This is a genomic window from Phytohabitans aurantiacus (assembly GCF_027923225.1).
Classification (GTDB): domain Bacteria; phylum Actinomycetota; class Actinomycetes; order Mycobacteriales; family Micromonosporaceae; genus Phytohabitans; species Phytohabitans aurantiacus.
The window spans coordinates 1-57,671 of the sequence record NZ_BSDI01000035.1; the positions used below are offsets into that span (position 1 = coordinate 1).

The window sequence follows — 57,671 nt, forward strand, 5'->3', positions numbered from 1 at the left end:
AGGGTGGCGCCCGCGGAGAGGGTGGCGCCCGCGGAGAGGGTGGCGCCCGCGGAGAGGGTGGCGCCCGCGGAGAGGGTGGCGCCCGCGGAGAGGGTGGCGCCCGCGGAGAGGGCGAGCGGTGCGGGTGGCGGGGGTGGGGAGGCGGGCGGGGGGTGGTTAGCCGGTCGTGGTTAGGCGGTCTAGGCGGGGCATCCAGTACGCGGGGTTGTGGAGGTAGAGGCTGTTGGCGCCGGCGCGAAGGTCTAGCTGGAACGTCGCTGACATCACGGTGCCCCAGCCGCCCGGGCGCAAGCTCCACGCCTGCGATTGGCCGCCGTTGAGCCGCGCGTACACCGTGCGCTGTTGCTCGCCGTCGACGTAGTAGATCGTGACCGCGTACCGGCGAGCTGTCGGCGCGTTCAGGGTGAACTCGATCGCGCCGCGGTCGGTGTACCCATAGGGGTTGGCACCGGTGCCCAGCCGGTGCACGATACGACCGCCGGAGGCTTCGGGCATCATCATGGGCTCGGCCGAGCCGTGCAGCCGGGCGGCTTCCGCCTCGTACGAGGTGGTCGTCGGCGGGCGGGGCGTGGGCGGGACCGCCGCCGCGCTGGTCGTCGCCGGGCGAGGGGTCCGTTCGGGTGCGACGGCGCGGCCCAGTGGCGCGAGACCGGCTGCGGGAGGGGTACCCGCGACGGTTGTGACCGCTGCTGGCGACGGCTCCGGTAGGAGGGCCGTGTTGACCGGTTCCGGGTCGTGCACGGGGGCCGCGGAGCGGGTGGCCCCGTTCGCGACCAGCGCCACGATGACGAACATGGCGACCGCCAACGCGATCAGGATCGCTCGCCGGGGCGGACTGGTGGGCCGGAAACGCCGGCCCCGGTAGCGGAGGCCGGACGTGGCTTTGACGATGCGGCTCGCCAGTCCGCGCACGGCGGCGGCGCTGCGCAGGCCGGCCTCAGCAGCCCATGCGAGCGGGCGAGCGAGTCTGGTGCGGAGGCCGGCAGCGGCAGAGCCAACCCAACCGGCCGCGCTGGCGGAGCCGGCCCAACCGGCCGGAGCGGCAGAGCCGGCCGCGGAGGCGCCCGGGCGGGCCGGACGACGCGCCCCGGCCGAGCCGGTCGCCCGGCCGCGCGAAGCCACCGAACCACGAGAGTCCAGGGTCGCACCTGAGCCCGGCGCCGAACCGCTAGAGCCCAGGGTCGCGCCCGAGCCCGCCGCGGGACCGCTAGAGCCGAGCGGCACGCCCGCGTCTGCCGCCGGACCGCGAGAGCCCAGCGTCGCGCCCCAGACCGCGTCCGATCCACGGGAGTCCGGCGTCGTGCCCAGGGCCGCGGCCGAACCGCGGGAGCCTGACATCGCATCACCCGAGGCAGCAGCTGAAGCACCAGAGCCCCGCGTCGGGTCGACCGAGGCAGGCGTCGTACCACCCGGAGCGGCGTCGCCGGTGGTTAGGTCGGTCCAGCTTGCCGCCGAGTTGAGGCGGCCGGTGTAGCGCCGCGCACCGGCCGCACCACGCTCGGCGGCGGCATCGGCCGAGCCAGCCGAGTCACCTACGCCGCGCCGACCGGTGCCCTCAGACCAGCCACTCCCGCCACGGCGGACGGCGGACTCATGCGACCCAGCCGACCCATCGCCGACGGCCGCGTCGCCGACACCGGGGACACCACGGTCGACGGCGGTCTCAGGCGAGCCAGCCGCATCACGGCGACCGGTGGCCTCAAGCGAGCCAGCCGCATCACGGCGACCGGTGGCCTCAAGCGAGCCAGCCGCATCACGGCGGCCGGTGGCCTCAAGCGAGCCAGTCGCGTCACTCGCGCCCAACGCGTCGTGGGCTGCGGCGGCGTCGCGCGTGGCAGAGGGGCGGCGGTCGGTGGGGGGCTTGGCGCGGTCGGTCGCCGGCTCGGGGGCGGCGGGGCCGCGGGGGCGGGTGAAGCGGCGCCAGCCGACGCCGGAGTTCTGCCGCCGGTCGGAGGCCGCGGCGGTGGACGATGCGATAGACGGTGCGATGGACGGTGCGGCCGACGAGCGGGATTGGGCGGGTGGGCGGGGGATCGCGGGGGCGGGGACGAGGCCCAGGGAGCCGAGCAGGGGCTCCACGGGCTCCAGGTCGGTGGCGCAGCGTGAACACTCCACCACGTGAGCGGCGAGCCGGTCGCGGCGGTGGGGCTCGGGGCGCCGGGCGGTGCCGCCCGCCAGCAGTGCCAAGTCTCCGCACACCGGGTCGGCCGCGAGCGCTGCCACCAACCGGCGGGCAGCGTCGAGGCGGGGCGCCATCCGGCGTACACGTGCATCTGAATCGGACGGTGAGTCGCCCGACGCGGCGGCGACCTCGGCGGGGGTCAGCTCGCCGGCTTCGGCGAGCCACCAGAGCGCGAACGTGTCGCGGTCGTGTGGCGCCAGCCACCGGAGGGCCTCGACCAGGTGCCGCGCCTGGCCGGTCAGGCCGAGCCGCGCGACGGCGGTGGCGGCGAAGTCCGGGCCGTCGGGCCCCGCACGGCCGGGTCGGCGGGACTCGCGGACCTGGCGGCGAGCCTCGGCCGCGAACCAGGCGCGTACCTGCTCGCCGCCGGGTGCGGTGTCTCGGAGTCGCGCGGCGAGTGCGGTGAGCGCGGGTTCGACGTCGGAGTGCTCGACGAGGCCGCAGCCGATGATGTGGTGCGTCACTGACCAGTGGCGTTCGAGGAGCTCGTCCAGCGCGCGCCCGTTTCCGGCACGCGCGAGTCCCGCCAACCACGTATCCCGCTCGTCACGCACTGTCATGAGTCCCCCCACACATGAAACCTGCTCATTGAATAGGCGTTCGAGGGGCTCAAAATGAAACACCACTATAGTGAAAAGCCGCGTACCATAGCGGACGTGATCAATCTTCCGGAGCTGGGTGGCCGGATCCAGGCGCTGCGGAGCGAGCGCGGGATGACCCTCCAGGAGCTCGCCGACCGGTCAAAGGTCAGCGTGAGCATGCTTTCCTCGGTCGAGCGGGCGTTGAAAGCGCCCACCGTGGTCGTGCTCGACCGGATCGCCGACGGGCTGGGAGTGTCGCTAACCCGACTGCTCGCCGACCCCGCACCCGACCGCGTCGTCGTCCGGCGGGCCGATCGGCAGGACACGGCGGCGTACCCGAGCGGCTGGCACCGCACGATCCTGTCGCCGGTGGTGCCCGGCGTGAACTTCGAGCTGGTCCGGGTCACCCTGCCGGCCGGTTGCGACGCCGGTGACTTCCCCGCGTACGCGGCCGGGTCGCACGAGTACATCGCCGTGGAGTCGGGCGAGGTGCGGGTGACGGTCGGCGACCAGGCGGTCGACCTGGCGGCCGGCGACTCGCTGTACTTCGCGGCCGACGTGGCGCACGCGTACGCCAACCACACCGGCGAGCCAGCCACCTACTACGTCGCCGCCCTGATCAGCCGGTCGCGCACCTGACACTGTCGGGCGCCAGCTCCCCCGTTGAGCTGGCGCCCCAACGGGTAACAGCGTGCCGCATGCGGGTAGTTCGTAGAGTTGTCGAAATGTTGTCGGCGGAGTTTCGGCTGTTGGGCCCGACCGAGGTCTGGGCGGCGGACCGGACCGTCGACATCGGACCGCCACAGCGCCGCGCCGTACTGGCGGCCCTTCTCGTCGACGCGGGCCAGCCGGTGACGCTGGAGACGCTGAGCGGCCGGGTGTGGGACGGCGAGCAGCCAGACGGGGCCCGCCGCGCCTTGCACGCCCACCTGGCGCGCCTGCGCAAGGCGCTTGACGGGCTGGACGCCGAGCTCGTTCGCCGCTCCGGCGGCTACCTGCTGGAGATCTCGCCCGACCGGGTCGACCTGCACCGGTTCCGCCGGATGGCCGCCGCCGCGCGCGACGCCGGGGGCGCCGAACAGGTACGCCTGCTGCGCGACGCGCTGGACCAGTGGCGCGGCGAGCCGCTGGCCGACCTGACCGGGGGCTGGGTCCGCCGGTCCCGCGAGCTCTGGCACCGGGAACGGCTGGACGCCGCCGTGCGGTGGGCCACCGTCGAGCTGCGGCTGCACGGCCCGGACCAGGTCATCGGCCGCGTCCGGGAGCTGCTGCACGAGTACCCGCTCGCGGAACCGCTGTCGGCGACGCTGATCCGGGCCCTCGCTATGGCGGGCCGGGCGGCCGAGGCCCTGGACTGGTACGCGGCCACCCGTGCCAGGCTGGTCGAGGAGCTGGGCACCGAACCGGGCCGGGAACTCCAGGAGCTGCACCGGGAGCTGCTGCACGGCGAGTCCTCGGCCCCGCGCACGGCGGTACCGCTCGCCGCTCAGCTGCCTATGGACGTGCGCGGCTTCGCCGGCCGGGGCGAGCAGCTCGCGCGCCTCGACGACCTGCTGGCCGGTACCGCGCGGGAGCCCACCGCCGTCGTCGTCTCTGCGGTCTCCGGCACTGCCGGCGTCGGCAAGACGGCTCTGGCTGTGCACTGGGCGCACCGGGCGGCCGACCGGTTCCCGGACGGGCAGCTCTACGTCAACCTGCGCGGCTTCGACCCGGCGGGTGCGATCATGAGTCCCGCCGAGGCGGTACGCGGCTTCCTCGACGCCCTCGGCGTGCCCGCCCGGCGGGTACCCACCGGGATCGACGCCCAGGCCGCCCTGTACCGCAGCCTGCTCGCCGGCCGCCGCATGCTGGTACTGCTCGACAACGCCCGCGACGCCGCACAGGTACGGCCGCTGCTGCCCGGGGCACAGGGCTGCGCCGTCCTGGTGACCAGCCGGAACCGGTTGCACGGGCTGGTGGCGGCCGAGGGCGCGCTCCCGCTGACCCTCGATGTGCTGTCCACATCGGACGCCCGCGAGCTGCTGGCCGGCCGGCTCGGTGCCGAGCGGGTCGCCGCCGAACCCGGCCCGGTCGAGGAGATCGTCACCCGGTGCGCCCGGCTGCCGCTCGCGCTGTCCATTGTGGCCGCCCGCGCCGCCGGCCAGCCCGACACTCCACTCGCGACGCTCGCCGCCGAGCTGCGCGCCGCCGGTGGCAGCCTCGACGCGTTCCGCGCCGACGAAGACGACGCGCGCACCGACGTACGCGCGGTGTTCTCCTGGTCGTACCGGACACTGTCGACAGACGCGGCGCGCCTGTTCCGCCTGCTCGGCCTGCACTCCGGCCCGGACGTGTCGGCGCCGGCGGCGGCGAGCCTGGCGGGTGAACCGCTCGCACGAGTGCGGGCACACCTCGACGAGCTGACCCGGGCACACCTGGTCGCCGAGCACGCCCCTGGCCGGTACTCGCTCCACGACCTGCTGCTCGCGTACGCCGGGGAGCTGGCTCGGGCGGAGGAGCCGGAGGCCGACCGGCGCGCGGCGATCAGCCGCCTGCTCGACCACTACCTGCACACCGCACACCGGGGCGCGCTGCTGCTGTACCCGCGCCGGCACCCGATCGTCCTCGCCGACCCGGCGCCGGGCGTGACGCCCGAAGAGCTGGCCGACCACCGGCTGGCCTTGGCGTGGTTCGCCGCCGAGCACCACGTGCTCCTGTCCATGGTGGAGCTGGCCGCGGCGGGCGGGTTCGAGCGGCGCGCGTGGCAGCTCGCCTGGACGCTGTGGGACTTCCTGGACCGGCGGGGCCACTGGCACGACCTCGTCGCCGTCCAGCACACCGCACTCGCAGCGGCCGAGCGCACCGGCGACCTCCCGGGGCAGGCACACGGGCACCACGGGCTCGGGTTCGGGTACGACCTCGTGGGGCGCAGCGACGACGCCCTGCGGCACCTGGATCGCGCGGCTGGGTTCTTCGGCGCGCTGGGTGACCACGCCGGGCAGGCCAACGTCGAGCTGAGCATCTGCAGTGGACTGGCCGGCGCCGACCAGCTGGCCGAGGCGACCCGCGCGGCGGAGCGGGCACTCGACCTGTACCGGGCCGCCGGTCACAGGTTCGGGCAGGCGGGCTCGCTCAACAACATCGGCCTGCTCAACACGATGATCGGCAACCACGAGCCGGCGCTGCCGTACTGCGAGCAGGCGCTGAGCCTGTACGAGGAGCTCGACGACAGGCACGGCCAGGCGACCACCTGGGACAGCCTCGGCTCGATCCGGCACAACCTCGGCGACCACGCCGCGGCGGTCGACTGCTACGAGCGGTCGCTGGCGATCTTCCGCGATTTCGGCGACCGGCACGAGGAGGCGAACACGCTCGTCAACCTGGGCGAGACCCAGCTCGCCGCCGGCCAGCCCGAAGCCGCCCGCCGCACGTGGCGACTGGCTCTGGACATCCTCGACGAATTGGGCCACCCCAACGCCAGCGAGGTCCGCGCCAGGCTCAAGCAGATTGCGTAATTTCACGGAGGCGGCGGCGGGCACACTCCGTCACACTGGGGACACCTTTGGTCGTCGTCCACCCCCGTGGCGACACGAGGGAGTCGCCGCCGGTCTGAGCACCGGCGGCGACTGTCAGTTCACCTTCGTGTCGACCGGCGTGCCAGCCTCGATCGTGCGGGAGACGGTGCAGAGGCGGTCGTGTGACATCTTCGCCGCGCGGGGCAGCATCTCCCGGGCAGCGTCGCCGGCCTCGCCTTCGGGGAACGCCACGCTCAGCTCCACGACCAGGTTGACGAGGCGGTTTCCGCCGCTCTCGTCGCGCACCTTGTCGGCCGTCACCCGCACCTCGAACCGCTCCGGCTCGGCGCGCTTGCTGACGATGTGATCGACGTCGGCGCCGGTGCATCCGCCGAGCGCGGCGAGCAGCAGCTCGACCGGTGTGAAGTCGGGGCCGTCGCTGGAGCCGATGGTGATGGTGCCGCCGCGGGCGTTCCGCACCTCGTACCGGCCAAGGCTCGCGCGTTCGATGGACACGGATCGCAGGGTCTCGCCACTCATGATCTAAACGTACCGCCGCTACCATCCGGTGATGGCGGAGCGGGAGTTCGATGTGGTGCTCTTCGGGGCGACCGGATTTACCGGCACACTGGTCGCCGAGTATCTGGCGGAGCGGCGGCCGGCAGGTACCCGATGGGCGGTTGCCGGCCGCGATGCCGCACGGCTGCGGGCGTTGCGCGATCGCGTCGGTGAGGTTGGGGTCGTCGAGGCCGACGTGAGCGACGCCGCCGCCATGCGGCGGCTCGCGGAGTCGGCCCGGGTGGTCATCACGACCGTCGGCCCTTATATCCGGTACGGGGAGCCGCTGGTCGCCGCCTGTGCCGCGGCCGGCACCGACTATGTCGACCTGACCGGCGAGCCCGAGTTTGTCGACCGGATGTACCTGGCGCACCACGCCACCGCCGAGCGCACCGGCGCCCGGATCGTGCACGCCTGCGGATTCGACGCGATCCCGGCCGACCTGGGCGCGCACTACACGGTGGGGCAGATGCCTGAAGACGTGCCGATCCGGATGCGCGGTTACCTGACCGCGAGCGGCCGGCCGTCCGGCGGCACGTTCGACACGGTACTGACCAACTTCGCGCGCTCCAGGCAGGCGGCACAGGCGCACCGGGAGCGGCGGCGGTTGGAGCCGGCCGACCGGTCCCGCCGGGTGCGCGGCGATGCCGGGCGGCCCGGGTACGACAAGGCGATCGGCCGGTGGGTGCTGCCGCTGCCGACGATCGATCCGCAGATCGTGGTGCGCTCGGCGCGGGCGCTGCCCCGCTACGGGCCGGACTTCTCGTACGGGCACTTCGCCGCCCTGCGGAATCCGCTGGTCCTGGGCGGCATCGCGGCCGGCGCCGCCGGTGCGATGGTGCTCGCCAAGGCCGGTCCGACCCGGCGCGCGCTGCGGCGCCTCGTCCCGACCGGCTCGGGGCCGAGCCCGGAGCGGCAGGCGCGGTCGTGGTTCCGGGTGCGGTTCGTGGCCGAGAGCGGTGGCCATCGGGTGGTCACCGAGGTGACCGGCGGCGACCCGGGGTACGGGCAGACGTCGAAGATGCTCGCCGAGTCCGCCCTGTGCCTGGCGCACGACCAGCTCCCGGAGACGGCCGGGCAGGTCACCACGGCGGTCGCGATGGGCGACGCGCTGCGCGCCCGACTATCGAACGCGGGCATGACCTTCCGGGTGGTCTCGTGACGGATGAGCTCGACAGCAGTCTGTGGCGGCCGCTGCGGGTACTGCTGGAGGCGATGGACCGCGACATCGCCGCCCTGTACGAGGAGGCCGGTCTCGCGGAGGTGCGCACCCGGTTCGTCGGGCCGCTCATCCAGCTCGGCCGGCACGGCCCGATGTCCATCCGCGAGCTGGCCACGCGCGTCGAGGTGACCCACTCCGCGATGAGCCAGACGGTCGCGGCGATGCGGGCGGCGGGGCTGGTCGAGAGCGCCGCCGGCTCCGACGGGCGGACCCGGCGGGTACAGCCGACCCAGCGCGGACGCGAGGTCCTGCCGTTCCTGGAGGCGGAGTGGCACGCGACCGAGGCGACGGTCGGCGAGCTGGACGCCGCGCTCCCGTACCCGCTGACCCGCGTGGTCGCGGACCTGGAGGCCCTGTTGCGGGAGCGCCCGTTCCGGGACCGCCTCCGCGCTCACCTGTGATCAGGGCGTCCCTCAAGTCGCCCTAACGACTTCAGGGACGCCCTGATCACACTGAGGTGGGGACCGGGGCCGGCACGGGCTGAGCGATGTCGTCGCCCTCGCGGCGGGCCCAACGGCCTGCCACGACCGCGTACCAGGCGCCCAGGGCTGCCATCCCGATCGCGACGGCCACCACCGATACCGGCGAGTGGCCGTCGGCGGGCAGCGTGAGCGCCCCGATGAACATGCCGGCCACGTACGTCAGGTTGAACGTGGTGTCGTTGACCGCGAACACCCGGCCCCGGTAGTCGTCCTCGCACTCGTGCTGGATCGCCGTGTCCACCACGATCTTCATGCCCTGCGACGCGATGTTGACGAAGTAGACCGCCACGACGAGCAGCGCCTCGGTGAACGGCAGCGCGAACGCCAGCAGCGCGACCGCCAGGCCGAGCAGCAGCACGCTGACCCACCGCCAGCCGCCGATCCGGCGGGTGACCGGCGGCGTGACCAGCGCGGCGGTGACCACGCCCGCGCTCGCGGCGCCGACCACGAAGATCAGGCCGGTGATCGAGTCCTGTACGTCGTTGTCGGTGACGAAGTAGTTGCGGTGCAGCAGGAGCATCGCGAGCGTGAGGACCCCGAAGAGCACCCGGAACCCCGCCTTGGCGGCCATGGCGTACGCGGCGCCGCGGCGGCTGGCGAGGTGCCGCAGGCCGTCGCCCATCCCCCGGGCCACCTCGGCCAGTGCCGACCCCATCGAGGCTTTGCACTCGTGCTCGACATGGTCGGGACCGAGCTCGTCGACCCGGAACGAGCGCCGCGCGAGTAAGGCCGAGGCGACGTATCCGATGGGCGCGACGGCCGCGAGCACCGCGTACCCGCCGTCGCCGACCGAGACCATGGAGTGGACCAGGAGCGCGGCCAGACCGAGCCCGGACGAGAAGCAGATCGAGCCGAGCGTGCCCGCGAGCGAGTTGGCCGTGACCAGCCGGCGGTCCTCGACCACGTGCGGGACGGCAGCGGACAACCCGGACAGAAGGAACCTGTTCAACCCCATGATCGCGAACGCGCAGACGATGAAGCCGATGCCCTCGCCGCCGGCATTGATCAACAGTGCCGTGGGGATGACCAGCGCGGCACGAAGCAGGTTGGTGCGGACGACGACCTGGCGGCGGCTCCACCGGTCGAGGAAGACGCCCACGTAGGGGCCGATCAACGAGTACGGCGCCACGAGCAGCGCCGTGCCGATCGCGATGCTGATCGCGCTGGTATGCCGGTCGGGGTTGAACAGCACGCTGCCGGCGAGCGCGGCCTGAAACAGCCCATCGGCAAACTGGCTGCTCAGGCGCACGCCGAGCAGCCGCCGGAACCCACGCACCGCGAGTACCGCGCGCAGGTTGTGTGTGTCCCGGGACGCCATGACGGTCAAGCGTAGGCGGGCTCTCCGGGAACCCGATACATTTGTCGCCAATCTAGTGGCTTATCCATTTTGCGGCACGCTCACAGCTGACGGCTAGGCGGTGATCCACTCGGTCGCGATACGCCCGCCTCGCAGCGTGCACTCGATCCGGATCGGCCCCCGCCGCCGCGCCGGAAAGGCGAAACATCCCACTTCGTCCGCCGTGGTGGTCTCCGCGTCGGACCCGGACGCCGTCACCAGCCGCACCTCCCCCGGCTCGGGCGGCACGAGCTGCCCCTCGATGCCGGCCTCGCTGACCTCGATCTCGACGTTGACCGGCCCCCGCCCGAAGACGAGCGTGCGGGGCGTGCCGTGCACGGAGCCGCGCACGAGCATGCTCTGGTCAAGGTCGGAGTCGTAGAGCAGCGAAGCCAGCTCGACGTCGGCGTCGGCATTTCGCCACCGGAACGCCGCCCGCGCAGCCGTCATGACCTGTTGTTCCTCCGGGTGAGGAAGCAGCGCCTCCCGGAGGGCACGCAGAAGCTCGTCGTCGTCATTCCAGTTCCGCGAGGGCATGCCGGCCACCTCCTGTCTTCGCGGCCTTCCCGTTCGCCCGGAGGTACGCCTGGACGGCTCGCGTCTCGCGCAACTTTTCGAGCGTGCGGATACGGGTCGGACCGATGCTGCCGATCGGCATGCCGAGAATCCGGCTGATCTCGGCGTACGGGCACGGCGGGTCGGAGACGAGCAGCGCCAGGAACCGGCGCTGCTCGTCGCTCAACTCCGCGAGGCCGGCGAGGAGCACCTGGCGCTGCTCGGCCGCCAGCAGGTCTTCGTCGATGTCGTCCGACCCGGAACTGATCTGTGACATGGTCGCCGGGTCGGTCAACACGCTTCGACTGTTGAGGCGCAAGTGACGCTGGCACTCGTGGCGGGTCGTGGTGGCCAGCCAGCCGGGCAGCGCCGCGGGCTCGCGGATCTTCGGCAGGTGCTCGATGAGGTGCAACCACACCAACTGGCTGACGTCTTGGGCATCGGTGATCGACAGGCGGAACCGCCGGATGACGGTGGCGACGAGCCCGGCGTGCCGGCGAACCAGCTCGTTCCAGGCTGTCTCGTCACCGGCGACACTGGCCCGGACGAGCGTGGCCAGGTCGTCGGCCGTCGGACGCCCCACGACATCGTTTCCCACGACATCCTCCCTTCGCCGGAGGACCCGGAGGACCCGGAGGACCAGGCGGACGGCCTCAGAGTACGCCTTCGAGGATCTGCATCGCGCTGCCGAAACCCGAAATGGGCTGCCCCCCGCTGGCGAGCAGAGCGACCGCCTGGCGGGGTGTGGTCCCCGGCGTCTCGCGGCAGATGCGGACGATCGCGCCGGCGATCTGCGGTGCGGCGAACGAGGTCCCGCTCCACAAAGCCCACGAGTCATTCCCGAACTCCTCCGGCTCCCGGTCGAACACCGGCGACTCCAGGCCGGTGACAAATGTCGATCGGATGCCCTCGGCGACTGTCGAGAACTGGACATCGCCGTGGCTCGACCACTGCGCCGGGGTCAGGTCGGCTTTCAGACCCGCCACCGCCTCGACGCCGGGAAGCGCTGCCGGCCAGCACGGCGCGTCGTCGCCGAAGTTGCCGGCCGCCGCGACCATGACGACCGCGCCGCCCGAGTCCTGCGTGATGTACTGCGCCGCGGCCGCCAGCGCGGGCGGCGGCTCGTCGTCGGTGGTACGCATGCCCAGCGACATGTTGATCACCTGAGCGCCGTCCTCGTACGCCCGCAGCAGCGCGTCGGCGATCATGTCGTCGGACGCGAAGCCGTCGCTGTCGGCCGCCTTGTAGACCCGCACGTCGGCGCCCGGCGCGACCCGCATGACGATGCCGCTCACGAACGTGCCGTGCCCGGCCTGGAAGTCCAGGAACCCGTCAGGGCCGGCCGGCAGCACGTCGAGCTGGTCGATGTCGCCCTCGTTGCGCGGTACGCCATTGAGCCACCCGTCGCCGCGCTGCGCCATCGGGATGCCGGTGTCGATCACCGCCACCCGCGGCCCGGCCTCGCCACTGGGCGCCGAGTACGCCTCGCTGTGCTGGATCGGCTCTGGTCCGCCGATCCCCTTGCCCACGGCGGCCAGCGTCGCGACGTAGTTGGTCCAGCCCCGCGTGCCCTTGCGGGAGCACTCCTCGATCGCGCGCTCCACTGTCGGCAGGAGCGCCGTGCCGTTACGCAGCCGGCAGAGCCCGCCGCGCCGCTCGACCACGTCGTCGAAGCCACGCGACTTCATGACGTCGACCAGTGCGCGCGCTTCCACGCTGTCAGAGCGCATCACGATCTCGCCGCGGGCGACCAGGCTCTCCCGGCCCCGTTCTCGCTGGCGTACCTCGATCTGCGGAAGATCACGCCGTCCACTGCGGCGTCCACGTAGGATACCCAGCAGCTCAGCCCCCCTCGGCGAGCCAATCGAGTTGAGCTCGGACACCTGACGCGCGACGATCCGACGCAGCTCTGGCACGCGGTTCCCATAGGATTCCGGATAGTCACCCTTGAAGGCGTACCCAGCAGGACCATTCGTCAAATTCATGTCATCACCCGGCTTCTCTTTACGTGCGACAGCGGAAGTTTGATCCGTTGACCGAAACAGAGACTCCACGAGACCTCGTGATACACGCTAAGCGTGTACACGAAGGCGTTGTAGCGGATCCGCGCAGGTACCACCCTGTCGCGGCGGCTCTGGTCACCCGTATGAGGCGGGCGGGGGCGCCGGAGGCGCTGGCGCTCGCGCTGCGGGCCTTGGCGTGGGCCGAGCGGGCCAAGCTGGCCGACGCGTCCGCCAAGCGGCTGCTCGACGAGGCGGCCCGGATCGCGCGCCGGCATCGCCTGGATCACACGCTCGCCGACGTGTTGATGAGCCGCGCGGCGGTCAACCAGGAGCTGGGTGCGATGGGTGCCGCGCAGCGCGACCTGGACGCCGCCGGGCCGCTGGTGGCGCCGGACCGTGAGGTGGAGCTGGCGTTCCAGCGGGCGATCCTGCAGCAGAACATCGGCCGGCTGGGCGACGCGGCGCCGACCTATCGGGAGCTGCTGGCCCGCGCCGACACCCCGGAGCGCATCAAGGTCATCGCCGGCAACAACCTGGCCATGATCGAGGCGCAGCACGGCCGGCACGGCGAGGCGTTGCGCCGCCTCGACGACGCCGGACGGCGGGCCGAGGGCGTCGGCCCGGCGCTGGTCGCGATGGTGCTGGAGACGCGGGCGTGGGCGACGGTGCAGTCGGGGCGGCTCGCGGAGGGGCTGCGGCTGTTCGACGAGGCCGGACGGGCGCACGAGGCCGCCGGGCTGCCGCTGGGCGAGCACTATGTGGAGTACGCGGACGCGCTGATCGACCTGCGGTTGCTGCCCGAGGCGGGCGCGGCCGCGCGCACCGCCGCTGACGTGTTCCGCCGCAACGGCGTACCGCTGATGGGTGCCGAGGCCGAGCTGCGGGTGGCCCAGCTGGCGATGCTGGCCGGTAACCCCGAGGAGGCCGAGGAGGCGTCCCAGCACGCCGCCGACAGCTTCGGCCGACAGGGGCGGGGGCTGTGGCGGGCGCGAGCCGCGCTGGTGTCGGCCGAGGCGCGGCTGCGCACCGGCACCGCGTCGGCTTCCGACCTGCGCGAGGCGCGCCGGGTGGCACGCACGATGGAGACCCTGGGCACGTGGGCGGCGGCGGTCGACGCGTACACGGTGGCCGGACGGATCGCCGCGCACCTGGAACGGATTCGCGACGCTGTCGCCGCGCTGCGGCACGCGGCCGAACTGGCCCGGCGCAGCCCGGTCCTGGTACGGCTGCGCGGCGCCGTGGCCGCGGCGCTCGCGGCCCGGCTGTCCGGCCGTGACGACGAGGTCCTCGGGCACTGCCGGCGCGGCCTCGGTGACCTCGCGCGGCACCGGGCCGCGCTGCCGTCCGTCGAGCTGCGGGCGCTGGCCTCCGGGCACGGCGCCGAGCTGGGCCAGTTCGGCCTCGAAGTGGTGGTCCGGGAGGGCGCGCCCCGGCGGGTGCTGGAGTGGATGGAACGCACCCGCGCCGCCGCGCTGCTGGCGGTCGAGCCGGCGGGACCGGCGAGCACCGCCGACGTGCAGAACGACCTGGAGGCGCTGCGCGCGGTGAGCGCGGAACTGGAAGCGGCACCCGGGCAGCAGTCCGAACGCGGCGGCGCCACACCGCTGGTCGCGCGGCAACTGGCCCTGGAGCACCGCATCCGCCGCGCCACCTGGCACCAGCCCGCACGGGCCGAGAGGTCCGCGGCCGGGGCCACCGCGGGCCTGCGCGAGCTGCTCGACGGGCGGGTCCTCATCGAGTACGGGTTGCTGGGTGACCGGCTGCTCGCGGTGGTGGTCGAGGCCCGGCGCAGCCGCATGGTCGAGCTCGGACCGGCCGGCCCGGTCCTCGAACAACTCAAGACGCTGTACTTCGCGCTGCGCCGGCTCACCCAGGACAGGCCACCCCAGTCCTTGGCCGCCGCCCGCCTGAGCGCCGAATCACGCGTGCGCGGGCTGCGCGGGCTGCTGGTCGAGCCGCTGGGCATCAAGCCAGACGCCGAGCTGGTCGTCGTACCGGTCGGAGACCTGCACGGCGTGCCCTGGGCGGCCCTGCACGACGGCCCCGTCTCCCTCGCACCCTCGGCACGGTTCTGGACCCGGGCACGGGAATCCGCCCTGCACCGCCCGCCCGGCGACTCCGTCGTACTCGTGGAAGGCCCGCACCTGAGCGGGGCGACCGCCGAGGTGCAGCGCCTGCACGCGATGTACCCGCACGCCACCGTCGTCACCCCGCCGGACAGCACCGCCGAAGCCGTCATCCGCCTGCTCGACGGCGCCGACCTCGTGCACCTGGCCTGCCACGGCCGGCTGCGCGCCGACAACCCGCTGTTCTCCTCGCTCGTACTGGCCGACGGCCCACTGACCGTGCAGGAGCTCGAGGCCCGCGGCGCCGCACCACACCGGCTCGTGCTCGCCTCCTGCGAGTCCGGAGCCGACGCCACCTACGCCGGCGACGAGGTACTCGGCTTCGTCAGCGCCCTCCTCGCCCGCGGCACCGCCGGCATCGTCGCGAGCGTCGCGGCGGTGCCCGACGTGGCGGCGGTCGACCTCATGTGCGGGCTGCACGAGCACCTCAGCAAGGGGCGCACGCTCGCGCACGCCCTGTTTGAGGCACGGGAGTCCGTCGACCGCACCGACCCCGGCGCGTACGTCAGCTGGTGCACATTCGGCGCACATGGGGCAGCCTGATTATTGACGTAGGTACATGTTTCGCTTACTTTAACGGGCACGGCAAGCGCTTTCCCATCCTCCCGCTTGGTGGTGGTCCGATGAAACGTCTCAAGCCGATCTTCGTGCTATCGGTAGTCATCGCCGCGTCGTTAGTGGTCGTGCGGCCCTCCTCCGCGTCCGCTGTCGAGACGCTCGACCGGGGACTCGTGGGCATCCGCTCCGACCGGGGCAACTTCGTGTCGTGGCGCCTGCTGCCGTCTGATCCCGCCGGCATCGCCTTCAACGTGTACCGGGACGGCGCCAAGGTGAACGCGGCACCGATCACCACCGCCACCAGCTTCCTCGACGCCGGGGCGCCCGCCACGGCGAAGTACACGGTGCGCTCGGTCGTCGACGGCGCTGAACTGCGCGCGCTGGCCGGCGCCGACGATGTGATCACGCCGTTCGCGGCCAGCCAGGACATCCCGCTGCAGATCCCGCCCGGCGGCACCACACCGAGCGGCGAGGCGTACACGTACACCGCGAACGACGCCTCCGTCGGTGACCTGGACGGCGATGGGCAGTACGAGGTCGTGCTGAAGTGGGACCCGACCAACGCCAAGGACAACTCGCAGTCCGGCTACACGGGCAACGTCTACCTCGACGCGTACCGGTTGAACGGCACCCGGCTGTGGCGCATCGACCTCGGGCGCAACATCCGGGCCGGCGCCCACTACACGCAGTTCCAGGTCTTCGACTACGACGGCGACGGCCGCGCCGAGGTGGCCGTGAAGACCGCCGACGGCACCCGGTCGGGCACCGGCCAGGTCATCGGCAACGCCAGCGCCGACCACCGCAACTCGTCCGGGTACGTCCTCGCGGGGCCGGAGTTCCTGTCCGTGTTCCGCGGCACCGACGGCGCCGTCCTCGCCACCGCCGACTACGTGGTCCCGCGCGGCACCGTCTCATCCTGGGGCGACTCGTACGGCAACCGCGTCGACCGCTTCCTCGCCGGTACGGCCTATGTGGACGGTTCGCGACCCTCCATCATCATGGCGCGCGGCTACTACACGCGCTCGGTCATCGTCGCGTGGGACTTCCGCAATGGTGCTTTGACGCGACGCTGGACGTTCGACTCCAACTCGTCGACCAACGGCTCCGCCTGGACCGGCAAGGGAAACCACCAACTGTCCATTGCGGACGTCGACGGCGATGGCCGCGACGAAATCATGTACGGCTCGATGGCCATCGACGACAACGGCTGGGGACTGTGGCAGAACAACACCCACCACGGCGACGCGTACCACGTGAGCGACTTCATCCCGACCCGCGCCGGCCTCGAAGTGTTCAAGCCGTCCGAGTGGACCAGCGAACCGACACACTGGATGGGTGACGCCCGCACCGGCCAGATCATCTGGAGCGCGCCGTCGTGCGGCTGCGACAACGGTCGCGGCGTCGCCGCCGACATCTGGGCCGGCAACCCCGGCGCGGAGGCGTGGTCGGCGTCCGTCGCGGGCCTGCGCAGCGCCACGAACGGCAACCAGGTCGCCAGCCGCAAGCCCGGCTCGATCAACTTCGTGATCTGGTGGGACGGCGACGCGCAACGCGAGCTGCTCGACGGCAACCACATCGACAAGTACGGCACCGGGGGCGACACCCGGCTGCTGACCGCCTCGGGCGTCTCGTCGAACAACGGCACCAAGTCCACCCCGGCGCTCCAGGCCGACATTCTCGGCGACTGGCGCGAGGAGGTCATCTGGCGCACGTCCGACAACCGGGCACTGCGCATCTACTCCACCACCGACACCACCAGCATCAGGCGGGTCTCTCTCATGCAGGACCGCCAGTACCGCCTCGCGGTCGCCTGGCAGAACACCGCCTACAACCAGCCGCCCCACCCGAGTTTCGCCAGCCCGTGATCGAGGTGTACGGCGGCTGACGTCGCGGGCGGGGTGTGTGGCGCACCTCGCCCGCGGCTTTTCTGAGCGTTCACTGAGACCATCACGTGGTCGAAGGCGCCGCCCGGGTGTCATGCTTCGGCGGTGACGGCGAGTGAGGCGGCGGTAGCCGCACCTTCGAGACGGTGGCTGCGGGTGCTGCGGTTCGGCGCGCTCCTCACCACGATCCTGGGCCTGCTCTTCGGCCTCCCCTGGTGGACCCTGGTGCTCGCGAGCGACCTGCCCGCCGCCCTCACCGCCACGGGCACGCTGCTCTTCGCGGCCGCGCTGGTCGCGTTCCCCGTATTCATGATCTTCGGCCACGGCCCCCGGCACCTCGACTGGGCGGCCCGCACCGGCGACACCCTCCTCGGCGTGGTCTGGGTCCTCTTCGCGTGGGCCCTGCTCAGCACGGTGCTCCGCGCGGCGCTCGGCATCGGCGGGGTGGCCGACCCCACCCGCTCCCGGATCGTCGCGGCGGCGGTCGCGGTGATCTCGCTGGTCCTGCTCGTCTGGGGATACGTCGAAGCGATGCGCGTGCCCCGGGTACGCCGCGTCGACGTCACACTCCCCCGGCTCGGCGCCGGCCTCGACGGCGTACGCGTCGTGCTGCTCACCGACACCCACTACGGCCCGATCGACCGCGCCCGCTGGTCCGCCCGCGTCATCGAAGCCGTCAACGACCTCGACCCCGACATCGTCTGCCACACCGGCGACATCGCCGACGGCACCGTCGAGCAGCGCCGCGAGCAGGCCGCACCGCTCGGCACGGTCCAGGCGCGGCTCGCCAAGACGTACGTGACCGGCAACCACGAGTACTTCGGCGCCGCACAGGGCTGGCTGGACCACATGCGCGACCTCGGCTGGGAGGCTCTGCACAACCGGCACGTGGTGGTATCCCGAAACGGCGCGCAGCTCGTGATCGCCGGCGTCGACGACATCACCGCCGCCGGCTCCGGCGCCCCCGGCCACCGCGCCGACCACGCGGCCGCCCTGGCTGGCGCCGACCCGGACCTGCCCGTGCTACTCCTGGCCCACCAGCCGAAGCAGATCCGCGACGCCGTCGAGCACGGCATCGACCTCCAGATCTCCGGCCACACCCACGGCGGCCAGATCTGGCCGTTCCACTACCTGGTGCGCGTAGACCAGCCAGTGGTCCAGGGCCTGACCAGGCACAGCGACCGCACCCAGCTCTACACCAGCCGCGGCACCGGCTTCTGGGGCCCACCCTTCCGAATCTTCGCCCCCAGCGAAATCACCCTGCTAACCCTCCGCGCCGCCTAACCCCGCCCCGTTCCCCGCACCGCTGCGCCCGCCCGCCGCCTCGTTCCGCCCGCCGCGCTGGTTCCGCGCGCCCCGCCCCCGCCCGGCTCTGCGCCGCGCGGGGCGGGGCGGGGCGGGGCGGGGCCACCCCCGCCCCGCCGCGCCACGCCTGCCACGCCCCGCCTGGCGCCCGGCGCGCCGCGCCTTCTGTCGCCGATCAAGAAGCCCTGGCCCTCCGGGCCACCCACAGCGGGGCGCGAGAGGGGCAACCCAGCCCACGCCCGTCCCCTCCCCGGACGCCGCCGTCCGCCCGCGACAGCGTGTCGCCACACCTCGCTCGCCTCCCGCCGATCAAGGGCGAACGCACGTGCTTTGATCTCCGATCCACGCGCGGGCGCCGCCCGGCCAGCGCGGCACGGCGTGTCGCCACGCCGCTTGCGCCGATCAAGGGCGAATGCACGTGGTTGGATCTCTTTTCGCGTGCATTTGCCCTTGATCCATGCGAATGGCCTTGATCGGCGAGCGCTGCGGTGGGTCCGCAGCAGCTCCGCGGCGGGTGGCGAGCTCGCGCGCGGACTCGACGCCGCCGCCGCGGCGCGGCAACGGCGATTCGTCCGCTTTGACTACCGGCAAGATCTCGGCTCGACGCGCGCGGCGCTACCGGCCTGAGCCGCGCCACGCACCCCGCGATCGGACATACCACTCATAGCGGCCGGATAGAGCGCCAGGGCCGCAGGCCCGCAGCGCCTAAACGATCTACTTCAAGAGATTTCGGGCTACCGCGACGTCCGCCGCGGTCAGAGCCGTTGCTCCCGCGGCCTCACCGTCCGCGGCTCCACAACCCGCCCGGACGTTGCAGCGAAATCCCTGATATCGCGCCCTCCGAGCGCGTTCAAGCCGACAAAATCAGGGATTTTGTCGGGATCTTGAGCGTGCCCCGGGCGCGCGGCGGGCGAGCCGGAGGGAGCGACATGCCGGGCCACGACGGCGCCGCAGCACGTCGCGTCGATCAAGGAAATGTCCATCGACCAAGGGCAAACGCACGCGGAAAAGAGATCCAACCACGTGCATTCGCCCTTGATCGGCGGGGAAGAGCGGGCCGAGCAGCGCGCGGACCGAGCAGCGGGCAGGGCGGGGGAGGGCTAGGTTGCTAGTTGTTCGCCTAGGGCGGTGCGGAGGTAGCGGAGGCGGCGGCCGGTGCGCTGGCCGACGATCAGGCCGGCGTCGCGCAGGGTGGTGAGGTGGTGGGAGGCAGTCGCTGGGGCCAGGCGCAGCGCCTCGGCCACCTCGCCGGTGCTGGACGGCACGGCGAGCAGCGTGAGCACCGCCGCGCGCGTCGAGCCCAGCAATGCGGCCAAGGCCGCGGACGGCGCAGGCGGCTCAGGCCAGGCCGACGACGCGAAGGCAGGCGAGGACGCCAAGGCAGGCGAGGACGAACGCGAAGGCGCGGGCGAGGGCGAGGGCGGGGAGGACCAGAGGGCGGCGTAGCCGCGCGGTGGGTACCAGAGGGCTCGGCCGCTCGGGGTGCCGGTGGTCGTGTACACCATCGGGCCGGCGAACGCGGCTGGCATCAGCGCGAGCGGGCTGCCATCGTGTGCCCAGTCGCCGTGCTTGGCGTACCCGAGAAGCAACGCCGAACCGTCCCAGCTCAGCTCGGGATGGAGTCCCGCGAGCAGCGCTCGCGGCCCGTGTTCGGCGGCGGCGAGCGCGCGGTGTGCGATCTCGCCCTCGACGGTCGCGCGCAGGCGCGGCCAGATCGGGGCGATGGCGAGCCTGAAGTATCGGCGCACCTGCGCGATCAGGTCGGCCAGTGCGCCCGCCGGGTCGGTCTCGAATCGGGTGATTTCGGGCGGCGCGCGGTGGCCGGTCCAGCCGGCGGCTACCTCCGCCGCGACCCGGTCGAGTGGGGTGGCGGCGATGGTGCGCAGCTCGTCGTCGAGGCTGGGGCGACTGGTGGCCGGCACGGGGGTGAGGAAGTCGGGCACGTAGCAGGTCGGGCCGCGCAGCAGGGTGAGGAACGTGTCGACGCCGGCGAGGCGCGGGCGCACCCGGTCTCGCCAGGCCGCGTACATCCAGTGTCGCTGGGGCTGGTGCAGCGCGAAGCCACTCGCCACCACCTCGACCATCGGCGAGTGCGCGAACCTCAGCCCGGCCAGGTCGGCGGGCGCGAACTCGATCCGGATCACGCTCCAATTCGAGCACAGTCGAACGGCTAACGACCAGGTCGGGCGGCGTCCTATGGTCACCGTCATGGAGTACACCTACCTGGGCCGCACGGGACTGAGCGTGAGCCGGATCTGCCTCGGCACGATGAACTTCGGCTGGCAGATCGACGAAGCCACGAGCCACGCGGTACTGGACAAAGCGGTCGACGCGGGCGTCAACTTCGTCGACACGGCGAACATGTACGGGCGGGTGGACTACGAGGGGACGAGCGAGCAGTACATCGGGAGCTGGACCGCGGAAAAAGGGCGGCGCGACAAGATCGTGCTGGCCACCAAGGTGTACGCGCCGATGAGCGACTGGCCAAACGATCGGGGGCTGTCGGCGCGGCACATCATCGCGGCGTGCGAGGCGTCGCTGCGACGGTTGCGCACCGACTGGATCGACCTGTACCAGATGCACCACGTGCAGCGGGACACGCCGTGGGAGGAGATCTGGCAGGCGATGGAGACGCTCGTCGGGCAGGGCAAGATCCGGTACGTCGGCTCGTCGAACTTCGCCGGCTGGCACCTCGCCACCGCGCAGGCGGCCGCGGAAAAGCGGCACTTCCTGGGGCTCGTGTCGGAGCAGTGCAAGTACAACCTGCTGACCCGGCACGTCGAGCTGGAGGTGCTGCCCGCGGCGATCGGGCTGGGTATCGGGGTGCTGCCGTACTCGCCGCTGCACTTCGGCGCGCTCTCGGGTGCCCTGCGCAAGCAGCGGGAGGGCGTTCAGGGGCGGAGCGTGCTGCACGCGCCGGATCGGGTCGAGCCACACCGGGCCGCGCTCGAGGAGTACGAGAAGCACTGCGCCGAGATCGGCGTCGAGCCGACCGCGGTGGCGCTGGCGTGGCTGCTGTCGCGACCCGGCGTCACCGCGCCGGTGGTCGGGCCGCGGGCGCCCGAGCAGCTCGACCTCGCGTTTCAGGCGGTGGAGACCGAGCTGAGTCCGGAGACGCTGGCGCGGCTCGACGAGCTGTTTCCGCCGATCGGCAAGGGCGGCCCGGCGCCGGAGGCGTGGGCCTGGTAAATCCGGTGCGTCCATGGAGAAGGCGCAGGTAGCGTTCCGCACCATGCCGCCTGCTCGCGAACGCCCGCCCTTCACCGCCGACGAACGCACCGCGCTGGTCGGCTGGCTCGACATGCAACGGGCGATCGTGCACTGGAAGTGCGAGGGACTGTCCGATGAGGACGCTCATCGGTCGGTGCTGCCCAGCTCGCCGCTGATGACGGTCGCGGGCCTCGTCTCGCACCTGCGCTGGGTCGAATTCACCTGGTTCGAGGTGCTCTTCCTGGGCCGGCCCGCGACCGGGCCGCAGTTCGACGAAGAGGTCGAAGACCGCGACTTCATGGTCGAGGGGGTGCCGCTCGCGCGCCTGCTCGACGAGTACGACCAGCAGTGCCGGCTCACCAACGAGATCGTGGCGGCGCACTCGCTCGACGACGTCGGCAAGCACCCCGACTTCCGCTCGGCCGCCGCCAACCTGCGTTGGATGCTCATCCACATGGTCGAGGAGACCGGCCGGCACGCCGGTCACCTCGACGTGGTGCGCGAGCTCGTCGACGGGGGCAAGGGCTACTTCTGAGCGGCGCACCCCACGAGGTGGTCGTCGTCGACCGCCACCAACTCGGAGTCGCTCGCGCAGTCGCCGCCGTCGTGGATGGCGCATCGGCCGTCGATCGTGCGGGCGATGTCGGCGCGCGTCCACTTGCGATGCATTTGCGGCACCGATGACAGCAGGGTTCGCGTGTACGGGTGGCGCGGGTTGCCGAAGACCTTGTCGGTGCTGCCCATCTCGACCACCGTGCCGCTGCGCAGGATCACCGCCCGGTCGCTGATGTAGTGGCCGAGCGACAGGTCGTGGGTGATGAACAGGATGCCCAGCCCGCGCGCCTTGAGGTCGGCGAGCAGGTTCAGCACGTCGATGCGGGTCGAGGCGTCGAGCATCGAGATGATCTCGTCGGCCACCAGCAGCTTGATGTCGAGCAGCAGCGCCCGCGCGATCAGCATGCGCTGGAGCTGGCCGCCGCTGAGCTGGTGCGGGTACTTGTCGAGCACCTGCCGGGGATCGAGCCGCACCGACTCCAGGGCGGTGTCGATGCGCTTGCGCCACTCGGCGGCGTTGACGTCGGGGAAGAAGGTCGGCCGGATGGTGTGCAGCACCCGGTCGGCCTTGAAGATCGGGTTGTAGGTGCTGAACGGGTCCTGGAAGACGCCCTGCACCCGCTTGTAGTACCCGGCGAGCCGCCGGCCCTTGAGCCTCGACACGTCGGTGCCGTCGAACATGATGTTGCCGCCGCTCACCGACGCGAGCCGCAACACCATGCGACCGATCGTGGTCTTGCCGCTGCCGCTCTCGCCGATCAGCGACACGACCTCCCCCGGCTTGACCGTGAAGGTGGCGTCGCGCACGGCGGTCAGCTCGCGCCCGCCGAAGGCGCCGACCCGGTACTTCTTCGTGACCCGTTCCAGCGACAGCATGCTCATTGGGCCTTCCAGCAGGCGACGTGGTGGTTCTTGTCGACCTCGACGAACGGCGGCTCTTCGACGCAACGCGCGAACGCCAGCGGGCACCGGTCGCGGAACCGGCAGCCGGCCGGCGGGTTGAGCAGCCCTGGCGGGCTGCCGGGGATGCCCGCCAGCTTGCGGTCCGCGTACCGGACGCCGACTTCGGGCAACGACGAAATCAGGAGCTGCGTGTACGGGTGCCGGGGCGCGTTGACCACCACATCGGCGGGCGCCTTCTCGGCGAGCTTTCCGGCGTACATGACCATGATGGTGTCGGCGATCTGGTACACCAGCGAGATGTCGTGCGTGACCACGATCATGCTCTTGACGAACTCGCGATCGCGGAACTCCACCAGCGTCTCGGCCACCGCCCGTTGGGTCGACACGTCGAGCGCGGAGGTGACCTCGTCGGCGATGAGCAGGCTTGGATTGAGCAATGTGGACAGTACTAGAACCATCCGCTGCTTCATGCCGCCCGACAGCTCGATCGGGTAGTTGTTGAGAACTTCCCGCTTGAGCCCAACGAGGTCGAGCCGGCGCTCCAGCTCAGGCTTGATCTCGCTGTACTTGACGCCCCGCGCACCCAGCAACTCGGAGATCATCTTGCCGATCTTCCGGGTCGGGTTGAGCGCGCTCATCGCGTACTGCGGGATGAGCGAGACCTCCTTGAACCGGAACGCGTTCATCGCGTCCTGGTCGCCGATCGGCAGCGGCTTGCCGTCGAGCTCGACGCCGCCCTCGACCAGCCGCATGCGGGTGTCGAGGCGGATGAGGCTCTTGCTCAATGTGGACTTGCCCGACCCGGACTCCCCCGCCAGCCCCATGATCTCGCCGTCGGCCACGGTGAACGTCGCGCCGTCGAGGGCCTTCACGTCGCCGCGCAGCGTCCGGTAGTACACCTTCAGGTTGTCGACCCGCAGGCTCATGCCTCACATCTCCCGCAGCTTGGGGTTGAAGACCTCGTCGAGCCCGACGTTCATGATGTAGAGCGCGCCGACGATCGCGGTGATCCCCAGCCCTGGCGGCAGGAACCACCACCACAGGCCGAGCTGGAGCGCGCTCCAGTGCACCGCGTTGTTCATCATCAGGCCGAGCGACATCACGCCGGTCGGGCCGAGCCCGATGAAGTCGAGGGTGGCGGCGAAGAGCACCGAGCCGCCGAAGAGCAGGATGAACGTCATGAACAGGTAGGAGCTCATGTTGGGCGCGATCTCGCGCCGGATGATCGCTCCGGAGCCCATGCCGCTCAGCCGGGCCAGGTCGACGAAGTCGCGGGTACGCAGCGAGAACGTCTGCGCGCGCACCGCGCGCGCCACCCACGGCCAGGAGAAGATCCCGATGAAGAGGGCCTGCGACGGGACGCTGGTGATGCCGATGTACGTGTGCAGGATGATCAGTACGGCCAGCGCGGGCAGCACCAGCACGATGTTGGTGAGCATGTTGAGCGCCTCGTCGACCAGGCCACCCACGTATCCCGCCACGAAGCCGATCGTCATGCCGATCAGCGCGGCCAGCCCGCCACCGAGCAGGCCGACCAGGAACGTGGACCGGATCCCGTGCACGAACTGGAGGAACACGTCCTGCCCGAAGGTGGTCGTGCCGAACCAGTACTCGCCCGACGGTCCGCTGCTCTGCGGCCCGACGTACTCGCTGTGGCCGTAGTCGTAGAAGAGCGGCGCGATCAGGCCCAGCGCGAGAAAGGCCAGGACGACGATCCCGCCGCCGACGACCTTCTTGTTGCGCAGCGCGAAGTGCAGCGCGTCGCGGGTGCGGCGCGCGCCGGGCTGCGCGGCCGCGACCGGGCCGGCGGCCACCGGCACCGCGGGTGCCGAGACCGCTTCGCCGCCAGCGGCCGGCGCGGCCTCCTCCCGTGCCGCAGGGGCAAGGTCACTCATGCGGCGCCTCCCGTCATGCCGGTCCGGGTACGCGGGTCGACCAGGACGTAGACGATGTCGATCACGAAGTTCGCGATCAGCACCCCGATCACGATGAACAGGAAGGCGCCCTGGAGCAGGAAGAAGTCCTGGTTCTGGATCGCCATGAGGATCAGGCGCCCGAGGCCGGGATACCCGAACACGATCTCGGTGACCAGCGCGCCGGCCACCAGCACGCCGAGCTGAAGCGCGAGGCCGGTGAGCTGCGGCAGGAGGGCGTTGCGGAACGCGTACCGGCGGATCAGCCGGCGCGGCGCGCCGAGCGCCTCCAGGTAGTTGGCGTAGTCGGCTTCCAGCTCATAAATGATCATGTTGCGCATGCCGATGGCCCAGCCGCCGAACGCCACCAGGAACAGCGACAGGAACGGCAGGAACCAGTGCTGGATCAGGCTGTTGAAGAACACCAGCGACCACGACGGCTGCAGGTCGAAGCTGTAGCCGCCGGCGACCGGGAAGACGCCCGCGATGATCGCGAGACTCCAGGCCAGCACGATCGCGATCCACATGTACGGCGTGGCCGTGAGCGCGTACCCGAGGGGCAGCACGGTGTTGTCGAGCCACTTGCGGCGGGCGGCGAGCGCGCCCACCTTGTTGCCGGCGTACCAGCTCAACAGGATGGATGGGATGAGGAGGGCGAGCGTGTACGGCACCGCGTCGAGGATCACCTCGGTGACCGGCGCGGGAAACAGCCACACGCTGATACCCATGTTGCCCTGCAACAACTCGGCCCAGTAGTTCAGGTACTGCCGCCAGAGCGGCACGTCCAGGCCGAACACGTTGTTGTAGTACTCCCGCATCGGAGCGATCGCGTCCGGATTGGACACTGACGTCCGGGTGAGCATCCGCAGGACCGGATCTCCCGGCATGAACCGGGGGATCAGCCAGTTGAGCGTCACCGCGACGAAGAACGTCAGCAGGTAGATCGCTACCTTTCTCGCGAAGTACCGGCGCACGCGCGCCCTCCCCTCACTTTCCCGTGCGGCTGGTTACTTCGACGAGACGGGCTTCAGCTGGGTCAGCATCTTGATGCTGCCGAGCTCCCACATGTTGTTCCATGTGCTGGGGAAGTCCTTGGGCGCACCGGCGGCCTCGGACGGCCAGTTCGTCCAGGCGGACTCGGTGTACTGCGCCCACATGCCGTTGTACCAGAGCGGGATCGCCGGCATTTCGGTCAGCTGGATCTTCTGGAGCTCGGCGATCGTCGTCTTGTACGCCGGGTCACTGCTGGGCGTACGCGACAGCTTCTGCACGAGCTCCCACGCGGCCTGGTTCTGGTACCGCGAGAAGTTGGCGCTGAACTGCTGCGCCTGCACCGGCATCTGGAAGAGGTAGTTGTAGTACGTCCACGGCGTGTTGCTGACGCCGGTCCAGTTGTTGAGGAGCAGGTCGAACTTGCCAGCGGTGCGGGCGTCGTCGAGCGCGGCCGCGTCCGGGAACTCGGCGACGATGTTGAGGCCAGCGGCCTGCGCACCCTCGGCGATGACCCGGGCCGCCTCCATCCAGTCGGTCCAACCCGACGGGACGATGAGCTTGAGGCTAATCGGCTTGCCGGCCTTGTCTTCGACCTTGCCGTCGCCGTTGGTGTCCTTGTAGCCGGCGGCGGCGAGCGTGGCCTTGGCCTTGTTGGTGTCGAACGTGAAGCCGGACGAGGAGACCGTGGCCTGGTCGACGTACTGGTCGTAGACCGGGAGCAGGCCCGTCGGGTTCGACGCCTTGACGATGTTGCCGTACACGCCTTCGACGATCTTCTTGACCTCGATCGACTCGGCGAGCGCCTTGCGGAAGGCGACGTCGTTCATCGGCGCCTTGGTGGTGTTCGGGATCAGCATCGCCGTGTTGGCCGACAGCATGTAGGGCGGCTCGGCGTAGTACGTCTTGACCTTGAAGTCACCCTTGAGCAGGTTGGCCACGCCGGGCAGGAAGTTGTTGCTCAGGTCGAGCCGGCCCGACGTGAGCAGGCCCAGCGCCACCTCGTTGCTGGAGTTGACGATGTCGACGACGTACGTCGGGGCGACCTTCAGGTTGAGGGCCTTCTCGGCCCACCAGCCGTCCTTCTTCTTCCAGACCATGCGGTCCTGGGCGTGCGCCTGGTACACGTACGGCCCGCTGCCGACCGGCTTCTCGTTCTTGTGGGTGGTGATGTCGGCCTCGGAACGCGACTCCCAGATGTGCTTGGGGACGATCGCGTTCTCGTACAGCCAGTTCTCCCACTCCTGGACCCGCGGGTCGGAGAAGGTGAACTTCACCGTGCGCTGGTCGGTGGCCTCGACGCTAGCGAGCCAGTTCCACAGGTTGCTGTACGGCACCGCCTTGATCTTGCCCAGCTCGACGGTGTACTTGACGTCGTCAGCGGTCAGCGGCTTGTCGTCGCTCCACTTGACGCCATCGCGCAGCGTGACCGTGTAGGTCTTGTTGTCGGCGCTCCACTCGCCCTTCTCGGCGAGCCAGGGCTCCAGCTCGAGCTTCTCGGGGTTGAAGATGAAGAGAGGCTCGTAGACCAGGCCGACGGTGCCGGTGGCGTAGCCGGGCACGATCGGGTTCCACGTGGTGGGCGGTCCCCATGCGCTGCCGCTCGTGTAGAGCGTCTCGTTGCGCGGGTACTGGCCGCCGTTGGAAGAGTTGCCACTCGATCCACTGTCGCCGCCTTCGCAGGCCGTCGTCGCCAGCAGGACCGCCGTGAACAGCGCGGCGATATATCGAGGTCGGGTTCGCATCGGGGTACGTCCTCCTCGTGCGTGGGGGTGATGGATGGGTACGCGCACGCGCGCCCAGCCGGAAGCTGCGCCCCGGCACGGACGATTGTGTCGTTGATCGATACGTTTGACGGGATTGCTGAACCGCGTAAGTTACGTCAGCGAAACATGGGGCATGGACAGCCGTCAAGACCACCCCGCCCTTGTCTGCGAAATTGATACCTGCGAACGGGTCAACTTAACCGGTTCGGTCCAGCTCGACCGGCGCCGTATTCATTGACAGGCATCGAACAGATGCGGTAGATGTGTTGCTAGATCGCGTCACCGGGCGGGACGTGACGGTACCCCACCGCGCCAGCGGTGCACCGCTGGTTGCCCCACCCTCCCAAGGAGACGCCGATGAAACGACTACTCGCCGCCGCCGCGGCCATGGGGCTCGCCGCCGCGGCGTTCGCCACCGCCACGGCCGGCCCAGCGGCGGCCGCGACCGCGTGCCGGGTCACGTACACGATCGGGTCGCAGTGGCCCGGCGGGTTCACCAGCAGCGTCAACCTCACCAACCTCGGCGACCCGCTGAACGGCTGGACCATCCGGTGGTCGTTCACGGCCGGCCAGGCGGTCACGCAGGCGTGGAACTCGACCGTGACGCAGAGCGGGGCCGCCGTGACGGCCACGAACGCGACCTACAACGGCAGCGTCGCGACCAACGGCAGCGTCTCCTTCGGCTTCAACGGCTCGTGGAACGGTTCGAGCAACCCGGTGCCCACGAACTTCTCGGTCAACAACGTGGCCTGCAACGGCCCCGTGCCGACCACCGGGCCCACCACGCCGGGTGTCACGACACCGCCGCCCACCACCGCGCCACCGACCAGCCCGCCGCCCACCACCGGTCCGCCCGCCACGCCGCCGAACGGCACAATCCGGGTGTACTGGCTCAAGCCCACCGACGTCCAGTACGACCAGCGCTACCCGGACGGCATCGCCAACGTGATGCGCGAGGCGCAGCGGTACTACCAGCAGGAGCTGGGTAAGACGTTCCGCCTCAACAACCCCGTCGTCGAGGTCGTCAACGGCGATCACCCGCGCTCCTGGTACGAGAACACGCCAAACGGCAACGAGTGCTACTGGTGGGTCGTGTTCAACATGCAGCAGGAACTGATGCGCAAGCTCAACCTGCGCGCCCCCGACAGCCGCTGGATCAACGTCGGTGAGATCAGCGCCGAGGCGTCCTGCTCCGGCGGTGGCGGCGGCGGTGGCTGGGTGATCCTCAGTGGTCACGACGCCGACGGCGCCGCGGGCATCGGCGGCAACATGAACCGCTGGTACGGCGGCATGGTGCACGAGCTCGGCCACGCGTTCGGCCTGCCGGACTCGTCGTCGACCGACGGCACCCCGATGTCGGCGTCGTTCTACAACTACCCGAACACCCACTTCAGCCAGGCCCAGAAGAACGGGATGCTCAACGGGCCGTACGGCAGCTTCCTGAACTGAGCCGTCCTGTTCAGCCGCTACCGGGGATGTACCGGATGGTGCGGATGGCGGCCGGTGGCGGATCGTCGCCGGCACCATCCGGTACACCTCGCACCACCACGAAGTCGATCTCGCCGCGGCGCTCCTCGGTCGTGAGGATCAGGTCGTCCTGGATGCTCCGGTTTCCGTTCTTGTAGAAGACCTCCATCTGCCGCCGGTCGTCCCCCGCGACGACCACCTGGATCGCGACGATGTCCCGGAGCCCTTCGATGCTCACCGGCACCGCCTTGCAGGCCGTCGCGTCGTCCTGCCGCGACGCGGACAGCGACCGGCCGTTCGTGGCGTCACCCGTCACCGCCACGGACTTGGCGTCGTCGCAGCCGTCAGGGCTGTTGCGCTCGGGCCGCCCGGTCAGCGCAAGGTCGAAACTGCGGAACGCGTCAGCCGGCAGCACGCCGTTCGCCGGATCCCCGAAGGGCTGCGTCACGTCGACCGTGATCGGATCGGCGACCGGTGCCGCCGTCGGCGACTGCGCCGGCGCGCTCGTGGCCGCGGCGCTCGGGCTCTCGCTCGGCGATGGCGGTGCCGACGTCGCCGGTGCCGGTGCGGCGGACGTCGGGACCAGCGGCGTCTGGTTGTTGCCGGCCTGCTGCTGCTCCTTGTCGTCGTTGCCCGCGCGCGCGATCAGGGCCGCCGCCAGCACGGCGCCGGCCACGACGAGCACCGCGCCGAGCATGCCCGCGGTGCGCACCAGCTTCGACGCGAACCGGGGCCGCTGTACGAATGTGGCCGTGCCCTTCCCCCGTACGCCACCGCCCGCGGCCTCGACGGTGAGGACCCGCTGCTTCTCCTTGTTCCACGGGATGGGCGCGCGCACGCTCAGGAACGAGTGCGCCGTCACGCCCTGCGGCAGGTCGAGCACCGGCGGGTCGAATGTGGACGATACCCGCTGCTCCGGGTCCGACAGGCCGAGCGCGACCCGCGCCCCGAAGTTGCTCCCGTTGGTGATCTGGACCGTGTACCGGGCGCTGCGGCCGCCGGTCGCGACCTCCGGCTCGACACGAACGGTGACGTCGTCGACGGCCGCGAGCGCGAGTGGCAGCTCCTCGCAGCGCGACACCTCCTCCCGGTACTTGGAGTGCACGAGCACACCGAGCGTGTACAGGCCAGCGGCGGCCGGCGCCTGCACGGGTATCGAGAGCTGCACCGCCGCGGTGGCGCTCTCAGCGGGCCGGAGCTTGGCCACATCCGGCTCGGCCCGCCACGTGGCGCCGGCGGGCAAGCCGAGCAGTTCGACGACGTAGTGCTCGACGATGTCGCTGGTATTGCGCACGGTCACGTCGAAGTTGAACGTGTCGCCGGGTGCCGCGTCGATCCGCTCGATCGACACGGTCACCCGCAACGGCACCGCCATCGCCTAGCCCCCACTTCCATCCGGTACTTCGAAAATGACCTCGGAGATCGCGACATCCTTGAACGTGGTGCCCGGGTAGGTCGCCTCGACCTCCAGCGTCACCGCCGACACCCCGCCCGCGTCGACGTCGATCGACTGTGGATCCACGGTGTCCTTCAGCTCCCAGCTCGCCACCCACGAACCGGCGCGCACCTGCAGGCGCCGTACCCGCTCGTTGTTCGTGAAGTCCCGCTCCGAACGCGCGTCGCCGTTGACGATGGTGATGCGGGCCAGCTGCATCTCTCGGGCGAACCGGTACGTGAGGCTCACGCCGACGTTGCTGGGCAGTCGCTTGCCGTCACTCTGCCACGTCGTGCCGTTCTTACCGTCCACTGTGTTCAGCACGTTGAAGCGCGGGTCGTTGGGGAGCGTGCTGGACGCGGTGGCCTGGATGTCCTGCTGGGCGACCCGCACCAACCCGCCACCGCCAGCGGGTGGATCCTGCTCCTGTGACTGGTTCGGATCAGGGCCCCGGTTGGCGAAGAACACGGCCGCCGCGATCAGGGCCGCCGCGATCACCAGCGCCCAGCCCACCGGGATCATCCACCGGTTGCTTCGCCTGGGCCTCGGCGGTTCGGGCTCGAACGGTATGACCGGCTCCGGGAGCGGCGGCGCCGCCACCGGCGTCGGGCGCCGGCCCTGCAGCTCCAGGCCGCAGCGCTGGCAACGGATGCGTTCCAGCGGGTTGCGCTCGCGGCAGCGCGGGCACTCCACCTCGTCGAGCCCGAGGGCGGGCCGATCGTCCACTGTGGTCGCGCCGCGCCCGAACAGGTCCGTGCGCAACACGTCGGTCGCCTCGCCCTGCTCGCCGGGCACGCGCGCCGGGCCCGCCTCCGAGTCCACGGGCGCGGAACGCAGCAGCACCAGCGGGTACCCGCAGGTCGGGCAGAGCCGTTCGCGGTCCGGCCGGACGGGCGTGCCGCAGTCCGGGCACGCCACCGTCTGCCGGCCGGCTGGCGCGTCAGCCACCGTCCGCTCCTCCCTCTCCGGGCGCCGCCTCCGGCGGCTGCTGTGGTGGCTGCGGCGGCCGCGCCCGGCCCCTCGCGGTGCCCGGCGCCGCGCCTTGCGGTGGGAACGCGCGCACGCTGGCGCGGCCGCGGGTCGGGCTCTGTGGGTACCGCACATCCAGCTCGACCTGCGCGCCCAGTGGCAACTCGACCTCCAGAAAGCCGCGCACCTGCTGCTCGCTCAGGTGGCCGGTGTGATCGAGAGACACCCGCACCACCGGGTCCGCCGGCGGCACCTCATCGCGTATCCCGTACACGCCACCGCCGTCCGATACGGTCACCCGCGCGCCGGTCGCCGCCTCCAGCAGCCCTTCGACGCCGTACCGCGTGCCGCGCCAGCCGAGCAGCCGGCCCACCTGCCGCACCAGCGCCCTGCGGTACGCGGGTGGGTCGGTCGGCTCCAGTACCAGCCCCAACCAGGACGCGATGAACTGGAGCATCTCCGGCGTCGCCAGCCCGGCGTCGACCTGGTACTCGATGCTGTCGACGCGGGCGAGCACGGTGTCGGCGACCTCTTCGAACGCGCTGGCGAACCCGGCCAGTACCGGATCCGCCGCCATCGCCCGCGGCATCTGCTCGACCAGCCAGCTCATCGCCCAACCTCCGTCACTGCCGTACCTCGACCCTGTGCTGGAAGGACATGAACAGCGCGCCCGGCTGCAGCCGCACCCGCTGGTCGACCTGCTCGATGGCCCGCTCCCGGCGCAGGTCGGCGGTGATGAAGTGCACCGCCTCCACGCCCTGTACGCCCAGCGCGCCGTGCAGTACCCCGTACACGTCGCCGAGCTGCAGGTCGATCCCGAACGGCCAGCCCTGCCCACCCGGCCCACCGGTCAGCGGATTGATGTACTCGTACAGCGCCTGCTCGGCGCGCTCGCGCACGGTCTCGGGGCGCATGCCCGGCTCGGCGCGCACCTCGGCGGCCACCTTCACGCCCTGGTACCGGGGCGTCTCGACGCGCAACCGCATGGTGAGCAGCCGGCGCGGTTCGAGGTACGCCTTGATCTGCTCCTCCAGCTCCGGCGGGATGATCAGGTCGTCGAGCACCAGCTGGGCGGGCGGCACGTCGACGCGCGGGATGACGAGCAGCCGCGCCGGATCACCGGCGTTCTCCGGAGGCAGGCAGCGCGCCCGGGCGACGGCCGGTGCCGCGTCCAGCGTCAGCCGTTCCACGTCTTCGGCGGTGACCGCCCGGCGAGCCCCGCGCAACAGCATCGGTCCGCGCAGCTTGGCGTTCGCCACGGTCTCCGGGTCGACGCCGCCGCGGCTCGGGTCCAGGTTTGTCACCGAGGCGACGAACGGGATCGACGTGTGCAGTACGGTCAGCCGGTTCGCCGCCACGTTGCCGCGCCGCCCACCGCCGAAGCGATAGCCGGTCACCCACACCTGCGCGTCGATCGGCGGGATCGTGCCGTGCTGCTTGACCCGGCCGTCCCGGTCGATCACCTGCGGCCCGAAACGGATCTCGCCGGAGGCACCCGACCACGTGAAGACCCGGTCGTCCTCGGTCGCGTCCGCCAGGTCGGCGACCTCCGACCAGGTCTGCTCCTCCGGGTCGGTCGCGCGGTCGTGCCGGGGCAGCACCACCCGCACCGTCTCATCTGGACGGCGCGGCAGCACGGGCACGCGGCGTACCTGGAACACCTGGCCGGGCTTGCCGTCGCTGGTGCCGAGCAGCTCGGCGGGCGCGGGCTCCGCGTGGTACCCCGTCACCGCCCCGCCCAGCGCCACGACCGACAGCGACTCCAGCTGCGGCGGGTTGCGGTACTCGGGCTGGCCGGGCTCGGGCCGGGTCAACCGGCACCGCAGCCAGTGCGCGCGCCGGGCGCCGAGCGCCAGCGTCTCGTGGCGCGGCGGCATGAGCAGCGTCACCTGGCCGGGGCTGTTGAACCCGGCGCTGGTGTCGTCGAGGATGCGCACGTCGCGCCACTCCCGGCCGTCCCACGCCTCCCAGCAGCGCGGCGGGCGGCGCGGGTCGACACCGGCGCCCTCCGGGCCGGTGGTCACGTCGAGCCGCAGCAGGTGCGAGGCCACCGACTCGGCGAACCCGAAGTACACCGCCTCGTCGGGGCGCAGCGTGGAGAACAGGCGCACCGACGTGGCCGCGCGGCGCAGGTCGTCCCACCGGTCCTCGTACCGGTCGCCGGTCGGCGTCAGGCACGCCACCAGCTGCGGCGGCACCAGGCGCAGGTCGGACTCGGTGAGGAAGATGATCGGCTCCTCGTCGCCGCTGCGCTCGGTGCTCACCTGGCTGCCGGCCGGTATCCGGATCGCGTCCTGCCGCGGCGCGGTCAGCGTGAAGAGCAGGTCCGCGCGCGACGGCACGGCCGAAAACAGCTCGACGCCGACCAGCTCCAGGAACTTGATGTACAGGCGGTCCGGCACCTGGTTGAGCCGGTACAGCGTCATCTCGGTCATCCACGCGAACAGCTCGATCAGCGCCACGCCCGGGTCGGACACGTTGTGGTCCGTCCAATCGGGACAGTGGCGCGGGATGCGGCGCTTCGCCTCGTCGACGATGTCCTGGAAGCGCCGGTCGTCGAGGTTCGGCGCGGGAAGGCTCATGACGCTCGCTCCTCGGTGGGGATCGTGTAGAAGGGGAAGACGAGGTTGCGGGTGTCGTTGGTGGTGCGCACTCGGTACGCGATCTCGATGAAGACGGCGCCGCTGGCCTGCTCGGGCACGGCGGTGACCTGGTCGAGCCTGATCCGCGGCTCCCAGCGCTCCAGCGCCTCGCGCACCGCCTGCTCGATCATGCCGAGCGTGGTCGGTGTCAGCGGCGAGAAGACCAGGTGCCACATCGCGCAGCCGAAGTCCGGGCGCATGACCCGCTCGCCCGGCATCGTCGACAGGATCATCCGGATGGCGCCGTCGAGCTCCTCCGAGCCCGTGAACAGGCGCACCGCGCCCGAACGCGAGATGGCGGCCGGGAATCCCCAGCCGTTGCCTACGAAGTCGCCGTTGTCCGTCATGCGAGCACGTCCGGTGAGCCGACCACGATCTTGCCGACCGGGAGGTCCACGGGGTCGTTGCACGTCATCACCGTGTCACCGAGGCGGGCCAGCGGCTGCCCGTTGACCAGTACGGCCGGGGCGCCGATGATGACCCGGCCGAGGTTGGTCGGTGGTTTGCTGAACGACGTGCCCGGCGGCGGGATGTGCGGCGGCGTGTTCTGCGCGATGCTGCCGACGATCGCGGCCGGCAGCCCGTTGACGAAGACGTCGGGCGACAGCGACATCAGCAGCGGGCCGGAGAACGGCAACGGGACCGGCGACGGGCCGCCCGGCGTGATCACGATGTGCGTGTCCATCGCCACGACCTGGTCGTTCTGGCGGGCCACCGGCTGGGTCATCGCTCTCCCCTCCTCAGTTCAGCTTGATGGGCTTGCCGGACGCGGTCAGCGGACCACTCGCGGTGACCTCGATCTGTGCGGCGCTCAGCGCGAGCTTCTGCGTCGCCTTTATCTCGATCTGGGTCGCCGAGATGACCAGCTTCTGCTCACCGGTCACTTTGGACTCGGTCTTTTCCAGGTGTACGTGGCAGGTGTCGCCGCCCAGCGACAGGTGCACCGAAGGCGTCGGGTCGTCGGTCATCGTGAGCCGCGAGTCACCCCTGCTGACCAGCGCCCGCGACTGCACCACCCCGTTGGCGCACGGGTCCGGCTCCGGCGGCGGGTCCTGCCTGTTCCACAGTCCACCGAAGACCACCGGCCGGGTCTTGTCGTCGAGCTCGAACCCGACCAGTACCTCGTCGTCGACCTCGGGAATCCACTGCATGCCGCGCTTCGGGCCGCCGCCCGGCGTCACCACGCGCGCCCACGTGCTTTCGTCCTCTTCGGACAGTGTGGGGAACGTGACCTTTACCCGGCCCAACTTTTCGGGGTCGGCGTTGTTGGTGACGATGCCGATGACGAGGCTCCCCCACGAACGCCTTTCCACGCCGCCGTTCGACAGCCCGCCGCCGCCGGCCGCACCGATCAGGTCGGCCAGTCCCGACGACTCCTTGCCACCGCAGACGAACCGCGTCACGTACGGGCGGCCGGCGCCGTAGACGTGCTCGACGCTCGTGACCCGGTACTTGCCGGTCAGGCGCGCGCCCACCTGCTCGATGCGCACCTCGCCGCCCGCGCCCATCAGCGGATCGCCGACGGCCTCGCCCCGAAGGACCACCTCGCCGCCGGAGGTGCGTAGCAGGAACGAGCGCGCCAACGCGTCGGCCTGTGCCTGGTCCGCCACCGGAAACTGGCCGGCCGAACGGCGTACCATGCCAAAACCTTGCCGCGCGGACGCCGCCATCTCCAGCGCGGCCGGCGCGTCGGTGCCTGGATCTCCTTCCGTGGCGCGGCCGGTGACGGCCCGCTTGCCCAGCGGATCCCACCCGCGCACCTGTACCTCGTCGCAGCGCTCGCCCGACGCGAACCGCACGCTGAAGCGGCGCAGGTTCTGGCCCCACTTCAGCGGCGGTGGCGTGCCGGCGCCGGCGGGCTTCTTCTTGAAGTGGAACGTCTGCTCGGTGATCCAGAAGTCGAAGCCGATCCGGCCAGCGCGCCGGCGCAGGAACGAGTAGTCGCTTTCGCTCGCCTGCAACACGTAGTCGTGTACCTCGCCGGTGCCGTCCACATCGGGCGTGAGGCTGTATTCGCCCGCGATGCGAGAAGCGATGTCGGCGTCGGTCACGCGCTGGAAGCTGCGCGACTTCGGCACGCGGGCGAGGCGGTGAGTCAGGTCGAGCCCGGTCAGCACCAGCTCGTGACGGCCCGCACCCCCTTGCTCCACGGCCATCGCGGTCACCTCGCCGGCCGTGACCACGACCGGGTCGCCCTCCGCGCGATATGCGACCTCGATTCTGGTACCGACGGCGAACATCGCGCGATCGAACAGTTCGAAGTGTGGGTCGTCGAAGCGCAGCTCGAAGAAGTCCGGCAACTGGACCGACTCCTCGACCCTCGCGAGCGTCAGGTTCGCGTACATGTCAGGCGGGAGCGGCCGGCCGTCCACGGTCAGCACGACACCGTCAAGGCGCTTCTGCTCAGCCACGGCGACGCACCGGAAGCTCGGGAATCACCAGCAGCGAGCCGGCCCGCACGGCGAGCGGGTCCACCACCGAGTTGGCTTCGGCGATGAGTCGCCACCGGGTCGAGTCCGCGTAGTGCACGGCGGCGATCCGATCGAGCGTCTCGCCCTGTACGACGCGGTGCATGGTGTGCAGGGTCGGCGTATGGGATGTCGGGTTCTGCAACGGCAGCAGGCCGTCGTCCATCCACTGCTTGAGGCTCAGATCGGCCTTGGCGCGCAACGGCATGCCGCTGCTGGCGAAGTACGTGTACTTGATCTGCAGTCGCTCCACAATGGCCTTGAACGAGTGCAGCGTGCCCCAGTGGAACTCGACCCACGGCGGGCGCGCCTTGTTGCGACTGGTATCCGAGCCCGGCAGCGCGGGGTTCACCTTGAGCAGGTCGAGCAGCTTCGTCGTGTGCTTCGTGACGTCGGTGCCCTCGTCGGTCGTGTCGAGCGTGAGACTCAACGCGATGGTGCCCGGCTGGCCCGCCTGGAAGCGCAGCTCGGGAGCGTTGCGTCCCTTGCCTTCCGCGGCGTTCCACGTGTTCGACTTAGTGATCGTCAACTCCGCCGGGTTGAACAGACAGATGATCTCGCCGCCGCCCTCGATGCGCAGGCGCGCCTTCGCGGGTCCGGCGACCTCGTCGGGTCCAGCCATCTCTAGAACACCCCCGCCCACCGGCCGCCGCGGCGCTCGATCTCGCGCAACAGCCGCTCCTCCACCGCTTCCACGACCATGTCCATGTCGACCCCCGCGTTCCCGCCGCTCGTCCCTGCGGCCGCGGCGCCGCTTGCCGTCTCCGCGTCTACGCCGCTCGTCGCTGTCCCGCCGCCCGTGCTGCCGCTCGTCCTGCCGTCGGGCGGGCTTGCCGGCGCGCCGCTGCCGCCACCTCCGGAGAAGCCGCCGGCCGGGGCACCGAACCCCGCGCCGCCCGGTCCCATGGCGCCCAGTCCCATCCCGCCCGGTCCCATCGCGCCCGGTCCCATGCCGTCCAGTCCCGGGCCGCCTGTTCCGGCGCCGCCGAAGGGCGAGGCGCCAGCCTCGATGACCGCCGCCCGGGCCGCGCGCGTGGCCACCTCGGTCACGGCACCCACGGCGCCGACGCCACCGCCGACCGGCAGCCGATCGACCAGGCCGGCACCGGTCTCCGGGCCCGAGGCGCCGTGCGTGCCGTTCGCTCCATTTCCGAGAAGGCCGCCGCCGTTCGCTCCGTTGGTCAGAAGGCCGCGGCCGGCGGCGAGCGCGCCGCGTTCGTCGTCATCGATCGCGCCGGACATCGAGGCGAGCAGGAACCGCGGCCGGCGTACGGGCTGCCGCGCGTGCGACAACTCGTGCGCGAGCACCGATGCGGGTACGCGCGCCGGTGGCGCCGGCAGGTGTACGACCGAACCGGTGGTCGCGCCGAGCGCACCCGCCGACGCGAGAGCGTGCCGCGTCGCCGGCCCAGTGGTGTATCGGGGCGGCAGCGCCGTACCGGTGACAGCCGACGCGAGCGCGTGGAACCGTGCCGGCAACGCCTGCGGCGCCTCCAGCGGGCGCGCCGCCACCGCCGCCTCCCACCGCCGCTGCGGCGACAGGGTCTCGCCCTTGCCGCCCGCCACCGGCAACCCACCCACGACGTCCGCGGACTGCTCCACCGAGGGCGAGGTGGCACGCCGCAGGATCGGCGGGCTCGCGGCCCCCGTGCCCCCGCCAGCGTCGCGCGCGCTGCCCTGCCGGCCGGTCCCGGCCGCCGCCGGCCCTGCCATGACACCGCGCCCAGCCCCGTCCCCGCGCCTGGCCATCCCCCCGACCCCAGCTACCGCACCGCGCACCGCCGCCCCATCGCGCCCCGCGACGCCACCGCGCCCAGCCAACTCACCGCGCCCCGCCACCCCAGCTACCGCACCGCGCACCGCCGCCCCAGCTACCGCACCGCGCACCGCCGCCCCGTCGCGCCCAGCGACGCCACCGCGCCCAGCCAGCGCACCACCAAGGCTCGCCGCGCCACCACGCGCGGCCGTCACTCCCAGACCACCGCGCACGCCAAGCTCACCAGCCAGCCCGCTGCCAAACCCAGCCCCGCGACCCGCCGGGCCACCGTCCAGCGCACCCAGGCCACCGCCGCGCGCACCCAGGCCGACCCGGCCGCCGCCGCGCGCCAGGCCACCCCAGCCACCCAGCGCACCCGAGCTGCCGCCCCACGCACCCGAGCCAGCCGGGTCGCCTCCCGGCACGCGCGGGTCGCCTCCCGGGACGCGGGGGTCGTCTCCCGGCACGCGTGGGTCTGCGGAGGCGGCGCGCCGCGCCAGGTGGGCTGCCAGGCCGCCGATTCCGGCGAGCGAGCCCAGTCCGGCCGTGGCTCCGCCGCCGGCCGGTGTTCGGGGCAAGCCGCCGCCCCGCGACGCCGGTCCGAGCCGGACCGGGGCGCCACCGGTAGCAGACGGGCCCGGCGCGCTCTCGGCCGCAGCTCGCGCGATCGAACCGCCGCCCGATGCGAGCCAAGCGGCTGGCGCGATGGAGCGGCCGCCTGATGCGAGCCCGGCAGCCGGTGCGACGGAGCGGCTGGCCGGTGCGAGCCAGGTGGCGGCCCCCGGCCGGACCGCGGCGTCCCCCGCCACGCTCGCGGACCAGGACAGGCTCGCCGATCGGCCGAGCGGCATCTGGCCGGCCACGCCCGCAGGCCCGGCGCTACCCGCCGAGTGTCTGTCTTGACCCGCCCCCTGGCGCGGAAGTGCGATACCTCGACGCGAGCCTCCGAAGCCGGCGGACGGCTCGGCGCTCGTGGGTGCGGACGTCGCGCTCGCGGACCGGGTCGGCGGCGCGGTCGCGGACCGGGTCAGTGGCGCGGTCGCGGACCGGGTCAGTGGCGCGGTCGCGGACCGGGTCAGTGGCGCGCTCGCGGACCGGGATGCCGAGCCGGAGGCCGGCCGTGCCGCGGGTCGCGCTCCGGTGGGGCGCTGCGCATGGAGGCCGGCGAGCGACGCCGATCGGGCCGCAGTGCCAGGCAAGCCGGCCGCCGCACGCTGCTGGCTGGTGGCCTCGCGGTGGCCGGAACCCGCGCGGTCAGCCGCCGGCGCTGGCCTGGGCCGCGACGGTGTCTCGGACCGGATGGCGCTCGCTGGTCGGGGCGGGCTCATCTGGACGGCACCTGTCGGGTCGGGCGTGGTACCCGGCGGCAGCAGGGCCCCGCCGAGCACCGGCAGATCGCCGGCACCTTGTGGCGGCCGGAACGCCGCCACACTCGCTTGACGCGTCGCGAGCGGCGTGCCGGTCGCAATCTTGAACACTTGTTGCTGCCCTGGCGACAACGAACGTTCAAGATCTCCGCCAGCCGCCGCGCCGCCGCGCCCGAGCGCGGCGCCACCAGGCACCCCACCCCCGACCCGCCGCCCACCTACCGAACCACCACCGCCGCCAGCCGCGCCACCCGCAAGGGCGCGGCCGCCGCGAGCCGCGCCACCCGCAGAGGCGCGGCCGCCAAGGGCGCCACCGCCGCGAACCGCGCCACCCGCAAGGGCGCGGCCGCCAAGGGCGCCACCGCCCCGAACAGCGCCGCCGGCGAGAGCGCCGCCACCGACCGCACCGCTGCCACGAGCGCCGCCGCCGAGGACGGCGCTGGAAGAAGCCGCGCCTGCGGAAGCCGCGCCGCGGGCGCCGGCCATCGGCGGTGGTCGCATGGGTTGGTGGCCCGCGATGCCCGCGCCGATCGCGGGTCCCGCGGGCGGCAATAGGCGCACGGCTCGCGCCGCGGCCGCGGTGGCGCCGATCGCCCCGGCGCCTCCAAGCGCGGGACGATGCGCGGTGAGCATCAATGGTGGACGGACCGCCAGCGCGCCGACGACGTGAGCGGCCTGGCCCGGTAGGGGCGACTGGGCGAGTGGACTGTGCTGCGCCGCCAGGGTGCGGCGGCGCAGCAGGCGGGTGACCGTGCCGATCGTGCGGCGAAGGCGCAGGCGCAGCCGTCGCGCGAGCGGGTCAGGCGTTGGAACGGAAGCCACAGTGGCACACCTCCAACTCCTCGACCGCCAGCTCCCGCGACGAGGCGGCAAGCTTGGGGCCGCTCCACCGGACCGGTCGCGCGTCGAAGAACGACCAGGTGCGGACCGGTTCGCCGGCCGCGTTGAGCACGCTGACGGTGCCGTCGAGCGGCGTGACCTTGTTTCCCGCCTTGGTGAATCCCTCGCCGGAGAACTGCATCAGCCAGTCGAAGAGCGCGTTGGTATCCGTGAGTCCACGCTTGAAGATGAGGTTGGGCCACTTCATGCGCCCCATGAGCTTGTGGGTGTACGCGTTCTGCCCGCCCTCGGCCAGATCCTCGACCTCGATCTGGACCGAGAGCCCCGACACCTCGGTGAAGTAGCCGATCGGCTTGGGGCCGACCTCGAACTTGAACTTCCCCACGAACGGTGGGTCGATGGTGCGTGCCGCGTTAGCCACCCTGGACTCCTTGCCAAGCGCGTTCGTTCAACCCGCCGACCTCTTGCAGCAGCCTGATCCGGTCGCCGTGCTCGAGGTCGAGCAGGCTGTCGAAGGTCCAGTGCAGGTGGTACGCGAGGTAGGCGATCTCCTGCCACAGCTCGTCGTGCGAGTAGTGCCCTAGGCCACCTCCGCCGACTCCATCGGGAAAGGGGTCCCTGGCTCCATCGCCTCCAGGATGCTGGGGTCCTGGAAGTTGATGATCCGGTACAGGTCCTGCAGGTAGGAGAAGTCGCTGACGAACAGCGACTCGATCGTCTTCGTCGACACGCGCGCGACGGTGCCGAGCTCGGTGACCACGCGGGCCAGGACGATGACGGTGGCGTACGCGTCATTTTCCTTGACCCGCGGATCACGCAGCGGCTCGATCTCGTCGCGCGCACACGCCAGTCGCATGACACCGGTGCGGTGCAGCGTGCCGTGGTCGTCGACGTAACCCTTCGGCAGGGTGAAGGGGTACTCGGTGCGCAGGCTCATTCCCGCCGCAGCCCTTCGTGCGTGATAGTGAGCTTCTCCGTGGCGATCTCGTTGCTGCCGGCGTCGAGCTCCGCGCCGGTCCACTTGGACGGCCAGCCCATGTCGAAGGACCAGCGGGCGACCTCGGTGTGTGTCGAGTCCTTGATGACGATCGACCCGTTGCGCCGGGCGTCGTCGATGACGCCGTCCTCGACCTGCTGGCGCCATTCCCACAGCGCCTTCGACTCGTCGATCCGGCGCTCCAGCGTGATGTCGCTCCACTTCATCGCGCCCGGCACCTTCCGGATGATCATCTTGCCGTCCTTGGTGGCTTCCTTGTACTCGATCGTCTCGGTCTCCGCCTCGACACCAGAGCACTTGCGGAAGCTGGCCATCTCCACGCCGTCCACCTCCAGCACGAAGCTGAAAGTGGTCATCAGGTCAGGCATCGTGAACCCCTATCCCTCGCTCGCAGAGCCGCCGCCCTGCCACTGGCTGATCCGGAAGATGACGAACTCGGCCGGCTTGACCGGCGCGATACCGACGTCGACGACCAGCCGCCCCTCGTCCACTGAGGACGGTGGGTTGTTGCTCGCGTCGCACAGCACATAGAAAGCCTGGTCCGCGGTGGCACCGACCAGCGCGCCCTGCATCCACAGCCCGCGCAGGAACGAGCTGATGTTGCGCTTCACCCGCTGCCACAGGTCGAAGTCGTTGGGCTCGAACACCGCCCACTGGGTACCGCGCCGGATCGACTCCTCGATGAAGTTGAAGAGCCGCCGCACGTTGACGTACCGCCAGCTCGGGTCGGTCTTGGCGAGCGTGCGGGCGCCCCAGATCTTCGTGCCGTAGCTGCCGAACGACCGGATGCAGTTGACGCCCTCGGGGTTCAGCAGGTCCTGCTCGCCGTTGGTCACGTCGGTTTCCAGCCGGGCGATGCCGCGCAGCGCCTCGTTGGCCGGTGCCTTCCAGACGCCACGGGTGGCATCGGTGCGGGCCCACACGCCGGCGACGTGCCCGACGGGCGAGACGGTGATGAACCGTTCCCCGTTGGTGGCGCCGGGCCGCGCGAGCGGGTTGGTGACGACGAGGTTCGGGTAGTAGAGCGCGCCGAACGCCGTGTCGCGGGCGAGCTTGCTGCGCCACTCCAGGGCACGGGTGGCGTTGAGGCCGGGAGGCGTGTCCAGTACCGCCATCCGGGTGTGGCTTGCCTCGCACCAGTCGACGACCTGCTTCTGCACCGCGAGGTACGTATCTTCGTCGAGGCTGCCGTCTTGGTTGGTGGCGATGGTGACCAGGTCGGGGATCGCGACGATGGTGACGTTGTCGGCGATGGCCAGACCCTGGTATCCGGTGCGGTCGGCGACCGAGCCCTCCAGGTCGGCCGGCGTCACGGAGACTGGATCAGGGGCCGGAGCCTCCAATGTGTACCGTCCGGGAGCCGGCACCCGCTCGGCGAGCGCGACACCCTGTACGGGCTGCACCTCGACGCGGAGAACCTTGGAGCGCTCGTTGATCGTGCGCTCGATGGTGCGCGCGCTCTTGCCGCTGAACGCCAGGCCGCCGATCTCCTCGCGGAGCGCGCCGTCCTCGTACACCCGCAGGGTGTACTCCTGCTTGTTGTCGCTGCCCTCCTGGCCCTCCGCGGGCGCCGCCGGCGGCACGACCTCGACCTCGACCCGCGCGCCCGCGTTGAGCGCCGAGACCTTGAGGCTTTCGACGTCGGGGCGGCCCGCGGCGGGCAGGCGCAGCGTCGCGTGCCCGTCGCCGTTGTCGCCGTTCCCACCGGGTACGCGCACGACGTAGCACGCGCTGCCACCGTTTTCGAAGTATCCGCGCACCGCGTGCGGCAGCATCGCGCCCCGCACGAACCCCCCGTAGACGCGCTCGTACTGCGGCCAGCTCGTGACGAGCTGTGGCTTGACACCCTCAGGGTCGGTTGGATCCCCCTGCTCGGTGTCGTACTTCTCGGTGAAGCCGACGAACGCCGCGATCGCCGTACCCACCCCTTCGATCGGCATCGAGCCGCTCGGTTGCTCCTCGATGTAGACGCCAGGCGCCCCGTACGACGCGGCCACGGCTACCCTCCCCCTCGTTGTTTCAGGCCTGCACCGCGCTGGTCAGCAGCGCGGGGTCCAGCTCGGTCGAATAGAACTCGCCGTAGTGCAACGGCGGGTAGACGCGCATCATGGGCTGCTCTGACGAGCAGGCCAGCACCTTGACCTTCGGAAACCGGTGCACGATAAGCGCCACGAGCGCGGCGGTCTCGCGCTGGTCGAGATCGAGCACCACCACGTCCGGCAGTACCTCGACGAGGCGGCCCATGACGTCGGCGGCAGTCGTCGCGACGAGCTCGATGCCGTCGACGCGGAGGATGTCCTCCAGGCCAGCCCGGTGCAGCGCACCGAAGTCACCCATCAACACCCGCGTCACGCATACGAGCGTCGCGCCAGGAGGCTCCCGCCGTAAGGCTCAGCGGTGCAGCCAAAGGTGCAGTCTCGCGCGGAAGGCATAGAGGAGAAGGGCTCGGCTGCGCCATCATCGAGGCATGTGGCATCGCGCGCGCGGTGACTCCGCCCGGTCGGCCGCCGGGCGCGCGGACGAGGGCGCCAACCAGGAGCCGGTGCCGCTTATCGCGGCCCTCCAGCGGTACGCGGGCAACCGCGCCGTCCAGCGGATGCTCGACAGCGCGACCCGTCCGGTGGGTGCGGCTCCCGACGCGGCGGCGGCCTTCGCGCTGGCCACATCGGGTACCGCCGGACCCGTGCCCATGCGCGCGGAGATGGAACGGGCGTTCGGCGCCGACTTCGGTGGTGTCCGGGCGCACCTGGGTGGCGCGCCGGCGCGCGACGGGCTCGCGATGCTGGGCGCCAGCGCGGCGACCCACGGCTCCGACGTGGTGTTTCGTGACGCGTCCCCGTCTCGCCAGCTGGTGGCCCACGAGTTGACCCACGTGGTGCAGCAGAGCGGCGGCACCGCCGCGCCGACGGGTGTGAGCAGTCCGGGCGACGCGGCCGAGCGGGCAGCGGAGGCGGTGGGCGGGGCGGTGGCCCGTGGCGAGACCGCGCCCGAGGTCGGCGGCGCGACCAGCGAGATCCACCGCGCCGTCGCGACGGCCGGCGGCGTCTGGGACACCGCGAGCTACTCGACGGTGTCGAGCCCCGGCGTCGTGGGCGCGACGATCGACGTGACGTTCACGCCGAAGGATCCGGTCGTCGCCGACAACATCGGCCTCACCCAGTCGGTGACCACGCTCCGGTCGACAAGCGCGGGCGGCGCGGTCGACGACCCGAGCTTCGTCAGCGACCGCAACAAGGACCTGTCGCTGCCAGCTGGCTCGCGCGACCGGGGGCGGGCGATCGACCAGGGCGACGGGAGCACCGTGCCCAACACCAACCCGCTGTACGCCGTCGAGAACGCGCCCGGCAGCATCTCGGCGACGCTGGGCGACGTGGCTCCCTCGGCGGGGTTCGGCACGCACGCCAGCCGCAAGCAGCGCCCCGACGGCACCTTCGTGGAGACCGCCGGCAACCTCAAGGACACGCCGCGGCGGGGCATCGAGTTCCCCGGGCAGGAGTGGCGGCAGGCGTTCGAGACGACGGCGATCGCGCTCGACGGGCCGCTCGCCAACATGTATATGGGATCGGTCGAGTGGGGCTGGCGGTCCGACGCCAAGGGCAAGGTCACGCTGGACCCCACGGCGCTGCGGGTGGTGCGCATGGGGCCGCCGAGCGCGGCGTTCACCGACGCGGCCCGGCTGTGGAACTCGACGACCTTCACCGATACGGCCACCGGCACCGCGTACAACACCGTCGACCTGCCGCTGTCGGAGCAGACCGTCGTCGTGCCGATGCCGTTCGGGTTGCCGCCGCTCCAGTTCAACGTCACCGACGACCCGGGTGGCCTGCCCACCGTCGACCTCGCGCTGCGGCTCGCCGGGCTCAAGACCGAGCTGGCGGGGCTCGCCGACGGGCCCGACAAGGTCCGCAAGAACTTCCTGAAGCTGGCCTACGATCGGGAGCTCGGGCGGCGAAACGTCAAAGTGGCGGTGAAGGTGAAGAGCACCGAAGACTGGTTGGGCGCCGACCACGTGTATTGCCGGCTGGCCGGCTCGAAGGTGCACGTGACCCCGACGAAGAAGCTCAACGACGGTGACAGCTTCGATTTCCTGGTGCCGCTGAGCGCGTTCGCCACCGACCTCCCGCTGACCCAGCAGGTGAAGATCGAGGTGTTCGACGAAGACTGGCCGGACGCCGATGACAAGCTGGTCTCGATGACCTGGGATCCGCCGTACGCCCCGCTGCAGAACTCAGCCACGATGGACGACGCGGACTACGACGTCCACGTCAGCTTCGAGCGGTGACCGCGCTCTCGTGGGGCGAGCCCGTCGACGGGCTCCGCCTCGGCATCGCCGGCACCGGCGCGTCGATCGCCCTGCACTTGGGCAACACCGGCGACGCCCCGCTGACGGTGCTGAGCCACGTGATGGCGCCGGACGAGGCGCACCTGGACTGGTTCACGGTCACGCTGACACGTGGCGACAGTGAGCCAGTACAGCTGCGGTTTCTCGACGACCGCAACCGTTCCGCGGAGATCACCGTCGAGCTGCCGCCCGGCAGCGAGCTGGCACACCGCGTCGATCTCGTGGCATGGGCCGCCCGCCCGATCAACGGCGAGGTCGCACTGGAGCCGGGCACCTATCGCGTGACCGCCTCCTACGAGGTCCCGCCCGACGGGGCAACCTGGACCGGCACCCTCCACAGTGGCTCGATCGAGACTCAGTTGTAGACGGTGCCGGCCTGGTCGCGAATCGTGATACCCAGGCGGCGGGCCCAGGTGCCCAGCTCCTGCGGGATCGGGGCGCTCTGGATCGGCACTTCGAGGACCATCGGACCTTGGAGGCGCTGGCCGACGAGGTTGCCGTAGAGCTGGCGGTTTCGTGGCGTGTCGGCGATGAGGTTGCCGGGCCCGTACTTGTCGAGGAACTCGTTGACGTACTCCTCGACCCGCTCCGGCCGGATGCTGGCGAGCTGCGTCTCCTTGCGCGAGACGATCGCCTGCCCCGGGGTGTACCCGTCGACGATCATGCCGTTCGCCAGGCGCAACTCTTCGGCGGCGTACACGCCTCGCTGCGCGGCGTTGAAGTCGTTGCCGCGCATCACGCGCTCGGCCCAGCTCTCCACGGGCTCGCGCGACTCGAGCTCAGGCATGCGGCCCGGCTCCTCGGGACCCGAAGCCGGCGCCTCGTCGACGGCGGACGAGGACGCCCGGCCCTGCTCGCTGAGGTCGGCCCGGGAGCTCACGCCCGTCGCGTCCGCACGCCTCGACAGGAGGGCCTGCAGCTCGGTGTCGGTGCGCGCGCCGGCGGCGAGGGCGTACAGCTCGTCTTCGTTGCGCAGACCGAGCATGTACAGGGCGTCCTCTCTGGACAGTCCGTGGCTCTCGACCCGCCGGAGGAAGTCGTCGGCCAGCTCGCGGCTCGGCGAGAGGCGGGCGTTGGCGGTGCGGCCGAACTCGGCTAGCGTGCCCTCGGTCACGCCCTCGGCGTGCGCGACGCTCACCCGGGGCGTACTGGTGTTGAGCTCGGTCACCGTGATCCGGGTGGCGCCCGCTTCCGCCTCGACGGCTTCCAGTACGGCGTTCGCGCCCGTGCCGGAGCGGATCAGCCGGACGGTGCCGAGCCCCGCCGCGGTGATCCCGACGACGCTGAGCACGATGTTGAGCGCGCCCATCGCGATGAGCCCGTGCGCGGCCTCCTGCTGCTGCGCGTCGAGCACCGTCGAGCCGATGCCGAGGCTGAGCACCTGACCCTGCTCGTACTGCTCCAGCCCTGTGACGATGCCGTAGCCGGCCAGCCCGATGTCGAGCGCGATACCGATGGGCGCCGTGGGCGGGAAGATCGTCAGCAGCAGCGCGGCGATGGTGGCGAGCCCGATGAGGACGGCCTCCGCCTCGGCGTCCGACGCGGCCCGCTCAAGGTCGTGCCGCACGACGGCCTGCACGTCCGGCGGCGCGAGCGGCAGCAGCTCGCGCAGCACCGGGCGCGGGATCGTGTAGTCGAACCCCGGTTCGCGGGTGCGGGCCGCCAGCTCGGCGAAGTTCGCGCGCCGGGTCTCGATCGCGGTGTCGATCCGGGCGAGCAGTTCGGCGTCGGACACGCGGGAGTTGATGAGGTCTGCGGGCAGGACCTTGAAGCCCTCCTCGCCGAGCTGGCGCAGCACGGGACGGATCTGTTCGAGCGCTGCGGCCTCCGCGCTGACTCCTGGGTACGCGCCGAGCGGCTGGCCGCCGACGTCGGGCGCTGGCGTGTCGGGCTGGAACCCGGGCGGTGGCGTGGGTGCGCCGGATTCCGCCTCGGCCGCTTCCTGCAGCGTCTCCAGCGGGCTCGGGGTCGCGCCGGACAGGTCCGGGTGGGAGTACTCGAAGTTGATCGCGCCCTGGATCTCGTGGCAGTACTGGCAACCGCCACCGATCTCGTTGCGCGCGACGCGGCCCTCGACCCGCCGGATGGCCGCGCTGTGCGACCGTGACCGCCGCTCCGCCGCGTCCAACTGGATCGACGGGCGCGGGCCGGTCGCGGCGCGCCTGATCAGTGCGCGTTCCTGCTCGGCGAGCACCTGCCGGCGCAGCTCTTCGGGGCTGAGCTGCTGGTGAAGGTACGTGCTCCACTCGACCAGCGCGGCCCGGTTGCCTTCGAGGCGAACAGCGGTGGCGGCCAGTACCAGCCGCCGGAACGCCTCGAAATCGGCGTGCAGCCGCTGGACCATTCCTTCCAGGCTGCTGCGCGCCTCGCGGGCCTGTGTCGCGGCCGCCGCGCGCTCCGCGAACATGTCCTCGTTCCACGGCACGCCGCCGGGCAGCGGCCCCTGCTCGGCCACCTGGCGCTCGATGGCGCGCTCCCGCGCGATCTCCCCGTCGATCCGGTCGGCCTCCTGTGCCAGCGCCGCCGACAGGAACTGCGCGCCGTGCAGCCCGCCCTGGGTGACCAGCTGGAGCAGCAGCGCTCGCCGGCCGGCCTCGTCGGGCGGTACGACGACACCGGCGACCTCGATCGGCGCCGCCGCTGCCGGTACACCAGCGTCCTCTGTGGACGTTACAGTGCCGCCGGCCGGCTGGCGCTGCACGCGCGGGCCGGCGCCGGCCTGCTGGACCACGTGGGCGAGCTCGTGTGCGAGCAGCCGTACGCCCGGCGCGGTCGCCGGCTGGTACCGGCCCGGCGCGAACACGACGTCGGTGCCCACGGTAAACGCGACCGCGCCGAGCCTCGCGGGTGCCGGGCTCTCGGTGTGCACCCGCACCGCGGACAGGTCGCCGCCGAGGTGGTCCTCCATGTGCCCCCGCGTGGCCGGGTCGAGAGGACGGCCGCCGCTTCCCGACGGGCTCGTGGCGGCGGGCGAACGCGCGGGCTCGACGGGGCCGGCGACGCGATCGGCCATGCGATCCGCTTCCCGCTCGTACTCGTCACCGGGCGGGCCGACGGCCAGCTTGGGCTGAAGCAGCCGGGCCATCGAGGCGTTGCTCAGCGCGCCCGCGGCGAGCCGCAGCGGGCCGGGCAAAGCCGGTTCCGGCAGGTGCGGCCGATCGGCTGTCGTGGCACGCTCGCGCTCGGGTGCGGCGTCGTGGTGGGCGCCCACCCGTCCGTCGACCTCGTGCGCGTTCGACATTGAGCCGAGTCTGCGCCCAGACAGCCGCCCCCGGGAAGAGCGTCACGGGCAAGGGCCGCAAGTCTGCACCTTTGGGCGAGTCGACCATGGGGTGCTCTTCGTAGGCTGGCGCCATGGCCGCACCACGACGAGCGCGCCTGCGATCCAACGTGGCGCAAGAGTCCGAGAAGCCGCCGGCACCGGCACCCGACGACGTACGGGCGGCGTTGACCGCCGTAGGCAGCGCCGCCATCGCGCGGTGGGCGTCCGGTGAGCACGCCGACGCCGGCCCGATCGTGCTGGGCGAGGCGGCGGTGGGCAACCAGGTCGCGGCCCGTTGGGCGGAACGCACCGGCATAGCCAGCGACGCGACCGAGCGGGCCGCCCACGACATGGCTGGACAGGCCCTGCGCGGGTCGGAGTCCGCGCCGCGGGCCGACGCGCCGGCGGCACGCGACGGCGACCGCCTGCCCGACGGGGTCCGCACGCGCATGGAGGGCTCGTTCGGCGAGAGCTTCGACGACGTGCGCGTCCACGACTCGGAGGGGGCGCACTCGCTCGCCCGGTCGCTGGACGCCCGCGCCGTCACGGTCGGCACCGACATCTACTTCGACCGGGGCCGGTTCAAGCCGGGCGTCGCGACGGGCGATGCCTTGATCGCGCACGAGCTGGCGCACGTGGTCCAGCACCGCAACGGGCAGTTGACGCCCGAGACGGCCGGACGCTGGGAAAACCTGGGCTCTGAGGGCTGGTCGGTGCCGGGGTGGGGCCGGCACCAGTCGACGGTGTGGGTCGGCAGCGAGTCGGAGTGGCGCGGCGTACTCGACGAGGCCGACAACGACGAGGTCTACACCGAGTCGCTGCAAGGGTTCCTGCGTGCCGCCTGCGACCCGGGGATGATCGGCCGCAAGAACCATCAGCTCGGCTGGCCCGACTACCACAACGACGTCAAGCGGGCGCCCACGCGCGCCGAGATCATGGAGTTTCTCAAGGCCCTCTACGGCCTCGGCGAAGATCTCGACCTGTCGCCGAACTGGCTGTTCGGCAGCGGCACCCACCTGCGGCTGATGCGCGGAGAGCTCAGCACCTTCGTGACGAAGTACCAGGGCGACCTCATCCAGCTGATCTCCCGGGAAGGCGTCGGCGGCAGCAAGGTCATCGACCAGGGCGGCGTGGGCGCGGTCGCCGAAGAGGGCGGCAAAGAGGTCCGGGTCAACATGGTCAACTCCGCGATGACCACCGCGGTCGAGGGGTTGGCGCAGCTCATCCGGGCACACGCCGAGGGCGACGAGGGCGCCAAGAGCGACGCCTACTCCGTGATCAGCAACTCCGGCCTGGTCATCCGCCGCACGCTCGACGTGCACGAAGAGGCGATCAAGTTCGAGGGTGAGGTCAACATGTTCCTCATCGACCTCGTGCTCGACGTGACCAAGCTCGACGAGTTGCCCGGCGTGCAGACGCTGCTGCGCCGCACTCCCACCGTCAAGGGCCTACTGAAGAACACGATCAAGAAGATGGGCGCCAGCGCGGCGAAGAGCGGCAACCCGATGGAGCAGGCGGACGCCATCATGGCCACGTTCGAAAACGACGTGAAGGAGCTGGGCCCGGCGGCCGGCGTCGACAGCGTGCTCGACGCCAACACCGAGCGCCTGGCGATCACCACGTTCTCGGCAGCGATGAGCAAAAAATAAGCTAGTCGGCCGCCGGCGGGATGGCGGAGCCGTGGACCGTGGGCAGGACCTCCTGGACGGGCGGGCCCATCTTGGTCAGCACCGCGGCGTCCACTGTGGTCGTCACGACCACGTCGAGACCGGGCTTGAGCTGCCCGCCCAGCGCCGACCAGAAGTCGGAGTTCTCACTGCCGTCGCCGCTGCGCAGCGTCACGGTCGGCAGCGGCCGCACGTCGGCGAACGGCCCGCGCAGGTACTCGACCGCGATCACCCGGTGCAGCAGCAACGCGGCCAGCACGCCGCCCAGCAACGAGTGCTCGTCGCGCACCTCGCGGGTCCAGGCGGTGATCAGGTAGCGACAGTCCACTCTGGGCAGTGGATCACGGCGAAACTTGCGGCCGTTCTCCTCCGCGACGACCTCCTCGCCCCACTCGCGCTCGGCGAGGTTGGGCCGCACGTCCCACAGGTACAGGTTGACCGTGGGGCGGGACACGCTCGCTGCCCAGTCGCCGTCGGGGGCGTCGAACACGATGTCGACATCGCGCGGCGGCAGCGGCACGACGGCACGCAGGAACGCCTCCAGCGACTCATCGAGCAGGTGCAGCATCGGCGTCTCGATTCACGAGTTCGAAGTAGCGCTCGAACTCTACCTCCGTGCGCAGCCGGCCGAGCTTCTGGAACTCGCGCTTCAGGGCCAGCGCGACGTGCCGCATCGTGATCGGTGAGCCGTCTTCGGCGGCGAGGAACGCCGCGCCCAGTGTGGCGTTGCGGATGATGCCACCCGAGATCTTGAACTGCCGGGCGAGGAACTCGATGTCGAGTTCGGCGACCGGCGCGCTGGCCGGGAACGAGCGGGACCAGATCGCGCGCCGCTGCTCCTCCTCGGGCAGCGTGAAGTCGATCGCCGTGGAGATGCGCCGCAGGAACGCCTGGTCGATGTTGCGCTGCAGGTTGGTGGCGAGCACCACGAGGCCGTCGTACGTCTCCAGCCGCTGCAACAGGTACGCCACCTCAATGTTGGCGTACCGGTCGTGCGCGTCGCTCACCTCGGACCGCTTGCCGAACAGCGCGTCGGCCTCGTCGAAGAAGAGCACCAGGTCGCCGGCCGCGGCGGCGCCGAAGATGCGCTCCAGGTTCTTCTCGGTCTCGCCGATGTATTTACTGACGACCGCCGACAGGTCCACTTTGTACAGATCAAGGCCCAGCTCGCCGGCGACCACCTCGGCGGCCAGGGTCTTGCCGGTGCCGGACGGGCCGGCGAACAGCGCCACGGTGCCGGTCGACGGCACCGGCGGGAAGCGCCACTGCCGGTACACCACGTCGCGGCGGCGGTGCCGGGCCGCCAGCTCGCGCAGCTGGCGCGCGTCGTCGGGCGGGACGATCAAGTCTTCCCAGGTGCGCCTCGGGCGGATCCGCACGGCCACCCCGTCGAGGTGACCGCCGGCCAGCCTGCGCACAGCCGGTGCGAGATCACCTTCTCCGGCGGCTGCCGCGGCGGCCACCAGGCGCAACTGCTCGCGGTCCAGCCGGTACCCGGGGTCCGGCTCGCGCCCGAGCGCCCGCCACCAGTCGTCGGCATCGGCTTCGCCGGTGGCCACCCGCACCTCGCGCCACGGCACCGGCGGTACCGACTCCAGCGGCAGCTCGGGCTGCGACGACAGCACCCACGCCAGGTGGTCGGCGCGCGCGATCGCGTCGCGCCCGGTCGCGTCGAGCGGCGCGGCCAGATCAAGAACCACCACGAGACCACCGAGCGTCGCCTCGCGCACCGTCGCCGCCCACTCCGCGCGATTTCCGGGTACCGGACACAGCAGCCGCCCACGCTCTGGCCACCGGTCGTCGACGGCCCGCAGCCGGCTCTCCCGATCACCCCCGTTGACCAGCAACAGCCCGCGCTCCGGCGGCTCACCCTGCTCGGCCAACGCCCTGGCGGTGCCAGCCGGCAGGTCGGGGTCGGCCGACGCGTCTCCGGTCAGGTGCCAGGCGACCCGCGCCGGCAAGGTACAGGTGCGGGTCGCCCACGGACCGGTGGTGCCGACGTCGACAAGCTCCGCGCGGCGCAGGCGGGAGTCCGGGGCCACCCCCTCGACGGCCCCGATCCGGTCGAGCGTGGCGAGGGTTACCTGCGGCAGCTGTACCGAATCCTGGACGTATGCCACCAGCCGCTGCCGGGCGGGCGCCAACTCGACGGCGGCGACGACCGCCAGTACCTCTGCCTCCGCGAACGCGAGAGCGGCGGACCGCGCCAGGACCGCGAACCGTGACCCACCCTCCAGAGATTCTTCAAGGTTCTTGCGCGCTCTGTCTACATCGGACCGCACCTGGTCGCGGACCGCCGCCACCCGCTCCACCGCCGGGCCGTCGAGGCCCGGCAGCGTGGCGAGGATGCGATCGAGATCCTCCTGCCCGACGAACAGGCCCGCGAAGTCGCGTGGCGGCCGGCCCTCGGCGAGCCGGCAGACCAGCGCCTCGCGCTGGAGCAGCACGTCCGCGAGGACGGTCCAGGGCTCCGGGACGCTCGCCATGGGCTAGATGACACCCTCGCGCGTGGCGAGGGCGACCGCCTGCGCTCGGGTCCGGCAGTTCAACTTGGTGAGCAGGTCGTGGACGACGTTCTTGACGGTGCGCTCGGAGAAGCAGAGATCTTCCGCGATGCCGCGGGTGTCCATGCCGTCGGCGAGCAGCCGGAGGACGGAACGCTCCCGCGTGTTGAGCTCGGTCGGGCGGAGTTGGGAGTGCTGCCGTACATGCGCGAGCAGCTTGACGAGCATGTCTCCGGGGAGCGACACGTTGCCGGCGACAACCGCGCGCAGGCTGGTGACCAGCGTCTCCGGGGTCAGTGTGTCGTGCGGCAGCACCGAGCCGACGCCCGCGTCGACGATTTCGCGGACGTGCTGCTCGCTGACCGTGCGGATCGTGGCGACCAGCCGGGTGGGCCGGCCGGCCGCGAGCCTTACCGCCCGGCGCAGCGCGCCAGGCTCGGACTCGAAGATCAGTACATCGAGCCCGGTCATCACCGGTGTGGGCGCCAACCCCATGCTCTCGCCACGCACCACGAACCCTGCCTGCTGGAGGCAGGCGGACATGCCGCGCCGCACGATCGCGTGACCGTCGTCGATCCACACCGAAGGTGCCGCCTGTGCCTGCACTGGCCACCCCCGGTAGTTGATCGGTCCTCCCCGGTAACATCATGCGCCGACCAATTCATGACCGACAACGGCGTACCAGAGCGGATTCTGTCGCTTTCCTGTCGCAGCGGATTCGTTCTGGAAGGCAAAGCGGTTTGCTCTTGCCCAAAGAGTTGCCCAAAAGGGCAACATGTTGAGCCGGCCAATTATCGTCGATCCCATGCCTAGGTTCTCGGCGGAACAAATCTACAGTTTCGCGCGCCAGGCGGGCTTTTCGCCGGACGAGGCGGCCACCATGACCGCGATCGCGCTGGCCGAGTCCGACGGCAACAGCCGAGCGCACAATCCGGTCGGTGAAGACTCGCGCGGGCTGTGGCAGATCAACGCCCGGGCGCACCCCGGCCTGGCCCGCGACCTCGACCTCTTCGATCCCGCGCAGAACGCGAAGGCGGCGTTCGCGGTGTCGCGGCAGGGCGCCGACATCACGCCGTGGACCGTCACCCATGGCGGCATGAGCGCCCGCTACCTGCAGTTCAAACAGCAGGCGCAGGACGCGGCGATCTCGTTCGGCGACGGGCCGGGGCGGGGCGTCTGGACGGGTACCGCCGGCTACGACGGCCCCGAAGTGCCAGCCGGCCCTTCCGGTTCCTCTTCGCCCGGCCCCTCCAACGGATCTTCTTCCTCTTCCTCGGACGCGCTGGACCGCTTCCTCGAGGTCGCCCGCGCCCAGGCCGGCGACACGTACGTCTTCGGCGCCGAGACCAAGCTCGACGACAGCAACCCGGACACGTTCGACTGCTCCGAGCTGACCCAGTGGGCCGCCCACCAGGCCGGCGTCAAGATCCCCGACGGTGCGACCGCGCAGTACCTGCACCTCAAGGAGCGCGGCATGCTCATCCCCGTCGAGGAGGCCAGAAACACGCCCGGCGCCCTGCTCTTCTCCTTCGACCGCGAGCCCCGGCCCGGCGACGGCCGCACACCCGGTGCGCACGTCGCGATCAGCCTCGGCGACGGCAAGACGATCGAGGCGCGGGGCAGCGCGTACGGCGTCGGCGAGTTCGAGGTCGGCAAGCGCTTCGAGTTCGCGGCGGTCATCCCCGGCATTTCGGACGGCACCGCGACACCGCTGGCACCCGCTTCCTCGCCGGTGCCCGCGTTCGCGCCGCTCACGGCGCCGGCACCGCCGGAGATGGGTGGCCCCGACACCGACCGCGACGGCCTCACCGACGCCATGGAGCAGCGGCGCGGCCTCAACCCACTCGCCGCCGACTCCGACGGCGACAACCTCGCCGACGGCTACGAGATCGCCACCAGCCGCACCGACCCCAGCAAGGCGGACACCGACGGCGACCGGCTCGACGACGCGTTCGAGCTGGCCAGAGGGCTCGACCCCACCTCGCCCGACAGCGACTCCGACGGTCACCTCGACGGCAGCCTCCCCGCGGACTGGCGCGACACCGACGCCGACGGGCTCGACGACGCGCTGGAGATCGCGCTCGGCCTCGACCCGAACCAGGTCGACAGCGACGCCGACGGATACGTCGACGCGCTCGAACGCCAGGCCGGCGCGGACCCGCTCAGCAACGCGGTCACCCCGCTGCGCAGCGGCGACCCGTTCTCCCCGGTGTCACCGTCCGCCGATCCGCTGACGTGAGGGCGGGACCATGGATGTGGAGATCCGGATACCGCCGCAGCCGGTCGCGCTGACCCCCGGCGCCACCGGCACCGTCACCGTCGAACTGACCAGCCTCGCCGACCGCGACCTGCGGGTCCGGCTCTCGATCGCCGCGAGCCGGGCCGGTGCGTGGGCGCACGGCGAGCCGCCGACCGTGTGGTTACCGGCCGGGGGCACCGAGACCGTCGAGATCGCCGTCCAGCCACCCGCGACCGCCGCGCCCACGGCCGGGCTGCTCCCGTTCACCGTCCGGGCCGACGACTCCGACACCGGGACGCTGCTCGGCCGGGCCACCGGGCTGGTCAGCGTCGCCGCGCCGGCACGCCTCGCCGCCAGCCTGTTCCGCACCGACCCGGGGCCGCCGGCCCATTTCACGCTCACCGTGCGCAACCCCGGCGAGCGGCTCGCCGTCACCATCGCCGCCCAGGTGCACCCGCCCGGCGGCCGGGTGCGGATCAACCCCGACACCGTCGACCTGGCCAAGGGCGGCTCGGCCGCCGCACACGTCGAGGTCCGCCCGCCCTCGCTGTTCATGGGCGGTTCCATCCCGTACGTGGTGAGCGTGTCCTGCAAGGCCGTTGGCGACCTGGAACCGCTGGTCACCGTCGAGGAGAACGGCCAGTCGCCGCCGCGTATCGGCAAGGCGACCGCCTTCGTCGTGACCGCGCTGCTCGTGGCGATCGCCGCGGGCGCGCTCGCCTTCGGTGGCTGGGAGCGGATCGCCGACCGCACGTCGTCACCACCGCAATCGGCCGCCGACGCCCAGGGCTCGACCGAGGTGCGCGTGAGCACCCCGTACGCGATGGTCGAGGTCTTCCAGCGCACCGGCACCGGCCCCACGGACGCCGACGCCGCACTCGGCCGCCTCACCGCGGCCGGCGTACCGGTGCGACTGGTCGACAGCACCCGCTCCCCCGACCTGGCCGACGGTCCCGGCGGCCTGCTCGTCCTGCTCCAGGACGGCTTCGCCAGCCCCGAAGACGCCCAGGCGTACTGCGACCGCAACCGCACCCTCGCCCCCCGCTGCCAGGTGGTCCGATGAGCTCGCGTTCGGCGGCGCCTGGATCGCGCGGCTCGCGGGCCAGGCGCCGCCCTCTGGCGCCGCCCGACCGAGCGAACGTGGAGGCACAGTGAGCGAGGGAGGTGGCGCGGCGGCGTCTGGATCGCGCGACGCGCCGACGAAGTCGCCGCGCGGCTCGCGGGCCAGGCGCCGCCCTCTAGCGCCGCCCGACCGAGCGAACGTGGAGGCACAGTGAGCGAGGGAGGTGGCGCGGCGGCGCCTGGATCGCGCGACGCGCCGACGAAGTCGCTGCGCGGCACGCGGGCCAGGCGCCGCCCTCTGGCGCCGCCCGACCGAGCGAACGTGGAGGCACAGTGAGCGGCTACGGACTCGGGGTCGACCTTGGCACGACGCACACGGCGGCGGCGGTGCTGGTCGGTGGCCGGGTCGAGCTGATCCGCCTCGGCAACCGGCGCCCCGAGATCCCCTCGCTCGTCTTCGTGACCGACAGCGCCGTGCTCGTCGGCGACGCCGCCGAACGCCGCGGCGCGGCCGAGCCCGAACGGCTCGCCCGCGAGTTCAAGCGCCGCCTCGGCGACCCCGTGCCGCTACTGGTCGGCGGCTCGCCGTACCCCGCTCACGCGCTCATGGCCAAACTCCTGCGCCGGGTGTACGACATCGCGCGGAGCCAGTACGACGAGCCGCCCTCGGCGATCACCGTCACCCACCCGGCGAACTGGGGCCCGTTCAAGCGTGAACTGCTCGACCAGGCGATCTGGCTCGCCGACATCGCCAACGTCCGCTTCCTGCCCGAGCCGGAAGCCGCGGCGATCCACTACGCGACCACCGAACGCGTCCGGCCCGGCGAGACCGTGGCGGTATACGACCTCGGCGGCGGCACCTTCGACGCCGCCGTCCTCCGCCGCACCGCGACCGGTTTCGAACTGCTCGGCAGGTCCGAGGGGATCGAGCAACTGGGCGGGATCGACTTCGACGAGGCGGTGTTCGCGCACGTACTGGCCACGATCGGCGACTCCGCTCAGACCCTCGACCCCGACGACGAACTGGTCACC

Annotated in this window: 48 protein-coding genes and 1 pseudogene (1 of these 49 running past the window's edge); 18 read left to right on the forward strand and 31 right to left on the reverse strand. The window is 71.6% G+C overall.

The genetic code is table 11. From position 1 onward, the window contains the following. Positions 1–156 precede the first annotated feature (156 nt). Positions 157–2,742, reverse strand: coding sequence for a hypothetical protein (locus tag QMG73_RS29850; protein WP_281901203.1), 2,586 nt, complete (start codon positions 2,740–2,742; stop codon positions 157–159). Positions 2,743–2,838: 96 nt separating this feature from the next. Between QMG73_RS29850 and QMG73_RS29855 the strand changes: the two genes are divergently transcribed. Next, complete coding sequence (locus QMG73_RS29855) at positions 2,839–3,402, forward strand: helix-turn-helix domain-containing protein (RefSeq protein WP_281901205.1); 564 nt, start codon at positions 2,839–2,841, stop codon at positions 3,400–3,402. Positions 3,403–3,488: 86 nt separating this feature from the next. Next, complete coding sequence (locus QMG73_RS29860) at positions 3,489–6,257, forward strand: AfsR/SARP family transcriptional regulator (protein ID WP_281901207.1); 2,769 nt, start codon at positions 3,489–3,491, stop codon at positions 6,255–6,257. A gap of 114 nt (positions 6,258–6,371) precedes the next feature. Here the strand turns inward: QMG73_RS29860 and QMG73_RS29865 are convergent, their stop codons facing one another. Next, complete coding sequence (locus QMG73_RS29865) at positions 6,372–6,797, reverse strand: OsmC family protein (protein ID WP_281901208.1); 426 nt, start codon at positions 6,795–6,797, stop codon at positions 6,372–6,374. A 31-nt stretch (positions 6,798–6,828) separates the two neighbouring features. Here QMG73_RS29865 and QMG73_RS29870 point away from each other — a divergent pair, with 31 nt between their 5' ends. Further along, positions 6,829–7,977 carry a saccharopine dehydrogenase family protein gene (locus QMG73_RS29870; protein WP_407676879.1) on the forward strand — a complete coding sequence of 383 codons (1,149 nt, stop codon included), beginning with the start codon at positions 6,829–6,831 and terminating at the stop codon, positions 7,975–7,977. Next, positions 7,974–8,438: a MarR family winged helix-turn-helix transcriptional regulator gene (locus QMG73_RS29875; protein ID WP_281901212.1), complete on the forward strand. Its 465-nt coding sequence runs from the start codon at positions 7,974–7,976 to the stop codon at positions 8,436–8,438. The genes QMG73_RS29870 and QMG73_RS29875 overlap by 4 nt, the downstream gene beginning before the upstream one ends. A 46-nt stretch (positions 8,439–8,484) precedes the next feature. Here the strand turns inward: QMG73_RS29875 and QMG73_RS29880 are convergent, their stop codons facing one another. From QMG73_RS29880 to QMG73_RS29895, 4 genes are all read right to left on the reverse strand, one after another. Continuing rightward, positions 8,485–9,837 carry an MFS transporter gene (locus QMG73_RS29880; RefSeq protein WP_281901213.1) on the reverse strand — a complete coding sequence of 451 codons (1,353 nt, stop codon included), beginning with the start codon at positions 9,835–9,837 and terminating at the stop codon, positions 8,485–8,487. Positions 9,838–9,930: 93 nt separating this feature from the next. Further along, positions 9,931–10,392 (reverse strand): hypothetical protein, encoded by a 462-nt coding sequence (locus QMG73_RS29885; protein WP_281901214.1) that lies wholly within the window; start codon positions 10,390–10,392, stop codon positions 9,931–9,933. After that, positions 10,370–11,008, reverse strand: a complete 639-nt coding sequence (locus QMG73_RS29890) for an RNA polymerase sigma factor (RefSeq protein ID WP_281901216.1) — start codon at positions 11,006–11,008, stop codon at positions 10,370–10,372. Before QMG73_RS29890 ends, QMG73_RS29885 begins: the two co-directional genes overlap by 23 nt. A 55-nt stretch (positions 11,009–11,063) precedes the next feature. Next, complete coding sequence (locus QMG73_RS29895) at positions 11,064–12,326, reverse strand: S8/S53 family peptidase (RefSeq protein ID WP_281901218.1); 1,263 nt, start codon at positions 12,324–12,326, stop codon at positions 11,064–11,066. A gap of 230 nt (positions 12,327–12,556) precedes the next feature. Between QMG73_RS29895 and QMG73_RS29900 the strand changes: the two genes are divergently transcribed. The 3 genes from QMG73_RS29900 to QMG73_RS29910 all read left to right on the forward strand — a co-directional run bounded on the left by QMG73_RS29900 (position 12,557) and on the right by QMG73_RS29910 (position 18,264). Beyond that, the gene (locus tag QMG73_RS29900) at positions 12,557–15,082 is read left to right on the forward strand and encodes a CHAT domain-containing protein (RefSeq protein ID WP_281901220.1); all 2,526 of its coding nucleotides are present in this window, start codon (positions 12,557–12,559) and stop codon (positions 15,080–15,082) included. A gap of 80 nt (positions 15,083–15,162) precedes the next feature. Further along, entirely contained in the window at positions 15,163–16,962 is a 1,800-nt protein-coding gene (locus QMG73_RS29905; RefSeq protein WP_281901221.1) for a rhamnogalacturonan lyase, read from the forward strand. Between the two features lie 123 nt (positions 16,963–17,085). Continuing rightward, a complete protein-coding gene (locus QMG73_RS29910) occupies positions 17,086–18,264 on the forward strand; it encodes a metallophosphoesterase (RefSeq protein ID WP_281901223.1) in 1,179 nt (392 codons plus the stop codon). A gap of 1,121 nt (positions 18,265–19,385) precedes the next feature. Here QMG73_RS29910 and QMG73_RS29915 read toward each other — a convergent pair. After that, positions 19,386–20,495, reverse strand: a complete 1,110-nt coding sequence (locus QMG73_RS29915; protein WP_281901224.1) for an ArsR/SmtB family transcription factor — start codon at positions 20,493–20,495, stop codon at positions 19,386–19,388. Here QMG73_RS29915 and QMG73_RS29920 point away from each other — a divergent pair. After that, a complete protein-coding gene (locus tag QMG73_RS29920) occupies positions 20,494–21,474 on the forward strand; it encodes an aldo/keto reductase (RefSeq protein ID WP_281901225.1) in 981 nt (326 codons plus the stop codon). The two genes, QMG73_RS29915 and QMG73_RS29920, sit on opposite strands and share 2 nt — an antisense overlap. Positions 21,475–21,487: 13 nt before the next feature. Beyond that, positions 21,488–22,030: a DinB family protein gene (locus tag QMG73_RS29925; RefSeq protein WP_281901226.1), complete on the forward strand. Its 543-nt coding sequence runs from the start codon at positions 21,488–21,490 to the stop codon at positions 22,028–22,030. On the opposite strand, the gene QMG73_RS29930 is transcribed toward QMG73_RS29925, so the two are convergent. The 5 genes from QMG73_RS29930 to QMG73_RS29950 are packed head-to-tail and all read right to left on the reverse strand — an operon-like array spanning position 22,021 to position 27,601. Next, on the reverse strand, positions 22,021–22,932 hold the full coding sequence (locus tag QMG73_RS29930; RefSeq protein WP_281901228.1) for an ABC transporter ATP-binding protein: 912 nt from the start codon (positions 22,930–22,932) through the stop codon (positions 22,021–22,023). The genes QMG73_RS29925 and QMG73_RS29930 overlap by 10 nt on opposite strands. Further along, positions 22,929–23,879: an ABC transporter ATP-binding protein gene (locus QMG73_RS29935; RefSeq protein WP_281901230.1), complete on the reverse strand. Its 951-nt coding sequence runs from the start codon at positions 23,877–23,879 to the stop codon at positions 22,929–22,931. The genes QMG73_RS29930 and QMG73_RS29935 overlap by 4 nt, the downstream gene beginning before the upstream one ends. 3 nt (positions 23,880–23,882) lie before the next feature. Further along, positions 23,883–24,848, reverse strand: coding sequence for an ABC transporter permease (locus QMG73_RS29940; RefSeq protein ID WP_281901232.1), 966 nt, complete (start codon positions 24,846–24,848; stop codon positions 23,883–23,885). Continuing rightward, positions 24,845–25,840: an ABC transporter permease gene (locus QMG73_RS29945; protein WP_281901233.1), complete on the reverse strand. Its 996-nt coding sequence runs from the start codon at positions 25,838–25,840 to the stop codon at positions 24,845–24,847. Before QMG73_RS29945 ends, QMG73_RS29940 begins: the two co-directional genes overlap by 4 nt. Before the next feature lie 33 nt (positions 25,841–25,873). Beyond that, the gene (locus QMG73_RS29950) at positions 25,874–27,601 is read right to left on the reverse strand and encodes an ABC transporter substrate-binding protein (protein WP_281901235.1); all 1,728 of its coding nucleotides are present in this window, start codon (positions 27,599–27,601) and stop codon (positions 25,874–25,876) included. 378 nt (positions 27,602–27,979) lie between these two features. Between QMG73_RS29950 and QMG73_RS29955 the strand changes: the two genes are divergently transcribed. Continuing rightward, on the forward strand, positions 27,980–29,071 hold the full coding sequence (locus QMG73_RS29955; protein WP_281901237.1) for a cellulose-binding domain-containing protein: 1,092 nt from the start codon (positions 27,980–27,982) through the stop codon (positions 29,069–29,071). A 10-nt stretch (positions 29,072–29,081) separates the two neighbouring features. Here QMG73_RS29955 and QMG73_RS29960 read toward each other — a convergent pair whose 3' ends face one another. From QMG73_RS29960 to QMG73_RS30000, 9 genes are read right to left on the reverse strand one after another with little or no spacing between them, the layout of a single operon-like run. Then, positions 29,082–30,464, reverse strand: a complete 1,383-nt coding sequence (locus QMG73_RS29960; protein WP_281901239.1) for a COG1470 family protein — start codon at positions 30,462–30,464, stop codon at positions 29,082–29,084. Positions 30,465–30,467: 3 nt separating this feature from the next. After that, on the reverse strand, positions 30,468–31,472 hold the full coding sequence (locus QMG73_RS29965) for an NADase-type glycan-binding domain-containing protein (RefSeq protein WP_281901240.1): 1,005 nt from the start codon (positions 31,470–31,472) through the stop codon (positions 30,468–30,470). Next, positions 31,465–32,103, reverse strand: a complete 639-nt coding sequence (locus QMG73_RS29970; protein ID WP_281901241.1) for a phage tail protein — start codon at positions 32,101–32,103, stop codon at positions 31,465–31,467. Before QMG73_RS29970 ends, QMG73_RS29965 begins: the two co-directional genes overlap by 8 nt. A 13-nt stretch (positions 32,104–32,116) precedes the next feature. After that, on the reverse strand, positions 32,117–34,075 hold the full coding sequence (locus QMG73_RS29975) for a putative baseplate assembly protein (protein WP_281901242.1): 1,959 nt from the start codon (positions 34,073–34,075) through the stop codon (positions 32,117–32,119). Further along, on the reverse strand, positions 34,072–34,482 hold the full coding sequence (locus QMG73_RS29980; protein ID WP_281901244.1) for a GPW/gp25 family protein: 411 nt from the start codon (positions 34,480–34,482) through the stop codon (positions 34,072–34,074). The genes QMG73_RS29975 and QMG73_RS29980 overlap by 4 nt, the downstream gene beginning before the upstream one ends. Next, on the reverse strand, positions 34,479–34,862 hold the full coding sequence (locus tag QMG73_RS29985; RefSeq protein ID WP_281901245.1) for a PAAR domain-containing protein: 384 nt from the start codon (positions 34,860–34,862) through the stop codon (positions 34,479–34,481). The genes QMG73_RS29980 and QMG73_RS29985 overlap by 4 nt, the downstream gene beginning before the upstream one ends. Positions 34,863–34,875: 13 nt before the next feature. After that, positions 34,876–36,546, reverse strand: a complete 1,671-nt coding sequence (locus QMG73_RS29990; RefSeq protein ID WP_281901246.1) for a VgrG-related protein — start codon at positions 36,544–36,546, stop codon at positions 34,876–34,878. Beyond that, complete coding sequence (locus tag QMG73_RS29995; RefSeq protein WP_281901248.1) at positions 36,539–37,225, reverse strand: CIS tube protein; 687 nt, start codon at positions 37,223–37,225, stop codon at positions 36,539–36,541. The genes QMG73_RS29990 and QMG73_RS29995 overlap by 8 nt, the downstream gene beginning before the upstream one ends. A gap of 2 nt (positions 37,226–37,227) precedes the next feature. After that, entirely contained in the window at positions 37,228–38,937 is a 1,710-nt protein-coding gene (locus tag QMG73_RS30000) for an eCIS core domain-containing protein (RefSeq protein WP_281901250.1), read from the reverse strand. Positions 38,938–39,331: 394 nt separating this feature from the next. On the opposite strand from QMG73_RS30000, the gene QMG73_RS30005 reads away from it, so the two are divergent. After that, positions 39,332–39,799: a hypothetical protein gene (locus QMG73_RS30005; protein ID WP_281901251.1), complete on the forward strand. Its 468-nt coding sequence runs from the start codon at positions 39,332–39,334 to the stop codon at positions 39,797–39,799. 38 nt (positions 39,800–39,837) lie between these two features. Next, positions 39,838–40,281, forward strand: coding sequence for a hypothetical protein (locus QMG73_RS30010; protein WP_281901253.1), 444 nt, complete (start codon positions 39,838–39,840; stop codon positions 40,279–40,281). Positions 40,282–40,525: 244 nt separating this feature from the next. Here the strand turns inward: QMG73_RS30010 and QMG73_RS30015 are convergent, their stop codons facing one another. The 6 genes and pseudogenes from QMG73_RS30015 to QMG73_RS30035 form a co-directional block, all read right to left on the reverse strand. Next, on the reverse strand, positions 40,526–40,987 hold the full coding sequence (locus QMG73_RS30015; protein WP_281901255.1) for a phage tail protein: 462 nt from the start codon (positions 40,985–40,987) through the stop codon (positions 40,526–40,528). Further along, positions 40,980–41,129, reverse strand: a pseudogene (locus QMG73_RS46495) (DUF6760 family protein); the annotation flags it as partial. The gene QMG73_RS30015 and the pseudogene QMG73_RS46495, both read right to left, overlap by 8 nt. 17 nt (positions 41,130–41,146) lie before the next feature. After that, on the reverse strand, positions 41,147–41,503 hold the full coding sequence (locus tag QMG73_RS30020) for a hypothetical protein (RefSeq protein WP_281901257.1): 357 nt from the start codon (positions 41,501–41,503) through the stop codon (positions 41,147–41,149). Next, entirely contained in the window at positions 41,500–41,919 is a 420-nt protein-coding gene (locus QMG73_RS30025; protein WP_281901259.1) for a phage tail protein, read from the reverse strand. Before QMG73_RS30025 ends, QMG73_RS30020 begins: the two co-directional genes overlap by 4 nt. A 21-nt stretch (positions 41,920–41,940) precedes the next feature. Next, on the reverse strand, positions 41,941–43,560 hold the full coding sequence (locus QMG73_RS30030; protein WP_281901261.1) for a phage tail sheath family protein: 1,620 nt from the start codon (positions 43,558–43,560) through the stop codon (positions 41,941–41,943). Between the two features lie 22 nt (positions 43,561–43,582). Continuing rightward, positions 43,583–43,915: a hypothetical protein gene (locus QMG73_RS30035; protein WP_281901262.1), complete on the reverse strand. Its 333-nt coding sequence runs from the start codon at positions 43,913–43,915 to the stop codon at positions 43,583–43,585. A 115-nt stretch (positions 43,916–44,030) separates the two neighbouring features. Here QMG73_RS30035 and QMG73_RS30040 point away from each other — a divergent pair, with 115 nt between their 5' ends. Next, on the forward strand, positions 44,031–45,845 hold the full coding sequence (locus tag QMG73_RS30040; protein ID WP_281901263.1) for an eCIS core domain-containing protein: 1,815 nt from the start codon (positions 44,031–44,033) through the stop codon (positions 45,843–45,845). Next, on the forward strand, positions 45,842–46,270 hold the full coding sequence (locus tag QMG73_RS30045; protein WP_281901265.1) for a hypothetical protein: 429 nt from the start codon (positions 45,842–45,844) through the stop codon (positions 46,268–46,270). Before QMG73_RS30040 ends, QMG73_RS30045 begins: the two co-directional genes overlap by 4 nt. Here QMG73_RS30045 and QMG73_RS30050 read toward each other — a convergent pair. Continuing rightward, entirely contained in the window at positions 46,261–49,146 is a 2,886-nt protein-coding gene (locus QMG73_RS30050; RefSeq protein ID WP_281901266.1) for a DUF4157 domain-containing protein, read from the reverse strand. The genes QMG73_RS30045 and QMG73_RS30050 overlap by 10 nt on opposite strands. 113 nt (positions 49,147–49,259) lie before the next feature. On the opposite strand from QMG73_RS30050, the gene QMG73_RS30055 reads away from it, so the two are divergent. Beyond that, positions 49,260–50,816 (forward strand): eCIS core domain-containing protein, encoded by a 1,557-nt coding sequence (locus QMG73_RS30055; protein ID WP_281901267.1) that lies wholly within the window; start codon positions 49,260–49,262, stop codon positions 50,814–50,816. Between the two features lies 1 nt (position 50,817). Here QMG73_RS30055 and QMG73_RS30060 read toward each other — a convergent pair whose 3' ends face one another. Genes QMG73_RS30060 through QMG73_RS30070 form a run of 3 tightly spaced genes read right to left on the reverse strand, consistent with a single transcriptional unit; the run spans position 50,818 to position 53,944 of the window. Further along, positions 50,818–51,402: a DUF4255 domain-containing protein gene (locus QMG73_RS30060; protein WP_281901268.1), complete on the reverse strand. Its 585-nt coding sequence runs from the start codon at positions 51,400–51,402 to the stop codon at positions 50,818–50,820. Continuing rightward, positions 51,383–53,320 carry an ATP-binding protein gene (locus QMG73_RS30065; protein WP_281901269.1) on the reverse strand — a complete coding sequence of 646 codons (1,938 nt, stop codon included), beginning with the start codon at positions 53,318–53,320 and terminating at the stop codon, positions 51,383–51,385. The genes QMG73_RS30060 and QMG73_RS30065 overlap by 20 nt, the downstream gene beginning before the upstream one ends. A gap of 3 nt (positions 53,321–53,323) precedes the next feature. Beyond that, positions 53,324–53,944 (reverse strand): response regulator transcription factor, encoded by a 621-nt coding sequence (locus tag QMG73_RS30070; RefSeq protein ID WP_281901271.1) that lies wholly within the window; start codon positions 53,942–53,944, stop codon positions 53,324–53,326. A gap of 199 nt (positions 53,945–54,143) precedes the next feature. Between QMG73_RS30070 and QMG73_RS30075 the strand changes: the two genes are divergently transcribed. The 3 genes from QMG73_RS30075 to QMG73_RS30085 all read left to right on the forward strand — a co-directional run. Further along, a complete protein-coding gene (locus QMG73_RS30075) occupies positions 54,144–55,577 on the forward strand; it encodes an NlpC/P60 family protein (RefSeq protein WP_281901273.1) in 1,434 nt (477 codons plus the stop codon). 10 nt (positions 55,578–55,587) lie between these two features. Beyond that, a complete protein-coding gene (locus tag QMG73_RS30080; protein ID WP_281901275.1) occupies positions 55,588–56,640 on the forward strand; it encodes a COG1470 family protein in 1,053 nt (350 codons plus the stop codon). 332 nt (positions 56,641–56,972) lie between these two features. After that, positions 56,973–57,671 carry the beginning of an outer membrane protein assembly factor BamB family protein gene (locus tag QMG73_RS30085; RefSeq protein ID WP_281901277.1) on the forward strand. Its footprint extends 2,733 nt past the window's final position, so only the first 699 of its 3,432 coding nucleotides appear in the window; the start codon lies at positions 56,973–56,975; its stop codon lies beyond the right edge, outside the window.

Excerpts from the sequence above, each read along its gene's own strand:
- QMG73_RS29850 (WP_281901203.1), bottom strand. The coding sequence starts at position 2,742 with ATGACAGTGCGTGACGAGCGGGATACGTGGTTGGCGGGACTCGCGCGT.
- QMG73_RS29860 (WP_281901207.1), top strand. The coding sequence starts at position 3,489 with ATGTTGTCGGCGGAGTTTCGGCTGTTGGGCCCGACCGAGGTCTGGGCG.
- QMG73_RS29865 (WP_281901208.1), bottom strand. The coding sequence starts at position 6,797 with ATGAGTGGCGAGACCCTGCGATCCGTGTCCATCGAACGCGCGAGCCTT.
- QMG73_RS29870 (WP_407676879.1), top strand. The coding sequence starts at position 6,829 with ATGGCGGAGCGGGAGTTCGATGTGGTGCTCTTCGGGGCGACCGGATTT.
- QMG73_RS29880 (WP_281901213.1), bottom strand. The coding sequence starts at position 9,837 with ATGGCGTCCCGGGACACACACAACCTGCGCGCGGTACTCGCGGTGCGT.
- QMG73_RS29885 (WP_281901214.1), bottom strand. The coding sequence starts at position 10,392 with ATGCCCTCGCGGAACTGGAATGACGACGACGAGCTTCTGCGTGCCCTC.
- QMG73_RS29900 (WP_281901220.1), top strand. The coding sequence starts at position 12,557 with ATGAGGCGGGCGGGGGCGCCGGAGGCGCTGGCGCTCGCGCTGCGGGCC.
- QMG73_RS29905 (WP_281901221.1), top strand. The coding sequence starts at position 15,163 with ATGAAACGTCTCAAGCCGATCTTCGTGCTATCGGTAGTCATCGCCGCG.
- QMG73_RS29920 (WP_281901225.1), top strand. The coding sequence starts at position 20,494 with ATGGAGTACACCTACCTGGGCCGCACGGGACTGAGCGTGAGCCGGATC.
- QMG73_RS29915 (WP_281901224.1), bottom strand. The coding sequence starts at position 20,495 with ATGACGGTGACCATAGGACGCCGCCCGACCTGGTCGTTAGCCGTTCGA.
- QMG73_RS29925 (WP_281901226.1), top strand. The coding sequence starts at position 21,488 with ATGGAGAAGGCGCAGGTAGCGTTCCGCACCATGCCGCCTGCTCGCGAA.
- QMG73_RS29930 (WP_281901228.1), bottom strand. The coding sequence starts at position 22,932 with ATGAGCATGCTGTCGCTGGAACGGGTCACGAAGAAGTACCGGGTCGGC.
- QMG73_RS29935 (WP_281901230.1), bottom strand. The coding sequence starts at position 23,879 with ATGAGCCTGCGGGTCGACAACCTGAAGGTGTACTACCGGACGCTGCGC.
- QMG73_RS29940 (WP_281901232.1), bottom strand. The coding sequence starts at position 24,848 with ATGAGTGACCTTGCCCCTGCGGCACGGGAGGAGGCCGCGCCGGCCGCT.
- QMG73_RS29950 (WP_281901235.1), bottom strand. The coding sequence starts at position 27,601 with ATGCGAACCCGACCTCGATATATCGCCGCGCTGTTCACGGCGGTCCTG.
- QMG73_RS29955 (WP_281901237.1), top strand. The coding sequence starts at position 27,980 with ATGAAACGACTACTCGCCGCCGCCGCGGCCATGGGGCTCGCCGCCGCG.
- QMG73_RS29960 (WP_281901239.1), bottom strand. The coding sequence starts at position 30,464 with ATGGCGGTGCCGTTGCGGGTGACCGTGTCGATCGAGCGGATCGACGCG.
- QMG73_RS29970 (WP_281901241.1), bottom strand. The coding sequence starts at position 32,103 with ATGAGCTGGCTGGTCGAGCAGATGCCGCGGGCGATGGCGGCGGATCCG.
- QMG73_RS29975 (WP_281901242.1), bottom strand. The coding sequence starts at position 34,075 with ATGAGCCTTCCCGCGCCGAACCTCGACGACCGGCGCTTCCAGGACATC.
- QMG73_RS29980 (WP_281901244.1), bottom strand. The coding sequence starts at position 34,482 with ATGACGGACAACGGCGACTTCGTAGGCAACGGCTGGGGATTCCCGGCC.
- QMG73_RS29985 (WP_281901245.1), bottom strand. The coding sequence starts at position 34,862 with ATGACCCAGCCGGTGGCCCGCCAGAACGACCAGGTCGTGGCGATGGAC.
- QMG73_RS29995 (WP_281901248.1), bottom strand. The coding sequence starts at position 37,225 with ATGGCTGGACCCGACGAGGTCGCCGGACCCGCGAAGGCGCGCCTGCGC.
- QMG73_RS30020 (WP_281901257.1), bottom strand. The coding sequence starts at position 41,503 with ATGAGCCTGCGCACCGAGTACCCCTTCACCCTGCCGAAGGGTTACGTC.
- QMG73_RS30025 (WP_281901259.1), bottom strand. The coding sequence starts at position 41,919 with ATGACCACTTTCAGCTTCGTGCTGGAGGTGGACGGCGTGGAGATGGCC.
- QMG73_RS30040 (WP_281901263.1), top strand. The coding sequence starts at position 44,031 with ATGTGGCATCGCGCGCGCGGTGACTCCGCCCGGTCGGCCGCCGGGCGC.
- QMG73_RS30050 (WP_281901266.1), bottom strand. The coding sequence starts at position 49,146 with ATGTCGAACGCGCACGAGGTCGACGGACGGGTGGGCGCCCACCACGAC.
- QMG73_RS30055 (WP_281901267.1), top strand. The coding sequence starts at position 49,260 with ATGGCCGCACCACGACGAGCGCGCCTGCGATCCAACGTGGCGCAAGAG.
- QMG73_RS30060 (WP_281901268.1), bottom strand. The coding sequence starts at position 51,402 with ATGCTGCACCTGCTCGATGAGTCGCTGGAGGCGTTCCTGCGTGCCGTC.
- QMG73_RS30065 (WP_281901269.1), bottom strand. The coding sequence starts at position 53,320 with ATGGCGAGCGTCCCGGAGCCCTGGACCGTCCTCGCGGACGTGCTGCTC.
- QMG73_RS30075 (WP_281901273.1), top strand. The coding sequence starts at position 54,144 with ATGCCTAGGTTCTCGGCGGAACAAATCTACAGTTTCGCGCGCCAGGCG.
- QMG73_RS30080 (WP_281901275.1), top strand. The coding sequence starts at position 55,588 with ATGGATGTGGAGATCCGGATACCGCCGCAGCCGGTCGCGCTGACCCCC.